The organism is Enterobacter soli ATCC BAA-2102, assembly GCF_001654845.1.
In the GTDB taxonomy this organism is placed as follows: domain Bacteria; phylum Pseudomonadota; class Gammaproteobacteria; order Enterobacterales; family Enterobacteriaceae; genus Enterobacter; species Enterobacter soli.
In genome coordinates, this window is record NZ_LXES01000049.1 from 1 (window position 1) to 52543 (window position 52543).

At 52.5% G+C, this 52543-nt stretch carries 74 protein-coding genes and 4 pseudogenes; 40 read left to right on the forward strand and 38 right to left on the reverse strand.

Translation table 11 applies throughout. The features are described 5' to 3' along the window. From M987_RS19565 to M987_RS19580, 4 genes and pseudogenes are all read right to left on the reverse strand, one after another. Window positions 1–224 (reverse strand): annotated as a pseudogene (locus M987_RS19565) (hypothetical protein); the annotation flags it as partial. 32 nt (window positions 225–256) lie between these two features. Further along, the gene (locus M987_RS19570; protein WP_014070798.1) at window positions 257–1312 is read right to left on the reverse strand and encodes a major capsid protein; all 1056 of its coding nucleotides are present in this window, start codon (window positions 1310–1312) and stop codon (window positions 257–259) included. Then, a complete protein-coding gene (locus M987_RS19575) occupies window positions 1309–1770 on the reverse strand; it encodes a hypothetical protein (protein ID WP_014070799.1) in 462 nt (153 codons plus the stop codon). The genes M987_RS19570 and M987_RS19575 overlap by 4 nt, the downstream gene beginning before the upstream one ends. After that, window positions 1770–3140 (reverse strand): hypothetical protein, encoded by a 1371-nt coding sequence (locus M987_RS19580; protein ID WP_014070800.1) that lies wholly within the window; start codon window positions 3138–3140, stop codon window positions 1770–1772. Before M987_RS19580 ends, M987_RS19575 begins: the two co-directional genes overlap by 1 nt. A 23-nt stretch (window positions 3141–3163) precedes the next feature. Between M987_RS19580 and M987_RS19585 the strand changes: the two genes are divergently transcribed. Continuing rightward, a complete protein-coding gene (locus tag M987_RS19585; protein WP_014070801.1) occupies window positions 3164–3508 on the forward strand; it encodes a Rap1a/Tai family immunity protein in 345 nt (114 codons plus the stop codon). Here the strand turns inward: M987_RS19585 and M987_RS19590 are convergent, their stop codons facing one another. The 4 genes from M987_RS19590 to M987_RS19605 are packed head-to-tail and all read right to left on the reverse strand — an operon-like array spanning window position 3509 to window position 7912. Continuing rightward, entirely contained in the window at window positions 3509–4516 is a 1008-nt protein-coding gene (locus tag M987_RS19590) for a phage minor head protein (RefSeq protein ID WP_064555895.1), read from the reverse strand. Next, window positions 4443–5912, reverse strand: a complete 1470-nt coding sequence (locus M987_RS19595; RefSeq protein ID WP_014070803.1) for a DUF1073 domain-containing protein — start codon at window positions 5910–5912, stop codon at window positions 4443–4445. Before M987_RS19595 ends, M987_RS19590 begins: the two co-directional genes overlap by 74 nt. A 12-nt stretch (window positions 5913–5924) precedes the next feature. Further along, a complete protein-coding gene (locus M987_RS19600; RefSeq protein ID WP_014070804.1) occupies window positions 5925–7397 on the reverse strand; it encodes a terminase large subunit in 1473 nt (490 codons plus the stop codon). Beyond that, window positions 7397–7912, reverse strand: coding sequence for a terminase small subunit (locus tag M987_RS19605; RefSeq protein ID WP_014070805.1), 516 nt, complete (start codon window positions 7910–7912; stop codon window positions 7397–7399). The genes M987_RS19600 and M987_RS19605 overlap by 1 nt, the downstream gene beginning before the upstream one ends. Window positions 7913–7941: 29 nt before the next feature. Here M987_RS19605 and M987_RS19610 point away from each other — a divergent pair, with 29 nt between their 5' ends. Then, entirely contained in the window at window positions 7942–8148 is a 207-nt protein-coding gene (locus tag M987_RS19610; RefSeq protein WP_014070806.1) for a hypothetical protein, read from the forward strand. A 157-nt stretch (window positions 8149–8305) separates the two neighbouring features. Here the strand turns inward: M987_RS19610 and M987_RS19615 are convergent, their stop codons facing one another. The 7 genes and pseudogenes from M987_RS19615 to M987_RS25085 form a co-directional block, all read right to left on the reverse strand. Beyond that, a complete protein-coding gene (locus M987_RS19615; protein WP_014070807.1) occupies window positions 8306–8524 on the reverse strand; it encodes a hypothetical protein in 219 nt (72 codons plus the stop codon). A 129-nt stretch (window positions 8525–8653) separates the two neighbouring features. Continuing rightward, window positions 8654–9103 carry a hypothetical protein gene (locus M987_RS19620; RefSeq protein WP_014070808.1) on the reverse strand — a complete coding sequence of 150 codons (450 nt, stop codon included), beginning with the start codon at window positions 9101–9103 and terminating at the stop codon, window positions 8654–8656. 465 nt (window positions 9104–9568) lie between these two features. Next, a complete protein-coding gene (locus M987_RS19625; RefSeq protein WP_014070809.1) occupies window positions 9569–9793 on the reverse strand; it encodes a hypothetical protein in 225 nt (74 codons plus the stop codon). A 254-nt stretch (window positions 9794–10047) separates the two neighbouring features. Next, the gene (locus tag M987_RS19630) at window positions 10048–10569 is read right to left on the reverse strand and encodes a DUF2514 domain-containing protein (protein WP_041162086.1); all 522 of its coding nucleotides are present in this window, start codon (window positions 10567–10569) and stop codon (window positions 10048–10050) included. Then, window positions 10566–11009, reverse strand: coding sequence for a lysozyme (locus M987_RS19635; RefSeq protein WP_088201865.1), 444 nt, complete (start codon window positions 11007–11009; stop codon window positions 10566–10568). The genes M987_RS19630 and M987_RS19635 overlap by 4 nt, the downstream gene beginning before the upstream one ends. Next, complete coding sequence (locus M987_RS19640) at window positions 10993–11334, reverse strand: phage holin, lambda family (protein WP_014070812.1); 342 nt, start codon at window positions 11332–11334, stop codon at window positions 10993–10995. The genes M987_RS19635 and M987_RS19640 overlap by 17 nt, the downstream gene beginning before the upstream one ends. 1011 nt (window positions 11335–12345) lie before the next feature. Then, window positions 12346–12657: pseudogene (locus tag M987_RS25085) on the reverse strand (hypothetical protein). Window positions 12658–12865: 208 nt separating this feature from the next. Between M987_RS25085 and M987_RS19645 the strand changes: the two are divergent. After that, entirely contained in the window at window positions 12866–13201 is a 336-nt protein-coding gene (locus tag M987_RS19645; protein WP_014070813.1) for a hypothetical protein, read from the forward strand. Window positions 13202–13423: 222 nt separating this feature from the next. Here the strand turns inward: M987_RS19645 and M987_RS19650 are convergent, their stop codons facing one another. The 13 genes from M987_RS19650 to M987_RS19715 form a co-directional block, all read right to left on the reverse strand. Continuing rightward, window positions 13424–14239 (reverse strand): antitermination protein, encoded by an 816-nt coding sequence (locus tag M987_RS19650; protein WP_014070814.1) that lies wholly within the window; start codon window positions 14237–14239, stop codon window positions 13424–13426. A gap of 111 nt (window positions 14240–14350) precedes the next feature. Continuing rightward, window positions 14351–14962 carry a recombination protein NinG gene (locus M987_RS19655; protein ID WP_014070816.1) on the reverse strand — a complete coding sequence of 204 codons (612 nt, stop codon included), beginning with the start codon at window positions 14960–14962 and terminating at the stop codon, window positions 14351–14353. Next, window positions 14955–15125 carry a NinE family protein gene (locus M987_RS19660; protein WP_014070817.1) on the reverse strand — a complete coding sequence of 57 codons (171 nt, stop codon included), beginning with the start codon at window positions 15123–15125 and terminating at the stop codon, window positions 14955–14957. Before M987_RS19660 ends, M987_RS19655 begins: the two co-directional genes overlap by 8 nt. After that, entirely contained in the window at window positions 15118–15573 is a 456-nt protein-coding gene (locus M987_RS19665) for a recombination protein NinB (protein WP_014070818.1), read from the reverse strand. Before M987_RS19665 ends, M987_RS19660 begins: the two co-directional genes overlap by 8 nt. A gap of 431 nt (window positions 15574–16004) precedes the next feature. Then, window positions 16005–16358 carry a hypothetical protein gene (locus tag M987_RS25090; protein WP_014070820.1) on the reverse strand — a complete coding sequence of 118 codons (354 nt, stop codon included), beginning with the start codon at window positions 16356–16358 and terminating at the stop codon, window positions 16005–16007. Next, window positions 16355–16696, reverse strand: a complete 342-nt coding sequence (locus M987_RS19680; protein ID WP_014070821.1) for a hypothetical protein — start codon at window positions 16694–16696, stop codon at window positions 16355–16357. The genes M987_RS25090 and M987_RS19680 overlap by 4 nt, the downstream gene beginning before the upstream one ends. A 2-nt stretch (window positions 16697–16698) precedes the next feature. Next, window positions 16699–17010 (reverse strand): hypothetical protein, encoded by a 312-nt coding sequence (locus M987_RS19685; RefSeq protein WP_014070822.1) that lies wholly within the window; start codon window positions 17008–17010, stop codon window positions 16699–16701. After that, window positions 17007–17303, reverse strand: a complete 297-nt coding sequence (locus M987_RS19690; protein ID WP_014070823.1) for a DUF4406 domain-containing protein — start codon at window positions 17301–17303, stop codon at window positions 17007–17009. Before M987_RS19690 ends, M987_RS19685 begins: the two co-directional genes overlap by 4 nt. Further along, window positions 17300–17875: a winged helix-turn-helix domain-containing protein gene (locus M987_RS19695; protein WP_014070824.1), complete on the reverse strand. Its 576-nt coding sequence runs from the start codon at window positions 17873–17875 to the stop codon at window positions 17300–17302. The genes M987_RS19690 and M987_RS19695 overlap by 4 nt, the downstream gene beginning before the upstream one ends. Window position 17876: 1 nt before the next feature. Next, window positions 17877–18566, reverse strand: a complete 690-nt coding sequence (locus M987_RS19700; RefSeq protein WP_014070825.1) for a replication protein P — start codon at window positions 18564–18566, stop codon at window positions 17877–17879. Beyond that, window positions 18563–19498 (reverse strand): replication protein, encoded by a 936-nt coding sequence (locus M987_RS19705; RefSeq protein ID WP_014070826.1) that lies wholly within the window; start codon window positions 19496–19498, stop codon window positions 18563–18565. Before M987_RS19705 ends, M987_RS19700 begins: the two co-directional genes overlap by 4 nt. Before the next feature lie 185 nt (window positions 19499–19683). Further along, window positions 19684–20226 (reverse strand): toxin YdaT domain-containing protein, encoded by a 543-nt coding sequence (locus M987_RS19710; protein ID WP_014070827.1) that lies wholly within the window; start codon window positions 20224–20226, stop codon window positions 19684–19686. A 17-nt stretch (window positions 20227–20243) separates the two neighbouring features. Beyond that, on the reverse strand, window positions 20244–20477 hold the full coding sequence (locus M987_RS19715; RefSeq protein WP_000102594.1) for a hypothetical protein: 234 nt from the start codon (window positions 20475–20477) through the stop codon (window positions 20244–20246). 41 nt (window positions 20478–20518) lie between these two features. Between M987_RS19715 and M987_RS19720 the strand changes: the two genes are divergently transcribed. The 11 genes from M987_RS19720 to M987_RS19760 all read left to right on the forward strand — a co-directional run bounded on the left by M987_RS19720 (window position 20519) and on the right by M987_RS19760 (window position 26958). Continuing rightward, complete coding sequence (locus M987_RS19720) at window positions 20519–21271, forward strand: S24 family peptidase (protein WP_014070828.1); 753 nt, start codon at window positions 20519–20521, stop codon at window positions 21269–21271. A gap of 1069 nt (window positions 21272–22340) precedes the next feature. After that, window positions 22341–22529, forward strand: coding sequence for a hypothetical protein (locus M987_RS19725; RefSeq protein WP_014070829.1), 189 nt, complete (start codon window positions 22341–22343; stop codon window positions 22527–22529). A 10-nt stretch (window positions 22530–22539) separates the two neighbouring features. Then, window positions 22540–22698 carry a hypothetical protein gene (locus M987_RS24910; RefSeq protein WP_014070830.1) on the forward strand — a complete coding sequence of 53 codons (159 nt, stop codon included), beginning with the start codon at window positions 22540–22542 and terminating at the stop codon, window positions 22696–22698. Next, window positions 22695–22904, forward strand: a complete 210-nt coding sequence (locus M987_RS19735) for a cell division protein FtsZ (protein ID WP_000607101.1) — start codon at window positions 22695–22697, stop codon at window positions 22902–22904. The genes M987_RS24910 and M987_RS19735 overlap by 4 nt, the downstream gene beginning before the upstream one ends. Window positions 22905–22974: 70 nt before the next feature. After that, a complete protein-coding gene (locus M987_RS19740; RefSeq protein WP_014070831.1) occupies window positions 22975–23370 on the forward strand; it encodes a hypothetical protein in 396 nt (131 codons plus the stop codon). Beyond that, entirely contained in the window at window positions 23364–23525 is a 162-nt protein-coding gene (locus M987_RS24915) for a hypothetical protein (protein ID WP_014070832.1), read from the forward strand. The genes M987_RS19740 and M987_RS24915 overlap by 7 nt, the downstream gene beginning before the upstream one ends. Continuing rightward, the gene (gene exoX, locus M987_RS19745) at window positions 23503–24159 is read left to right on the forward strand and encodes an exodeoxyribonuclease X (protein WP_014070833.1); all 657 of its coding nucleotides are present in this window, start codon (window positions 23503–23505) and stop codon (window positions 24157–24159) included. The genes M987_RS24915 and exoX overlap by 23 nt, the downstream gene beginning before the upstream one ends. Window positions 24160–24162: 3 nt before the next feature. Further along, complete coding sequence (locus M987_RS19750; RefSeq protein ID WP_014070834.1) at window positions 24163–24828, forward strand: hypothetical protein; 666 nt, start codon at window positions 24163–24165, stop codon at window positions 24826–24828. 11 nt (window positions 24829–24839) lie between these two features. Continuing rightward, entirely contained in the window at window positions 24840–25553 is a 714-nt protein-coding gene (locus M987_RS19755; protein WP_014070835.1) for a hypothetical protein, read from the forward strand. An 11-nt stretch (window positions 25554–25564) separates the two neighbouring features. Next, window positions 25565–25717 (forward strand): DUF1317 family protein, encoded by a 153-nt coding sequence (locus M987_RS24195; RefSeq protein ID WP_014070836.1) that lies wholly within the window; start codon window positions 25565–25567, stop codon window positions 25715–25717. Then, window positions 25714–26958, forward strand: coding sequence for a phosphoadenosine phosphosulfate reductase domain-containing protein (locus M987_RS19760; protein ID WP_014070837.1), 1245 nt, complete (start codon window positions 25714–25716; stop codon window positions 26956–26958). The genes M987_RS24195 and M987_RS19760 overlap by 4 nt, the downstream gene beginning before the upstream one ends. A gap of 11 nt (window positions 26959–26969) precedes the next feature. Here M987_RS19760 and M987_RS19765 read toward each other — a convergent pair whose 3' ends face one another. Together M987_RS19765 and M987_RS19770 are read right to left on the reverse strand one after the other, a co-directional pair. After that, window positions 26970–27572: a class I SAM-dependent methyltransferase gene (locus M987_RS19765; RefSeq protein WP_014070838.1), complete on the reverse strand. Its 603-nt coding sequence runs from the start codon at window positions 27570–27572 to the stop codon at window positions 26970–26972. Further along, window positions 27569–28150: a hypothetical protein gene (locus M987_RS19770; RefSeq protein ID WP_014070839.1), complete on the reverse strand. Its 582-nt coding sequence runs from the start codon at window positions 28148–28150 to the stop codon at window positions 27569–27571. Before M987_RS19770 ends, M987_RS19765 begins: the two co-directional genes overlap by 4 nt. A gap of 244 nt (window positions 28151–28394) precedes the next feature. Between M987_RS19770 and M987_RS19775 the strand changes: the two genes are divergently transcribed. From M987_RS19775 to M987_RS19805, 9 genes are all read left to right on the forward strand, one after another. Then, window positions 28395–28625, forward strand: coding sequence for a hypothetical protein (locus M987_RS19775; RefSeq protein ID WP_014070840.1), 231 nt, complete (start codon window positions 28395–28397; stop codon window positions 28623–28625). An 88-nt stretch (window positions 28626–28713) separates the two neighbouring features. Continuing rightward, on the forward strand, window positions 28714–28860 hold the full coding sequence (locus M987_RS24920) for a hypothetical protein (protein WP_014070841.1): 147 nt from the start codon (window positions 28714–28716) through the stop codon (window positions 28858–28860). 3 nt (window positions 28861–28863) lie between these two features. Continuing rightward, window positions 28864–29079 carry a TraR/DksA family transcriptional regulator gene (locus M987_RS19780; RefSeq protein ID WP_014070842.1) on the forward strand — a complete coding sequence of 72 codons (216 nt, stop codon included), beginning with the start codon at window positions 28864–28866 and terminating at the stop codon, window positions 29077–29079. Beyond that, entirely contained in the window at window positions 29079–29591 is a 513-nt protein-coding gene (locus M987_RS19785; protein WP_014070843.1) for a class I SAM-dependent methyltransferase, read from the forward strand. The genes M987_RS19780 and M987_RS19785 overlap by 1 nt, the downstream gene beginning before the upstream one ends. Next, window positions 29554–29793, forward strand: coding sequence for a DUF4222 domain-containing protein (locus M987_RS19790; RefSeq protein ID WP_014070844.1), 240 nt, complete (start codon window positions 29554–29556; stop codon window positions 29791–29793). Before M987_RS19785 ends, M987_RS19790 begins: the two co-directional genes overlap by 38 nt. A gap of 9 nt (window positions 29794–29802) precedes the next feature. After that, the gene (sra, locus tag M987_RS25335) at window positions 29803–29970 is read left to right on the forward strand and encodes a stationary-phase-induced ribosome-associated protein (protein WP_176408562.1); all 168 of its coding nucleotides are present in this window, start codon (window positions 29803–29805) and stop codon (window positions 29968–29970) included. A 191-nt stretch (window positions 29971–30161) separates the two neighbouring features. Next, window positions 30162–30362 carry a hypothetical protein gene (locus M987_RS19795; protein ID WP_014070845.1) on the forward strand — a complete coding sequence of 67 codons (201 nt, stop codon included), beginning with the start codon at window positions 30162–30164 and terminating at the stop codon, window positions 30360–30362. Window positions 30363–30370: 8 nt separating this feature from the next. Beyond that, entirely contained in the window at window positions 30371–30616 is a 246-nt protein-coding gene (locus M987_RS19800) for an excisionase family protein (protein ID WP_014070846.1), read from the forward strand. A gap of 45 nt (window positions 30617–30661) precedes the next feature. Next, window positions 30662–31954 carry a tyrosine-type recombinase/integrase gene (locus tag M987_RS19805; protein WP_014070847.1) on the forward strand — a complete coding sequence of 431 codons (1293 nt, stop codon included), beginning with the start codon at window positions 30662–30664 and terminating at the stop codon, window positions 31952–31954. Between the two features lie 29 nt (window positions 31955–31983). Here the strand turns inward: M987_RS19805 and fliE are convergent, their stop codons facing one another. Continuing rightward, window positions 31984–32298 (reverse strand): flagellar hook-basal body complex protein FliE, encoded by a 315-nt coding sequence (gene fliE / locus M987_RS19810; protein WP_014070848.1) that lies wholly within the window; start codon window positions 32296–32298, stop codon window positions 31984–31986. A 228-nt stretch (window positions 32299–32526) separates the two neighbouring features. Here fliE and fliF point away from each other — a divergent pair, with 228 nt between their 5' ends. The 14 genes and pseudogenes from fliF to rcsA all read left to right on the forward strand — a co-directional run bounded on the left by fliF (window position 32527) and on the right by rcsA (window position 44071). Continuing rightward, a complete protein-coding gene (gene fliF / locus M987_RS19815; protein WP_014070849.1) occupies window positions 32527–34206 on the forward strand; it encodes a flagellar basal-body MS-ring/collar protein FliF in 1680 nt (559 codons plus the stop codon). After that, on the forward strand, window positions 34199–35197 hold the full coding sequence (gene fliG, locus M987_RS19820; RefSeq protein ID WP_014070850.1) for a flagellar motor switch protein FliG: 999 nt from the start codon (window positions 34199–34201) through the stop codon (window positions 35195–35197). Before fliF ends, fliG begins: the two co-directional genes overlap by 8 nt. Further along, window positions 35190–35897, forward strand: coding sequence for a flagellar assembly protein FliH (gene fliH / locus M987_RS19825; RefSeq protein ID WP_014070851.1), 708 nt, complete (start codon window positions 35190–35192; stop codon window positions 35895–35897). The genes fliG and fliH overlap by 8 nt, the downstream gene beginning before the upstream one ends. Beyond that, window positions 35897–37267: a flagellar protein export ATPase FliI gene (fliI, locus tag M987_RS19830; RefSeq protein ID WP_014070852.1), complete on the forward strand. Its 1371-nt coding sequence runs from the start codon at window positions 35897–35899 to the stop codon at window positions 37265–37267. The genes fliH and fliI overlap by 1 nt, the downstream gene beginning before the upstream one ends. 21 nt (window positions 37268–37288) lie before the next feature. Then, window positions 37289–37732, forward strand: coding sequence for a flagellar export protein FliJ (gene fliJ / locus M987_RS19835; protein ID WP_014070853.1), 444 nt, complete (start codon window positions 37289–37291; stop codon window positions 37730–37732). Next, a complete protein-coding gene (fliK, locus tag M987_RS19840; RefSeq protein WP_014070854.1) occupies window positions 37729–38967 on the forward strand; it encodes a flagellar hook length control protein FliK in 1239 nt (412 codons plus the stop codon). The genes fliJ and fliK overlap by 4 nt, the downstream gene beginning before the upstream one ends. 106 nt (window positions 38968–39073) lie before the next feature. Beyond that, a complete protein-coding gene (gene fliL / locus M987_RS19845; protein ID WP_014070855.1) occupies window positions 39074–39544 on the forward strand; it encodes a flagellar basal body-associated protein FliL in 471 nt (156 codons plus the stop codon). A gap of 4 nt (window positions 39545–39548) precedes the next feature. Then, window positions 39549–40553 carry a flagellar motor switch protein FliM gene (fliM, locus tag M987_RS19850; protein WP_014070856.1) on the forward strand — a complete coding sequence of 335 codons (1005 nt, stop codon included), beginning with the start codon at window positions 39549–39551 and terminating at the stop codon, window positions 40551–40553. After that, window positions 40550–40963: a flagellar motor switch protein FliN gene (gene fliN / locus M987_RS19855; protein ID WP_014070857.1), complete on the forward strand. Its 414-nt coding sequence runs from the start codon at window positions 40550–40552 to the stop codon at window positions 40961–40963. The genes fliM and fliN overlap by 4 nt, the downstream gene beginning before the upstream one ends. Window positions 40964–40965: 2 nt before the next feature. Then, window positions 40966–41340, forward strand: a complete 375-nt coding sequence (gene fliO / locus M987_RS19860; protein WP_014070858.1) for a flagellar biosynthetic protein FliO — start codon at window positions 40966–40968, stop codon at window positions 41338–41340. Further along, window positions 41340–42077, forward strand: a complete 738-nt coding sequence (gene fliP / locus M987_RS19865; protein ID WP_014070859.1) for a flagellar type III secretion system pore protein FliP — start codon at window positions 41340–41342, stop codon at window positions 42075–42077. Before fliO ends, fliP begins: the two co-directional genes overlap by 1 nt. Before the next feature lie 11 nt (window positions 42078–42088). Then, window positions 42089–42358, forward strand: coding sequence for a flagellar biosynthesis protein FliQ (fliQ, locus tag M987_RS19870; RefSeq protein WP_014070860.1), 270 nt, complete (start codon window positions 42089–42091; stop codon window positions 42356–42358). Between the two features lie 7 nt (window positions 42359–42365). Further along, window positions 42366–43158: pseudogene (fliR, locus tag M987_RS19875) on the forward strand (flagellar biosynthetic protein FliR); the annotation flags it as partial. Between the two features lie 289 nt (window positions 43159–43447). Next, window positions 43448–44071, forward strand: a complete 624-nt coding sequence (gene rcsA / locus M987_RS19880) for a transcriptional regulator RcsA (RefSeq protein ID WP_014070862.1) — start codon at window positions 43448–43450, stop codon at window positions 44069–44071. Between the two features lie 106 nt (window positions 44072–44177). Here rcsA and dsrB read toward each other — a convergent pair whose 3' ends face one another. Continuing rightward, window positions 44178–44366 carry a protein DsrB gene (dsrB, locus tag M987_RS19885; protein WP_014070863.1) on the reverse strand — a complete coding sequence of 63 codons (189 nt, stop codon included), beginning with the start codon at window positions 44364–44366 and terminating at the stop codon, window positions 44178–44180. A gap of 127 nt (window positions 44367–44493) precedes the next feature. Here dsrB and yodD point away from each other — a divergent pair, with 127 nt between their 5' ends. Next, on the forward strand, window positions 44494–44706 hold the full coding sequence (yodD, locus tag M987_RS19890; RefSeq protein WP_014070864.1) for a YodD family peroxide/acid resistance protein: 213 nt from the start codon (window positions 44494–44496) through the stop codon (window positions 44704–44706). Between the two features lie 302 nt (window positions 44707–45008). Beyond that, the gene (locus M987_RS19895) at window positions 45009–45818 is read left to right on the forward strand and encodes a mannosyl-3-phosphoglycerate phosphatase-related protein (protein ID WP_014070865.1); all 810 of its coding nucleotides are present in this window, start codon (window positions 45009–45011) and stop codon (window positions 45816–45818) included. Here M987_RS19895 and dgcQ read toward each other — a convergent pair. The 3 genes and pseudogenes from dgcQ to M987_RS19910 all read right to left on the reverse strand — a co-directional run bounded on the left by dgcQ (window position 45815) and on the right by M987_RS19910 (window position 48795). Then, window positions 45815–47505 (reverse strand): annotated as a pseudogene (gene dgcQ / locus M987_RS19900) (cellulose biosynthesis regulator diguanylate cyclase DgcQ). The gene M987_RS19895 and the pseudogene dgcQ overlap by 4 nt on opposite strands. 114 nt (window positions 47506–47619) lie before the next feature. Further along, window positions 47620–47802 carry a YodC family protein gene (locus M987_RS19905; protein WP_014070867.1) on the reverse strand — a complete coding sequence of 61 codons (183 nt, stop codon included), beginning with the start codon at window positions 47800–47802 and terminating at the stop codon, window positions 47620–47622. A gap of 78 nt (window positions 47803–47880) precedes the next feature. Beyond that, window positions 47881–48795 carry a DUF808 domain-containing protein gene (locus tag M987_RS19910; RefSeq protein WP_245551575.1) on the reverse strand — a complete coding sequence of 305 codons (915 nt, stop codon included), beginning with the start codon at window positions 48793–48795 and terminating at the stop codon, window positions 47881–47883. Between the two features lie 175 nt (window positions 48796–48970). Between M987_RS19910 and yedA the strand changes: the two genes are divergently transcribed. Further along, window positions 48971–49885 (forward strand): drug/metabolite exporter YedA, encoded by a 915-nt coding sequence (gene yedA, locus M987_RS19915; RefSeq protein WP_014070869.1) that lies wholly within the window; start codon window positions 48971–48973, stop codon window positions 49883–49885. On the opposite strand, the gene M987_RS19920 is transcribed toward yedA, so the two are convergent. From M987_RS19920 to M987_RS19930, 3 genes are all read right to left on the reverse strand, one after another. Further along, window positions 49857–50348, reverse strand: a complete 492-nt coding sequence (locus M987_RS19920) for a very short patch repair endonuclease (protein WP_014070870.1) — start codon at window positions 50346–50348, stop codon at window positions 49857–49859. The genes yedA and M987_RS19920 overlap by 29 nt on opposite strands. Beyond that, window positions 50329–51744 carry a DNA cytosine methyltransferase gene (locus M987_RS19925; RefSeq protein WP_014070871.1) on the reverse strand — a complete coding sequence of 472 codons (1416 nt, stop codon included), beginning with the start codon at window positions 51742–51744 and terminating at the stop codon, window positions 50329–50331. The genes M987_RS19920 and M987_RS19925 overlap by 20 nt, the downstream gene beginning before the upstream one ends. A 61-nt stretch (window positions 51745–51805) precedes the next feature. Beyond that, window positions 51806–52507, reverse strand: a complete 702-nt coding sequence (locus M987_RS19930; protein WP_014070872.1) for a phosphohydrolase — start codon at window positions 52505–52507, stop codon at window positions 51806–51808. Window positions 52508–52543 lie beyond the last annotated feature (36 nt).

Here is a 52543-nt window from a genome sequence, read left to right on the forward strand (position 1 = left end):
TGCTCTGCCTGCTCTGCCTGCTCTGCCTGCTCTGCAGGTTTATCGTCGGCGCCAGGTGTGGCGACTTCAAGCTCCTGCTCGTCAACTTCGCCAACCACTGAAACGCGCCCAGCGAAAGCTGGCGGCACATCAACCGCAACAAACTCATGACCAACCGGCAGTTGCTGGAATACGCCGTTAATCGCTCCCCAGCAGCCAGTCTTCTCGACTTTTAACTTTTTCATGCTCTCTCCTAAAGAAAAGGGGCCGAAGCCCCTTAACCCTGTGCGTTGAACACTTTAGAACGACCGTTGAAATCGCGCTTAATCTGCAGACCGACAGCACTCCAGACCAGGGAGTTGTAGTTGTCGAACGGGTTTTGACGCGGGATCATGAAGGTACCAACCGGCGCGGCGATTCGTGTCTTGATGTACTGCGGGTTACGCACGTACGAGACAAAGTGGTTACCGGTCAGTTTGAAGGTCTGGTTAATAGACTCAATGCGACCATAGCGCATGATGTATTCCAGCACGGTGCCTTCTTTAAAGCCGGCAGCGTTAGAATAAGGTCGATTAAGGTTTCGCATGATGTCCGGAGACACCCAAACTTTAACCTTCTCCTGCACGTAGTTATCATCCAGCAGCTTAGCAAACGGACCGGTGAAGAAGGCCACTGATTGATCAGGCGTCGAGGTGGTCAGGTCGATATTCAGACCGGATGCACCCAGATCCACCTGGTTGGTGTTTGCATGGTTGGTAATACCAGCGCCATGATAGCCTTTCACCTTCACTTTCGCATCACCGGAAAGCATGTAGTCGGCCATATCTGCGCGAATTGCAGCAACATGCGCTTCCTGGTCATCTGCCATTGCATCAAGGTTTTCGGACTGCATGCCGTTCCACTCACGCCATTCTCGACCGTAGCCGGTGTTGAAGATAGGGATGGGGTCACCAGCTTCGTCGTAGATGACTTTATCCAGCTCTTCCGGCACGTGGCCCGTCAGTGAGCGATGAACCTTTCCAGCGTCACTGGAAACGCGGTACAGCGCCGCTGTCTTGCCGATAGAGATCGGCGTACCGAGACCTAGCAGATCATCCAGCAGGCCGTTGCCTTCGTCATTACGGAATACTCGGGTGGTGATGTTGTCCACTTCGCGCCAGTAGTCTTTGGAGATCAGCGCTGCCTGGTTAACTTCCAGCGCGCCGCCGTACCGGGCGGAAATGGTGTTCTGGTTGATGTTGAAGGATTCACGCTGCATCAGCAGCTGATTCCACGCCTGCTTCACCTGGTTGTGCTCGGTGATAAGCTTTTTATTGAATACGATCATGCTCATGCGGTTGCTTTCCCTGATTTGCGAACTTTCACGAGCTGAGCTTCAGCGCCAACGGTGATTTTTTCGCGTGAGAAGAAGAGTACTTTGTCTGTTGCTGGTGTGGCTGATTTAGAGAGAGTGCCGTCGCCAGCAGAAATCAGGCCTTCGTTTTCCAGCAACACTTCGCCTGCTTTGACCAGCATGTGGTAATCCACATCGTCTTCGCACATGATGGCCGCGCCGGTATCACCGGCAGGTACCGCGTCGCGAATGTCACCGCCGCCGATATAGTTGTGCTGAAGAGCCAGAGCCACGCCTGCGCCACCAGCGACATTGTGAACAGCCAGTTTCCCGGTGCTGTCGAGCATCACCAGTGAGCCGGGTTTCACGGCCGCCGCCATGATTGCTTCAATGACCTGCGGGTCATTCTTACGGGCCGGGCCCGCGATTACGGTATGGAAACGAGGTGCGAGAGCCATTATTCAGGTGCCTCCATGTTAAGGATTTCACTCTGAGCGCCATTCCCCTGGAATGCAGGGTTCAGACCGGTGCTAGTCTGGCACTGCGAGTACATGTCGTTCAGCGCTTCGCCAGTCAGCGAGTTGATCGCTGTTTCGGTCATGAACGAAAATTTCGCTTTCACCGCATCACGCTTGGTTTTCAGGTCGCTTTCAGCGTTCGCCTGCAGCTGAGTTTCCAGCTTGCTCAGCTTTTCGTTCAGAGGGGTGAGCGCAGCATTAACAGCAGCAGTAATCACATCAGAGTTAATCTGCGCCAGACCAGGGTCGCTGCCACCGGCTTTCTTTTGCATCTGCTGGTTGTAGGCATCCCAGACCTGATCGTCGGTCAGCCCATCGGTTGTTACGCCTGCGGCATTGAGCGCGGCGATCATCTTCTCTTTCATCGGGTTTTCTTCTCCGTTGGTTTTGACTTCGTACTCAGTTGGTTTGCGCACGACTTCTACTGGATCGCCGACAAGCGTTACGACCTTGTCAGAGATGAGGTACTTCTGGTCAAAGAGCTTTGGCTTGGCGTTCTCGCCATCCTCTTCGTAAACGAAACGGTCAGGCCAGACGCTGACGACGTACCGCCACTTTTTGTCATCCTGCTTGATTGACATGCGCAGCGCCTGGTAGATGTCGTCGAAAGACATCTCTGACGCGTTGCTGATGTAGAACTTCACTTTGTTCCACCAGCCATCTTTCATGCTGTTAGCGGCATCAATGAGGCTCGTCGATTCAACATCAGCCTCTTGCCCGTCAGCGTTGACGAACATGCCGACGCCTTCATCCGGGGTTCCGGCGCCTGGCTCATCGAGCAGGATCGCGATGTGGTCAAACTGCATGTTGTGAGCGACCCAGGAGTATTTCTTCTGTTTCGACTCACCGGTTTTTTGCTCTTTGTTCAGCAGCAGGCCGGTGGAGACATGAATCGGATCGGCGTTATTGCCGGTAATCATGTCGTCCAGGCGCTGAATGAGGCGTTTGCCGTCGGGTTTTGTCTCAGCCACGGCCTTATTGACGTAAACGTCCATCACGACCTTATCGTTGGCCTTGCTGACGTTCTGAGCCCATGCCCCGGCGTAATAATCGTTAACCGCCTGCGGGTCGTTGGCGCTGACGTATTTGCCGTTCACCATCGGGTGACCCAGCGGCATCAACTTGCGCTCCATCGTCAGGTAGCTGTTGTTAATCTCCTCCGCCGGGTACAGGCCGCCATTCATCACGATGTCATCGACGATCGGGACTGCACCACGAATGACGTAGTGTTCCTGGCCGTTGATGGTGGTCGTTGAGATGTTTGAGGCGTTGATGGCGAGGGATTTAACATGAATACTGGTAAGGTTCATGTTTAACCCTTTGGATTAATAAAATGAAAAAATGGTTATTGGCTTTAGCGTTTACAATCACAGCCCCTGTTCACGCTGGATTCATGTCCGGCAACGATTTATATGAGCTATACAAAGCCTCTTTGCGTGCAGAGCAATCATCTGCCAGCGATAAAGACTTTCGTGATGCAAACGAATATTTGGGCTACGTTACTGGGGTATGGGATGCCATGGAAGGTACCGTTGCATGTACTGATGACAATATTACCAGAGGCCAGATCGCTGACATGGTCGGTGGTTATCTAAGGAGCAATCCAAGCTTTAGGGATAAGCCGGCAAGCTCAATAATCATGCTTTACATGAGCTACCGCTATCCATGTAAAAAATGATTAAGCGGACTCCTTCATTGTCCATTGCTTACGTTCCTTCGCCAGCTTATCCGCCAGCCCTTCATTGAAAATGCTGCCGTCGTCGTTGAGCAGCACCGGAATCTGGCTGCAATAGCAGTTGTACCGGTTGCCGTTCTCGGCGTAGAAGTCGCGCACCTCTTCGGTGGTGTAGACCTTGCCGTGACGGCTGGCATGCCAGGTACGCGTCGTTGGCTTGAGCGCTGACAGCCACAGCAGGCCGGTATTAAGCCCCAGCCTGTCGGCCGCCCAGTCCGTTTCATTCCATTGCGCCTGTCGTAGCGCGCCGACCTGCTCAGTCTGAGCGATGGTCTTTGCCTTCGACATCGACACATCGAGGCGCTTGCTGATGACGCTGGCCGTCTCGCGAGGATTCACGCCGCGCGCTACCGCATCGGTGATGATATTGGTCAGGTCACCACGGGCAGAGTCACTGATTACCTTCCAGTCACTGAACGTTGTCAGCCTTGCCGCCGCCACCTGATTAAGATGACCGGGGCTGCTTAAAAGCTGCTGTAACGTTGTCTGGCTGGCGTATACCTGCGACTGCTGCGAGAGGTTATTGAAGGCCTCCAGCGTGCCGCGCTGCGCCTCTGCGACGACGTAATCCATCGCCCAGAGATTTTGCTCGCCACCTTCCAGCAGGTAATCATCCAGAATGCTCTGCACCGCTTCCAGCAGGTCTGCCAGCTCCTGCGCCGACATGTCGTAGATGAACTTGCCGGCGTTGACCTGGTAGAGCCTCATATCCTCGCCGTTGTCGTGGCAGAGGAAGTGCCAGTTGTGGCTGTTAACCTCACGCTCCCGACCGGTCATGCGCTGCTCGAACAGTGCTTTCAGCGCGCGCTTGATGCCGAGATACCGGCCTTCGATATCACGGAACATTGCGGTGACCTGCTTTGCCGATCGCGTCGGGTCAACCTTGCTGCGAGGAACTATCGGCAGGCCCACCTTTGCCGTCTGTTCGGGTGTCATCGGCCAGTGGATCATCAATTGTCACCTTATCGTCCGGGTTAGGCGGTTCTTTTGGTTCCGGCAGCGGGTCAAGCCCAACAATCTCGCGCAGCTCATTAGCTGTAACAGGCGGCTCACCGCCATAGAAGCCAGTGGTTTTCTGCACGATGTCGGCCAGTTTAGATGCGTTCTCGATCTTCTCTTTCTCGCCGGGCGCCAGCAGGTCGCTCCACGAAATGGTGACCTCGCCTTTAGTTGGTGGGTCAATGATGCCTAACGTCCAGAATCGTTCTAACAGCGCGGTGATGCGGTCAGTCATGAAGCCATTACGACGCGTATTGCGGCGGATAGCCCAGTCTGTTTTATCCTCGTCGCTCGCCAGTCGCCCGGTCTGCTGACCGAACAGGATGGTGAACGGGATTTGCACGGAGGCGGCCAACTCGTTCGCGGTGACCTCCCAGGTCGGGCCAGGGTCGCCAGGCGTAACACTGAGAACGTGCATTTGCCCGGCTTGCATGACAGCTGCCGCGTCAGTACCGCGGTTCAGCTTATTGACCTTGTCGCCCATCGCCTCGCCGAGATCGGCATAACCAGCCTTTTTAGCCTGGTCTGCCAGCGTAGCCATGTCGGTTTCTTTGCTGAACTCAACCGCAATCTGGCGGCTGGCGTTCTTCAGGAATCCTTCGGCACCACCTCCAGAAACCTTCTCAAGGTCAAGGCCCTTGTTGTAGCCTGCTTCCAGTAGCGGGATGCCGGATAGCACGTTGTCGTCTTCAGAACCTTCGCAGAACAGGATAACGCGGCTCGGGTGTACCGGTTCTCCGCGCATCGGACCGACGAAAGGTTCATCACCGACCGGCTGCTCGTTGAAGTTGAACATCTTCGGCTGACCGAACGTTTCAGACTGACGGTCGTTATCCCATTCGGCAACGGTTAACTGCGGCTCCCACACCGGGATAAGTTTTACCAGCGCCGACTCGCCGAGACGTTTAACTAAAGCAGTGTCAACTTCCTGATCCCAGTTCCGATTGTCTTTCACCTGGAGCAGAAGTGCGGAGTATCGCCCGACCATATTGCGACGGTCGGCATCCTTCACCTTCGGCCACAGCTTCCTCATGAACTTGGTGACTTTCTTTTCCCAGGCGTTTGTTTTCTCCGCCTCCTGCGCTTCATCGCCGTCAACTATGACCGGATAGTCTTGCCAGCAGCCATCCAGCAGGCGATGCACCACAGCGAAGCCAGCGGCGTTGCGGCGGTACATGTTGTAGAAGTCGTTGAAAGTGATAGTGCGCGGGTAGCCAAACTCCTGGTAAAGCGTCGGGCGCTTCGTGTTTCCGCCGCCGATGCCGATGGCATTCAGGTAATTCGCTCGCCTCATTTCAGTGGCGAGGCTGTTCACAGCCAGTTGAAGGCCGTTATCTTGTTCGCTCACTAGCGATGCTCCTTAGAAGAATACTGTGCCGACCTGCTTGCGGTTGTTCTTCGCTACTGCGAAATAACGGAAGCTGTCAGCGCCGTGTGAGGTGAAGTCATGAAGCGGTTTATCTTTCCAGCAGCCGCGCTTGTCATCCCACTCCTTGCGGTATCCTTCGAGGTGAGAGATGCCAACAGCACACTTCTCTTCATCGAATACGCAGGACTTGAGGATTTCACGGACCGACTCAATGCCAGTGTCGATCCCGGCCTTAGGCACAACGCGGAAGCTCATTGAATACATCTGGCCGTCAATCTCGTAACCTTCGCGCGCCAGCTCTTTGCGTGACTTAGCATCAGCAGCAAACTCGCGGTTTTCGATGTCGTGCGGTCCCCAGTGCTCGCCGTACTCATAGCCCCTATCCTTCAGCACCTTCATGTAGTGCCTCAGGCCTTCACCGGAGTTTTCGTAGTAGTCGATGATGTGGAACTCATTGCCGACCTCGCGAACGAACCAGATAGCTGTGGAGTCGCCCACGCCGATATCCCAGAACGTGTGAACCGGGAGGTGCGAGTTATCCGGGATTTGGCCGATCCGCTTGTTGGTGTAGAGCCAGCGGAACTGTTTGGCGTAGTACGCTCCCTCGACCGACTGCTGGAATGCCTCGGCCGGAATGGTCGGGTATTCGCGCTTCATGTCGTCGCCGAGAGTTTTCTCTTTGGCGTAGTACCAGGCTTTCTGGCGTTCGTTAACCACTACGCCGTGCTTCGCTTCCATTTCTGCGAAGTAATCAACCAGGCGCTGCGGTAGCGGCTCTACCGGATCAATTGCGTACAGTGGATTCTTCCACCAGGAGAAGAAGAAAAACTTCCAGTCCAGCGCGGATAAAGGCTTCCCCTGTAACAGCGCTTTCTCTGCCGTCTGGCAGTAATCAAAGAAGTAACCCGCCCGGCCCTCTGCCGTGCTTTCAATAGTAGCGAAGCATCCGGTCGATACCGCCTCAAACGCACCGGTGACGATTTCCCGGGCTTTGTCAGGATACTTGGCGCATATCTTTCCGAACTCAGAAACGTGAAGGTAACGCAGAGTACCGCCACGAAATGACGTGCTGACGTATAGCGATCCGCCCTTCTTAAAGACGAGTTCACCAGACGAATCATTGCTCGCCGGGTTGGCCGCCTTGATCTCTGCTGGGAGCTTGTCGTAAGCGTACTTCACTTTTTCGCGGAACAGGCGCTTCGCGTCATTCAACGTGTGGGCAATCAACGCGCACTTTGCTGACTCGAACAGGGCAGCGTCGAGCTGGATTATGCATACCTCAGTGGTGAAACCGAGCTGACGAGCTTTCAGGATGATGTTACGTGTGTGGATCCCCTCGAAGTATTCCCGCTGCTCAGGCGTCATCCTGAAGCGAGTTGGCTTTCCCTCTTTGTTGGTGATCCAGTAGAGATTGTTCAGCCGCCAGTCTTTGTCGGACAGCAGTTTGAGGTGCTCAGGTTTCATTAAGCCCCCTGAGACAGTGAATCCATCAGTTCAGAAATTGATTCAACGACATGCTCAGTTTTCACCTGCTCACGGAATGCCTGGACGTCGATGTGCTTACCAATAAGCTCAAGGTTCTTAACCTTGTCAGGCCACTTTATTTTCTTGAGCAGCGCGGCGGTGTTTCCCTCAGATGACATCTCAACAACATCCAGCCCGGATAGCGTTGTCCTCCAGACCTTCGGCCACTGAGAAACCGGCTTCAGCTCACCGGTCGATGTCAGGATGTCGAGCACATCCATCTGGTCAATCTCAACGAGACGATTCAGGACGTATGTCGCATTTATACCAACCAGATCATTGCGTTGCGCTTTGAGTTCGGCAATTCTGGTCTGGATGTCAGGTTTTGACAGGTTTTCGGACGCAGTACGGTTCGCAGTTCTGACGCTGTACCCCGCCCGAATAGCCGCTTGCGTGGCGTTTAAATCGATGAGGTACTCGCGACAGAACATTTCTTGCTTGTCGGTGAGTGCCATATTTTTTCCCAAAATAAATGGAGATTCTTATGGAAAACGCTGTAGTTACTCGACTAATTGAATTAACCAGGAAAACAGATAATAAAGTTGCTGTGAGCGCGATTTATGCCCTTGGTGAAGGGGGTCCTACTTCGCGCGAGGTGATCAGTCGCCTTCTTGAGTTAACAAATAAAGTTGACTCCGAAATTGCTGCTGCAAGCGCCGCTGCCCTTGGACGAATCTTCCGGCGCAGATAATTTTCATCGAGAAGATATCATCAGGCGCATCGTAAAAGCGCCTGATGCTAGTCTTTTGAATGTAAATGAAAATTCATCAGATAACTTAACAAGCATTACCCGTTTCGATGTGTGCCAGAAAGGAAGCCTCTTGCTTAATTGTTAGACCTGCCATTCGTTACTCCGTTGATTGTTCTGCTGGCTGTTCGGTCTGCTCTGCTGGGACTGGCGTGAACTGCACGCGCTTCACATCGGCCGGAGCGAAATACAGCCACTCTCCCGTCTCGGTCGCCAGCGGCACAAAGCCGTTAACAAGCTCTGGCTGACGTCGTGACATCTTGCCCGTGAAGGTTTCGCCAGTCAGGGTGGTTAGCGTGATTTGGTAGATGTCGGACATTGAGAGCCTCTGTATCCGCTTGAAGGGATATTCAAGTATTTATCCCTTATAAAGGATATTGCCATTACAATGAGTCTACTCATGGTGATGGCAATAAAAAACCGCCCGCAGGCGGTTAAATATGGCGATTTAAAATCTTGGCGCTATGCCGTACTTCGGTGTCTTTACGTTTGCTGCCCAGACTTTGATATCGTTCTGAAGCAACAAAGTGAAATCAGACTTGAGGTGGTTAACCATCTCATTGACCTTTTCGGCATCATTAATTGCAAAGTGCTCAATCCTGTTTACCCCGACTGATACACAGCTGTAAGTTGCAGGAACATCCTTCCCGTTCACATTAAGAAAATCCTTCTTATCCTCACAACTACCATCGGACATATAGGATACGAGCATATTGGCTGATCCCCGTCCTGGTTGCGAGATGCTTATCATGACCGGCAATCCCTCTGAGGTCTGCGTAATGTCGTAAAGCACAGCATCTTTCTGATACCAGGTATTGTATTCCCTTTCCTGAAATGCTGAGTATGAAGGTGACGATATCGCCACCAGCAAAGCGATTGCAATAGATTGAATTTTCATCGTTTGTTATCGTTGTGTTTAGTCGAATTTATTATTCATATTGTGCCAAAAACAACAATAACCTAAGATTAATCCTACTATTTTTAGCAGTAATTAAGTATCACTTTACCCAAAGTGAAGTGTTCATTTCTCTCAAACCAATGAAGCATTATAAATGCCGATAATTTGCATTAAGTAGAAAATTACCCTATGGAAAAGAAAAGAATTTGCAATGACCTCTCAATACATTATCAGTACTCAAAAACAGCGCCCTTGTTTTTTGTAAGCGTTTTCGAATGGAGAACTGGTTGCTACGTTTCATCCTTAATGTCTAATAACAAAGAGTCACTTATTAAACAAATCAGCGAGTACGCCAGGATCAACGAGCAGGAAGAAATCCAATTGTGCAAGATAATCAGCTGATTGATTCAAATGCTTAAGTTTATAATCATTATCAAGCCCACCAGCAGATGAGCTTTGTAATGGTTACTGCACCGGCTGAATATCGATGAAGTATTCTTTGCCCTGCTCGAACTGTTCGAAAGCTGCCGGGTTGGACACATGCATCGTTAACTGACCGCCAGGCGTGTACTTTGACCACGACTTGTTTTCCTCGGTGTCAGCGGTCACTGGGCTCATGTGGATGGTTCGATATGAATCATCTTCTGCCTTCTGAATTGATTGGCAGAAAAATTTAGCACGTACGGTCATTGGTAATCCTCAGTTAGAAAAAAGCCCCGCTATTGCGAGGCTTCGGTTTAGAGTAAGTTAAAAAGCAACATGAAAAATATAAAACAGCATTTTAACCTAAAAACCATCGGTTAAATTTTGTTATGTATCTAATCATTAGCTGATTATCCAGCACCCCTGCGCGGATTTCTCCTTAGGGGTTTTTTATTGAGTTGCATATCGATGCAATCGATTTGGCACCATTTAAAATAATCAGAATTATATAGATACGCTATCTAACGATTCTGGCTACTCGAATGTCTCACCGAGTCATAGATACGCTCACACGTCATTCCAGCCCGGTAGCTTTCGTCAGATCGTTCAGCATAATATCTAGCTTCTTCTGTAAGACTTCCGAGCATGTCGGCGAGCATTGCTGTGTAGGCTCCGGCTGTTTTGCTTCTGACGGTAGCGGCAAGATCTGCGGTGTGCTTTGCGGCGTCCAGGCGGGCGGCAAGTTTTGTTGCTTCGGTGCGCAGCTGGCTAACAGTGGCAGACAAGCCAGCAGCAGTGGCAGCAGATTTAACAGCTTGTGCTTGTACATCTTTTACAGCCTCTTCGCGGGCGATTACGCGCCCTTGTTCAATCATGCGGGCTACGGTCTGCGCATTCGCTGTTTGCGATAATTCCGCGCTATCACGTTCCGACCACTTTTTTTCCCAACCTCGGCTGCTCCATACGCTACCGGCGATGAATGCAACTGACACCAGCAACATCAGCGCCAGTAGTTTCCAGTGTTTCTCCAGGATGCCCATCATGACAGGAACACATCACGCTCAGCCTTGCGGCGATTCGTGAGCCCCGGCATAACTTTTCCGCCTGACTTATTCCAGCGCAGGAACTCTTCAGCAGCACCAGCGTAATCACCGGCGTTGAGTTTCCGCAGCAGTGTCGAAGTCGACAATGAGCGAGAGCCGAGATTATACGTGAACGACACCAGGGCATCGAATTGCCCCTGAGTCAGCCCGACTTTAACCAGGCGAGAAACATCACTTTCATAGCTTACCAGGCCGGTCTTCAGCAGGCGTTCTGCCGTCTCCTGCTTAATGGTCATTCCGCCGCGGATTGTTTTCCCATCCACAGGCTGAGTCCAGCCATAGCCGATCGTCCAGATGCCGACGCTGTCCTGGTAAGCAGTGAGCTTGCAACCTTCGAATTCTTTGATCAGGGCAATCCCTTTTTCACTGGTTTGCATCACCGCCTCCGAATCGAGAACTAAACACCCTGCCTGCTACAGCTTTAACCTGCTCTACGCCAACAAACCCGAGCGCGCCGCCGATAGCAATCGACAGAGACTGCGGAAGGTTAAAGTAATCAAGAGCTGATACAGCTGTAAGAGTCAGAGCTCCACATATGGCTCCTTCAAGAAGCATTTTCTTCCAGCCACCACCGCCGTAAGCAATTCTCATGGCAGCCATGACCACCGATAGCAATACGGCACCCATCGGTGTTTCACCGCGCCACCAGCTGTGGAGCAGTTCGATAAACTCCGTCCAGGAGTGGGGATCGTTATGCATTTTCATCGTCTCTCACCTCGCTGCTTGCGGGTGCTGTGTGAAGGAATAAAAAAAGCCCGCGTTTAAGGGCGGGCTAAATGGTTAGACTATCAATTAAGGTAGGAGCAAGAACGACTGACTATCCAGAGTGGTACTGTATCGGCAGATTCACTATTGGTTCAGGAGAACCATTAGACAGGTAGAGTCGACTCACGACTAAAGCATAGCGGCAATTGGAAAATTAGGGCAAAAAAAAACCTGCTGTTTATGGCAGGCTCTCAAGGGGTGGAAAGCATTATTAATATTTATACTTTGTGGTGCCGGGTGCCTCCCGGTGACTCTACCCCATGTCAGTAAAATCGCGCGCATACCTGCAAATAACAGTCGACTGGAACGCCCTTTCGCTTAGAAAGGATTCACCACATTCATAATCTATGTTTGATTCATAATCTGAGTCAATGGCAATTTAACAGGAGGCTGACCAAAAAAGACGCCCGTCCGGGTAAACAGGCCGAAGTGTATTCACAACAGGAATTGTTATAGTTAAGTGGCGACGGGTGCCTCCCGGTGGACTCTCCAGTCACGAAGTCCGCGATCTCGTTTACGATTCTCATCAGAGAAACTTTGACTGTACGCCCCGCCGCATAGGGGGATTCACCACGAGAGCAATTTAGCTGTGATTCATAAATATCGTCAATCTACCAAACGACAGGGGTTGATATTTTTTAACTTTATTAATTAATTTTTTTAACTTTTGAGATTGTAATTTCAATTGTAAGGAACTAGATTCCTGCCGCTGGTTTTCACAGCCACAGACAGATAAAACGTGAAAACCGTTGAGCGGGGAATGCGATGTCATTCCCCGTTTTTTTTGCATTGCGCAACGGCAACCGAGATGAATGTTTAGCCCCCTCTAATTGCCGTGAGTCCTCTCAGAACGAGGGGAAACAAAAAAGGCCGCCCGTAGGCAGCCCTTAGAAACAACAAGATCCCACCGCAGCGCTTACAGTCCGCCAGAACCGGCACGCCCTGCTTTTCTTACTCAGTTTCAACTGTGCCACTGGAAATTCTCCGCATAGCCTCCGTCACCACCTCGGCGGTAGCCGGACGATCGGAGTGTGGTTTTTTACCTACATCTGATAAGTAGTTCGCCAGCAGCTGGGTTCTTTTCCTTTCTTCAGCCATACGCTCACGCTTTTCTTTACGTTTTGCCTAATAGGTTTTTATCGTGAAAAGCGCCGATACCAGGACACCGATAATAAATACGTAATCCTGTAGGCTAACCCCCCCTAAAGCAGCCGACCACCAGTACGGCAGGTCGTGTCCATTTGTTGGGTTCATACATTGCATTCCACACCTCCGGGTTCGGGGTGTTGTGTGTAAAGGGAATGACCGCCTGATGGATTTACGACAACACACTGAGTGAGCGCCCCTCTGACGGCTCATGTGTAAAAATGGCCCTGGGCTGATGCCTTTGAAAAGTAGAATGATTCAATAGTGAACTTTCATGGGGATAAAACGTCTCACCGATGAACTCAATCAAAGCAGGTTTAATCACATGAAAAAAATTGTTCCAGTGCTTGCCTTGTTATGGCTCTCCGGGTGTGATGATGCGACATCGTCTCCCCCACCAATTCCTAACGAGCAGCATGATAAATTCGGAAATCAAGCAGGAACATGGCAGCTAATAGAAAAAAAGAAAAATGCCCAAGGAGATGTGACTGAGGTTCTGCTATTTAATACGGCAAATGGTGAAGTATGCAAAATAGCCACTATCGACGACGAAGACAAACCATCGAATTCCGCCCCTGCCCGCTGTTTCTCCACAAATGATTATGAGACAGACCGGGTACCTCCGGATAGAGATTCCGATAACCGCAATGACAAAGGGTAGCCTGTGTTAAAAAATTACTCATACCGGAACTGCAATCTGCGGTCGACCCATTTACCTTTCACATTCCCAGCCTCCAGAAACGACAAAACCCCGCCGTAGCGAGGTTTTTTATATTTTATTTCTAACCGTGGACATACAAAGCCCATCTTTAGAGATGAATTTAACACAGATTCCGGAAATGTAAATAGCTCACAATAAAATAGAGAACGATTATTTATGTCGCTATCGAGTTATTGCTCTCAGCTGTGATTCAGCCCATGCCTCTTCAATATCGAACTTCGTGATCAACTGATCGTAGAAGCATTTAACAGACTTCTCCCAGGTGGCAACACTTATCGCATCTGTTATCTGGCAAACAGCTGCATAGGCTTCTGTTGATGGAATGCGTTCATACCCGCGACCACTGCAGCGCTTGCAATCGGACAGAACCGGTACACCCTGCTTCTCAGTGAGCGCCTTATTCACCGCTTTCCCGCGCCCGTGACAGTCATTGCAGGCGCAGCTGACCACCTTCTTACCCTTACAGGCTGAGCACAGTATCCGAGCCAACTCTTTCACCTGCCGCTTGACCTCGAAATCGCCCGGCGATTGCTTAAGGTCTTTTGCCCACTGCGGGAGCTTCATGGTGTAGTGCGATTTCATTGTAAACACATCAGCCTCAATGAACCCATTCCCATCGCAACAATCACACTTTTTCGTGCTGGCGGCGCTGCGCGAGTAATCTTCAAAAGCGAAGGTAGCCAACTGGTACATCACCAGCGGTTTAGCCGAGGAACCCAGCTTGCGGAGCGCAGCCACCTTATCGCATTTGGTCAGGGCGTATTCAGCCAGAAGTTCGATCGCCCTCTCCCGGTCATTCTGGCTAATGCCCATCTTTCCGAGGAACGCACTGTACCCCATTGCAGCTCGCTCCTGTGTCATACCTATTGCAGCCATGATATCAGTACCGGTTAATGAGTCTGACGCAGTAGCGCGCGGAGAGTCGCTAATCAGCGTGGATTTAGCGAAGTGGTATTTCACTGTGTTTTCAAGATTCATGCTGCTGCCCTCTCTGGCTGTTTGGTCTGCTTGTTTGGGTGTGCTTGGCTACTGGCGGCAGGCTGACGCGCTTAACGCTTTCGGCCTGATACCGGAGAAAGTCGTTATGGTTCATGCGGCCTCCCGCTGTTTCAGCGCGCGAAGGTCTGCTCTGGCCTTGGCGCGGATGCCGTCCAGCTCTTCACGAGTGTATCGGTGGGTTTCGTTGTTGGATTCCAGCGCCAGCACTCGCTCTTCGCCGATCAGTTCGACCAGCGCTGCGCGGTATGCCTCGATGTTCCCGGATTTGTAAACATTGCAGGCGGAGCATTGAAGCCACAAATTATCGGGATTGAAGCGGAGTTGTGGAGCGGCGGCCGTGGTGCGGTAATGTCCGGCGTGCCATGCAAAGGCATTTTTGGTTCTGCAAGATATGCAGCCATACCCGGCGGCCAGAAGCATTTTGCGACGCCAGTCGTTGAAAGCCCGCTGAGTCATCTGCACCCAGTGACGGATTGGCTTCAGATCATTACGACGTGCAGCGCGGCGTTGGCGACCTGCTTTCTCTTCAGTGCGCTGGCGCTGTACTTCCTTCTGCTTAGCGGCTTCACGGGCTTTTGCGGTCTGTTCTTTGCCTACCGCGCTGGCGCACTCGAAGCTGCAAACAACCTGCCCGTCGCGAACCGGGTGGAACCACTGACGACAAGCTTTATGGGCACACTTACGGCGCGGTAACTTAGCCATGCGTCCTCCGCGCCGAGAGACGTAGCCATTTCTGATCCACCAGGCGGGCGGTGTAGTCCTTCAGGGTAGGGATGTCGGACGGCTTAACCGCGGGCTTACGCTGGCGGCGCGCCGGAACGCGGAAGATTTCGTTTGTGATGACACGTGCGAGAGGATTACCCACGGGAAGCCCTCCACTCTTGCGCCCAGGCTATGCGTTTACTGGATGCCTCAGAGAACTTCACGCCGCGGTCGGTGCCGAACCAGTAAATTGCCTCGATGACATCAACCATGTAGCGCTTGCTGGATTTGGATGTGCGGACGCCGAAATACACACGGCCGCCGTTGATGCCCGGCGCGGATTTCTGCTCCTGGTCCTGGGTCTGGGTCTGATTCACCAGAACGGTGATGAGGTCTTTCCACTCCTCCCGGGTCAGTTTTTCGCCGTGCCAGACCACCTGGTCAGACAGGTCTTTCAGCAGCGGCCACATCAAGCGGTTCTGCTTGTCGGTGCGGGTTTCTTCCCGGGCCTCGACCACCATCGGCGCGCGAGGGTTTACTGGCAACGAGCGGATGAATTCGATGAGGTTGTGTTTAACGGTGTCGTTAACGATGCAGTAGTGCTGCTTCATACGCCACCTCCGAGAGGTAACGCTGAATGCAGAAAATCGCAGGTGCATTTCTGCATCTGTGACAAGGTGAGACGTTCAGATTGTGGTCGCATTTAATGTCCCCATCAAATGCGAAGAAGTCACCGGAGTTGTTCAGGCTCCGATGACATGATTATGGCGGGATGATTATGTAAAATCAAATGGACAAGTCATTTCAGATTCTATTTTTTTTCTTCATATCAAACTCATGGCTCAGCCATATTATGATCATGATTAGGTCTATCGAAATTGCTATTAAGTCCCTGTTTTGCCAGCCTACTACCATAGAAATTAGTGACACCACGGACATTAATGCTGCAAGGCGAATCGCAAAGTTAATTAGCTTAAACATAATTTCACCGGTTAAGACTACATTAAAACAATTATCTTTCATTGCGTTGGTTTCTCGCAATCTATTTAGTGCAACTTATAGCCGTCGTTACAGGTTCGGCACCCTGGAGCATGGCGGCGCGGCGCTCTTTAAGCTCGAGCATGGCCGTCAATGTTACGCCATGAATAATGGTTTGAACCTTGTTGTCCTGCTGCGAGTGATATTCGAAAGTGCTACGACGAAAATCTATCAGCTGGTCTAACGTATCATCGTCCAACTCCTCACTGGTAATTCTCGGATGAACAGGGCGTGCGTGGCATTCTGGCGATGCCATCGCGATACGTGCCAGCGCCGAAGCCTCACCGCATTGAACGTGATCAGTTTCGATAATTTGCTGTAACTGCTCTTTGGTGAATTCTCTGGTAATTGTGCTCATGGGTTAGCCCTCTTCACAATCACACCACCATCGCAATGCGGGCAGTCCTTGCCCGGCTGGCCATTTTCGTTAATCGCTTTTCCGTAATGGCAGCGGTAACAATGTAGGTCTTCTGCCTTTTTGGTTGCTCTGATAATGTCTCGACCAAATCCCATAGAAACACGTTCCAGAAAACCGCGCTTTATCAGGTCTTCAGCCATTGCACCCACTTTGACAGGGAAAAGAGAGTCACCATCCCAAAGCGCTGTTTTTCGGTATGGCGATATTTCAATTTTCCAACGATAAACTATGGCTGGCTTTAAAAACTCTCGCTCACGTTTATTCAGTGGCTTTTCCATGCTCACTCTCCTTTAGCTGTGACAGCGGCTAGCAACTTCTCAGCCTGCTGAATGTCAGGGTTTCCAGCAATCATCACTTCCGGCGCGTCACAGTCACCACCAAGATCAAGAATGCGGTCATGACCCATATGCAGGCATGATTTATATCCAATAACTGACTGCCTTAGCGCTTCAGTCAGCTCAACAATCCGCTTCTCTGCGGAGTCCAGTTCATCCAGCAGCGCCAGCGCTAACTTACGCAAGTGTGCGTTACTACCGATTGCCGGATTTGAAAGTTCTTTCCGCAGTTCAGCATGTTTGTCGATGTTGCTCATTGGGCGGCTCCTTGGCATTCGGTGATTATTTCAAGGCCTATCTTCCGGGCCAGCGCATGTTCAGCAACTGCACCCTCTGAGCTCTCCCAGCCTTTAAGCATGAAAATAGCTTCTGCGCAGCGGATCATTGCGCAGCAGATATCCATGTATTCGCGTTGCTCCAGACCGTCAGGTAACACGGCAGGGTTGAGAACAACATTCCCATCCAGACTTAACTTCAGCGCAAATGCCTTAAATGCAGGTCGGTTGAAATCTTTGTAGCCAGTCATTGGTCCTGCGATGTAAATTTTCATATCCCTACCCTCCCCCAAACCATCAAAACTCGCTTCATTGCTGGACTGTTGCGGCATTCCTGGCAGATCACGTTTACCGACTCAGCGCGGCGGCCGGCTTTCTTTTTCGGATTCGAGAGCGAATAAACGCGATGGCCTTTTTGTCCTTCAAACTTCAGCTCGCCAGCGTTAACCATCACCGAAATAACGCTGGATATGCTTCGATAGGTGGCACCCATGGCCTCAGCGATTTGGGAGGCCCCCAACTTACTGCCATCACTCAATACCGACATGATGCGCGCCGGGTAGCTGTTCTCGCTTTGCCTGCGAGCCTCTACGCTGCGGTAGCCGCCTTTGATAGCCCGGTCCTTCAGGTAATTTGCGCCAGCACCCTGAATCCATTCCTGATAAGACGCTTTACTGGTGAAGTAGCCGAAGCCCGCCATGCTGAAAATCATCTCCAGACCACGCAGTGCTGCGATTTCCCGATCCAACCCCTTACCACTAATGCCAATCACCACGATAAGGTCAGCGCGCTTAACAGGCTGGTTAGCGGCCACGTAATCAACGATGCGTTGCTTTAAGCTGTCCATCTCACACCATCCCGTTCGACTTATTGCGGTTGTACTTCGCCAGTAGCAGCTGGATCGGCGTAGGACCGTGCTCGGCAGCCGGTGCTGCAATTGCGCGACGCACGGGTGGCACTGGCTTACCCTCGGTGACGCGCTTCTCCCACATGTCCAGCAGATCGCCCGCCTCGCGGGTCAACTCACCATGAGTCAACTGGCGCTCTGTGCTGCGGTGACGCAGTTCGACGCAGATGTGGTACACGACCGGCTGCGACCAGGGGAATTGCTCGCTGGATGTGAACTCAAACGATCTGTTACGCCAGTCCCAGTATTCGGCGATCACCTGGTCCACGGTAATTCCCAGCGCCCCACCGCTCTGTTTGCACCAGGCGACGAACTGACCAGGCGACGGCAGGAATGGACGCTCCTGGCGGCGGGCAATGCGCATACCGGCATCGACCTGAGCCATGGTGTGGATCCCGTTCTCCTGAAACGCCAGCAGCCACTGACGACGGAATTCGTTCAGGTCGTCCTGGGTGCGGAAGTTTGCCATGCTGGCCGGGAACGCAGCGCGCAGCTCGTTGAACAGCTTGTTGAACACCTGAGCCACCTGCTCGACCGGTGCGTGCTCCTGGTACTGTTCTGGCAGGTTATGGGCCATGCGGCTCATCTGCTCGCGGTCGTGGTTACGCATCTGCTCTGCAAGAGATTTCATCGCATCACCTCATAGGCCCAGTCAGTGTTGTTGAAGTCCAGATCCTGCTTACCGGTGCGCTGCTCGCCACCAGCATTGCGTTGCATCGTCAGCGTGTCCCACTGCTTACGCAGGCTTTCCGGGCTCAGGACGTTTGTATGCCAGAAGTGGTGCTTGCTGGCCCAGTCGTAAAGCGCGCAGATGTCCTGGTGTGACCGGTTGTCTATCTGGCGCATCAGGCGAACGGTGTTAGACCAGGAGGTCATGTCATGGGCTTTGCAGGTTGGGTTGATCACCTTCACCCTGGAAGAAATCCATTGAGCAATTTTGAGGTCTTCAGCGGATCCCCACTTCGCACCGGATGGTGTGTAAACCACAGCATCAGGATGAGCTGATAAGAATTTTTTCAGACGTGCGTCAGAGGATTCGTCAGAATTCTCGGACGAATAGTTATTTATATTCTTGTTATTACCTTCTTGTTCATGATGTGCGGGGAATTGTGCGGCTTTATGTGCGGCATACTCATCCGAACCCGCGCTATTGCTGGCTTCGTCATGTGCGCTCATATGTGCGGCTTTATGTGCGGGTAAATCGTCCATTTTTTGAGCATATTCGACATAATTTGTGATGGTGATCACCCTGCCTTTTCGCTTCTCACCTTCGATGGTGATCATCCCTTCCCGAACAAAAACAGACAGCATTCTCTCGACAGCATCGCGGCTGGTTGGGTTGCCCTGGCGGTCACACAATTGAAGCCCAAGATCCGCAGCAGTGACGACCAGTTGACCGGGTTGCAGAGGCCATTGTTTGCCCTTGAAGAATGCCGTGTATGGCTGTCTGGCCGCGTCAATTAGCAGGTTTTCCCACAGTGCGCGCAGGAACACATCTTTAGCCCAGGACTTCTTCTTGATGCTCCGGTACAACGGGACGTAACCAGACTTCTGGTTCTCCATCCTGTTGCTCCTTGCGGCTGAGTGCGCCGCGAAATTAGCGTAAGCGACGTTCGACACAGTTAAACCTCCTGCGCCTGGCGTTTTGGATTAGCGTTTGTCATAATGACCTCGCAATTGACTGACGTTTGTTGCACCAGAAAGTCGGTTCTGTTCGCGCAGACCGGCTTTCGCCATTTTTGTAGTCTTCACATAACCCCCAGCATCGACGTGACCATCGTCATCAGTGGCCCTACCTGCTCTGGCATGAGGCGAAACAGCGACGCTATACCCTCACTTACCTCTTTCAGCTTCTGATGTTCTGGAGCGTCCAGCAGCACGGCCTGTTTAGCTTCGGCGCACTCCTTCATCGCAGACGCGATCAGAGACATCGTGTCGTTCTGTGGCGCCAGGCGCGTGCGGTATTCAAGCGGCAGGACGGACATGATTGCCGGTGTCAGCTGGCGCACGTTCTCGCGGTACTGCTCAGAGTCGAAACGGTTATCCAGGAAGCGAAAAAGCTTTTGTCGCGCCCGACTGATATCGTTCGGGAAGCTAATGGCCTTACCGCCCTGTTCCCGGTGCTCGTTGATGATCAGCGCCGAGACAACATCCTGGTTATCCAGAGACGACGACCAGGCGCGGACGGCATCACGGATCTTTTCGTGGTCTGGCGCCGCCTTAGATTGAGCGCGGTTTATCACCGCTCCGGGGTGTATTCCGGTATTGTGTTGATACGCAAGTGAATGCATTGCTTTCCCTTTCGTGGTTAGGCCGCTGTATCACGCGGCGATGCGAATACCAGGCTTTCTTTGAGGACTGGAGCCTGGCGGTGAAAATTCTTCGTGCCTTTCTCGATAGCAGATGCCATTTCTGGAGATGCCCGGCGATTTCCGTAGGCGATCTGGTCAAGGTAACCAGGTGTCGTGTTAGCCAGCTTTGCGAGCTGTGCCCATTCGTCGGTAGTGGCGGCTTTGCGCCAGCGGTGTAGTTCAGTGCTCATTGATGTCTCCGGGTGAGTCGTTTGATTTGGAGTTTAGCGTTATGCTAAATACTACGCAAGCAACATTTAGCAATTTGCATATTTATCATTTTGCTAAAAGCAGTAACAATGCTGGGATGGAAAATAAAGAAATCAGAAAGGCCAACCTGGAAGCGCTGTATGAGAAGCGCCAGAGCGAATCTGGAATGACTAAGGCGCAGTTCGCCGAACTCATCGAGACAAGCCCGGCAGCTCTTAGCCAGCTTCTTGGACCAAACCCTAATCGCAATATTGGCGATAAGATGGCTCGCAAAATTGAAACTGCGCTTGATCTGCCTTTTGGCTGGATGGATGTTTTACACGCCAATGAACAACCCACGAACGTTGCATTTCGGGGGCTGAACGAGACAAAAGGAAGTTATCCTGTAATCAGCTGGGTAAGCGCGGGGCAATGGATGGAAGCTGTAGAACCTTATCACCGAAGAGCGATTGACCGCTGGTATGACACCACGGTTGTCTGCTCAGAAGATTCATTTTGGCTGGACGTTAAAGGGGATTCCATGACCTCCCCGGCCGGGCTGAGCATTCCTGAGGGTGCCGCTATACTTGTGGATCCTGAAGTGGAACCACGCAACGGAAAGCTGGTTGTCGCGAAGCTTGAAGGCGATAACGAAGCGACCTTCAAGAAGCTTGTAATCGATGCAGGCAGGCGCTTCCTTAAGCCTCTTAACCCCGCTTACCCAATGCTAGAGGTTAATGGCAACTGCAAAATTATTGGCGTTGTGGTTGATGCCAAGATACTGAACATCCCATAAACTCACCAAAAATTTCTCAAGCCCGCCATCGCGCGGGCTTTTTTATGCTCTGAATTCCTGCCCTGTAAATTTTTAATCGCTTATTAATCAATACGCTAAATCCAACTCACGAATAATTTAGCATTTTGCTATTGCGCATAATTTAGCATCACGCTAAATTCACCCCATCGAAACGAAACATCGACAGCTGAGCGAAGTTAGCCAGCGGCGGACAGCAAGTCGCCTGCTTTTTAACAACATGCAGATCTACAGCGTCAATGACCTGTTAAGACCCCTACACGTAAACGTGCTGTATCACCGGGTGCGATCCGGTCGGTGAGAGAGTATCCCCGCGCGAGAGCGAGAACGGCGTGAGAACGGGCAACACTGGCAGGGAGTTGGCGCTGACCAATACAGGGAATGTTTTGGGGTGTGGCGTGTTCTTCGGAACGACCTGGAAGTGGCTGTATAGACATTCGCATAGGCCAGCAAGATGCGAAACACCAAACCACCAAAACATTTCAACGCTTCCAACCATCTTCAGGGAAGGTGGTTGGATTTTTGCTAAAAAAGCCCCGCTAATGCGAGGCTCTAAAGTGGTGCGGGCGTAGTGCTACTCCCTTTCTGGGTTAAATGCTGGAGCTTTCTGAGAAATTGCTAATATCGTGGCGGTAGCTTGCTTACCCGCAGCGCACACCCGCAACCTACCATCAATACTGGATCAAATCCTGAACATGTAATTAGCATATGCGCTCCTTCTAGAATCCATGAAAAAACTGGCCATAAAGTTACGAGGTCAGAGGCTAACGCCATGATACTAAGCGCGTTCATTCGAAAGCACTTCCCCAACATAAAGAGTTCATTGGTTAAATCCTTTCTACATCATAGCCATTATTAAATCAACGTATCCTTCATTGATATCTCTAAGCATCCACAAACTTAAACCCGCCCCGACGGTTTTTTTGATACCTCATACCTGGAGTCATTTACGAGTGGCTCGAGTTATGACAACCGGCGGCCATCCACCGCCCTTAAGCGAAGAAGTCTTGTATTAACCGTTCCGTTCGCCGCGATAAGGCCAAGAGGATTTATGAGTAAGAAAAAATTCAGCGTAGTCCTTAGCGTTAATGCTGGCTATAGCACTTACCAAGTTAAAGCCACGGATAGAAGTGAAGCAGAGAAATCGGCCCTGAAAACGCACATGGCAACCAATCCAGACGAACCGAAAAATGAGATTAGCGTTGTGGTTGTAATTACTGACTGGCCTAAAACATGGTGAGGGGAATGTCATGACCGTAACCCACAATGGCAAGAAGTTCACCGCCAAAAAACTCAACAATAACGAGTGGCAGCTGACATCTTTATCGAACCCGCGTGAAAAGCTCACACTTAATCGCTGGCAGATGCATATTGCTGGCCTCCTGGAACAGGTTGAGGTGAAGGTATGATCAACCACTACGGCACCACCCCGCTCATTCGCCAGTGCGTCACGCCGGGCATGATGGCATTGCATGAAGGCCGAACCTATCGCGTCTCAGCAGTCATTCAGGAGCGCAAATGGGTATACCTGCACACCGATGCAGAAATCATCCGCCTCAGTGACTGCGTGATTGACGTCCTTCTGGACGGTCACGGCAACCCTATCCAGCACTAACCACCATATTCAACCAATCAGGCTGGCTTCACGCAGCCGGGCTTCGCACACACTTTTTTCAGGAGTTCCTATGCAACCTTATGAACGTTTGACAGCTGATCGCCTGGCCAGTCTGCCGGCCGGATCCCGTCTTAAGCTCGGCGGTCAAATTATTAAGCTGACTGGCAGAGGGTCTTTCACTAATGGCGCCGGACGTACTTTAAACATGATTGAGTACGTGGACTCCCGCGGCGTTCCAGGCAGCTTTGAAGAAAGCATCATCCTCGATTCAGCAACAGAACACCTCAACTCGGTAATGTGCGCTTACTGCGGTGCCCGCAGGCACGTTAAAGACTGCATTGTCCGCGCGGTTTCCACTTACATGACCACCAGCCAGTCGCACTTCTGCGAAGACAAGGGTTGTGCTGAACGCTTTTTCCGCATGAACCCTGGCCGCTCGAAAATGGCAAGGAGAAACAAATGGTAAGCCAACAGAACGGGCTTCTGATGGTTGCGGTTATTTGCCTGTTGTATGGCCTCCAGCCAGAGGACCTTGAATCCATTGCCCGCCAGCTCGCGGAATTTGACGCAGTTAATGACCACCACACGGAGAAACAGCATGTTACGCGTAATCGATACTGAGACAACCAGCCTGGAAGGCAGCGTGCTGGAGATAGCCAGCGTGGATATCGTTGACGGCGTTATCTGCAACCCCATGAGCGACTTTGTGAAGCCCACTGAGGCGATCAGTTTCGAGGCTATGGCTATCCACCACATCACCGAAGATATGGTCGCTGACGCCCCGCTGATTAGCGAAGTTATCGGTCGTTACCTCGGTGCAGATGCTTATGTTGCGCACAACGCAAAGTTCGATAAGTCGAAGTTGCCTCAGATTGATGCCCCATGGATCTGCACGCTGAAACTGGCCCGAGTCCAGTATCCGGAATTTGAGAGCCACGGCAACCAGTACATGCGTTATCGACTAGGCCTCAAACCTGAGTTGCCAGAAGGGCTGTATGCACACCGCGCGCTGTATGACTGCTACGTCACAGCCGAACTGCTTCTGTACATGGGCCGCCTGGCAAAATGGACAATGGGCGAAATGCGCGCCATTTCAAACAGCCCGTCACTGATGAAGGCGATCCGGTTCGGCAAGCACAAGGGCCTGACGTTCGAAGAGATTGCCAAGGTCGACCCTGGCTATCTTCGCTGGCTTTCCGGCAACAGTGATGACGAAGACATTCTCTTCACCATCAAACACTGGCTTAAGGGGTGATTTATGGCGGTAATGACTCTCATCCTTGCCGACTCCGGGTATGGCAAGACGTACAGCATCCGCAACGTTAACCCGGAAAGCGCCATTCTCGCCCGCTGCATTCGCAAGGCCCTGCCGTTCCGCAATACCGGCTGGAAACTCCACGGCAAACGCCTGCCGGACAATACGGTGCAACGAGGGAACGTGGTTGATATCCGCAATGGCCGGCATCTTCTTGACGTGATCCGTAACGCTGCGATGAGTAACCGAAAGATCCTGATTATCGATGATTTTCAGGCTGTCATGCAGCACGAGAACATGGACCGGGCCTACGAGACTGGCTACACCAAGTTTACCGAAATGGCGGAACACGCCTGGCGAATCATCGAAGCTGCAACCCAGCTACCGGACGACTTCCGCGTCTATTTCCTCGCTCACACCGAAGAGAGCGAAGGGAAAATCAGGATGAAGACCGTCGGCAAGATGCTTAACGAAAAGCTCACGCCTGAAGGTTACTTCCCCATCGTTCTGCGCATCATCAAGCGCGACGGCAAACACCTTTTCCTGTTGAAGGGCGACGACAACGACACCGTGAAGTGTCCTCCTGACCTGTTCGGGCCGGAAGTGACTGACATGGATAACGACCTGGCGGCGTTCGACAACGCAATTTCTGAATTCACTGACTTATAAGAGAGATAACGATGAACCAACCAATCAGCTTTATATGGGACCAGCAGTCGGCAGCAGCAGCATTAAAGGCAGGGTCTGCCGCAGGAATCTCAGAAACCGGCGCTTACGAGGGGGATATCACCTCGGCGGTATATGAGTTCGGTAAAGACGGCTCACAGTCTCAGGCGCTGGTGCTTTCTCTGGACGCCGATGGCCAGAAAGCAAACTTCCTGCGTATCAATTTCCTCGGTCGCGACGGCAGCCAGACATTCGGCATGGGCCTGATTGCCGCCATTATGTGGGTTGCTCAGGTTAAAAATGCTCAGGCACAACAGCGTCAAGGGCAAAATGGCCCTGAATGGTTCCTCCCGGCGCTGGAAGGTAAGCGTGTGGGGCTGTTCCTACAGAAAATTCTCACCACTAAAACGACTGATGGCAGTGACAGCTATAAATTCGAAGTGCGCCACGTTTTCCAGCCTGGCTCTCGCCTGACCTACAAAGAGTTCACTGAAAAAACGCCAGCCGAAGCGATCGCCGCTCTTGAGCGCACCATGAAAGACAAAGATGACCGCAAGCCTCACGATTCATCACGCGGCGGCTGGGGTGCGCATTCGAATAACAATGGTGGATGGGGGAATAATCAGACCGATCCAAACTCGGTACCGGATTCCCGTCTGCAACAGGCAAACCGTCAGGTGTCGCATAACAACCAGAACCCTCCGTTCGACGACGACATTCCATTCTAGGACACCTCGTTATGACTCACGCTCACGACGACATCAGGGTTGGCACACTGTGCCTTCCCTTCATTGGTAACGGCTGGCTAATGCCATGGGATGAAGTAGTCAGCAATCCATTAAAGGCGCAGCGGCTCGCTGAGGAATATCGGGAAAGGCAGGAGGCAGCATGAGCGAAGCACCAATGATTATCGTACCGACAGATATTGGCCAGAAGATTAAAGAAATCGAATCTGCTTACCAGCGTTACGTCGATGAATTCAGGATCCCCGAAGACCACAAAATTATCGTTAACTTTTCTGCCGGTAAAGATTCCACGGCAACCATGGCAATCGCCCACGCTCTGTTCGGCGACAAGGTGCAAGGTGTCATGGCCGATACCGACAACGAACACGAGCTGACAATTGAGTTCGGTAAAACCATTCATGAGCAAATCGGATGCAAACCGATAAGCGTGGTTAAACGAGTTTACTCAGAGGAGCATTTCTCACGTCGGCGCGAAGCCATCAGCTCAACATGGACCAAACGACAGGCAATAAGAATGGGCTCCTACCGAGGGATTATAATGCCTTCCCTGGCAAGGAGTGATACCAAATTTGGCAAGGCATGGCAGCGTACCGCTGAAAAATGGGGTATTGAATTTCAGACACCACTTGAGGCAGCGCTTTCTGTTTTGCATCCAAGCGGAAATTCATTTCTTGATGCCTGTTTACTTCATGGCAAGTTCCCTCAACTACGGGATCGCTTCTGCACTGATGAGTTAAAGATTCAAATAGCATTCGATGCTGTCATGCAACCCATGTTGGATGATGGTGAGGTTATCGTTCAGTGGTCCGGGGTGCGAGCAGATGAGTCGTCGAAGCGTGCTGGGTACGAGCGGTTTTCAACTGATCAGCGAGACCCGGCGTTTCTTTATAACTTCCTGCCAATTCACCAATGGACTGCTTCTGACGTTTTCGCACTTCACAAGCACTTTGGCCTTAATCCAAATCCGCTTTACCTGCAAGGAGCTGCCCGCGTCGGGTGCATGAATTGCGTGCTGTGCAATAAAGAGGAAATAGCTGAGACGGCAGCTCGCTGGCCTGAATACATCGAAAAGCATAGGCAGTGGGAGCTAAAGGTTCGCCTTGTCAGTCGCTGGGTTCACTGGATGAGCGTAGGTGAAATAAGCCAAAGGTGGATGAAGCAGTTCAACCTTCCTCTGGGTAGGGAAGTACAATTATATGGACTTAGACCTGATGTTGAACGTGTTGAATGGTCTGGATTCTATGGCCCGCGCGGCGGAATGAACACCCCTGGAGTTGATGCGGTTTTAGAGTGGGCTAAGACTGGGCGTGGTGGTAAAGTTTATGACTTAATAAAATCAAGTATCGATACCACCGTCTGCTCTTCACGTTATGGTCTGTGTGAATAAAATACTGCCCATCAGACGATGGGCTTGCTAAATACAACTTTTTGCCATTGTATTTCATTACGCTTGAAGCTGTCAGTTCCCAGTTCAGTAATGAAAACAGGCGTGAGAGAATTTTTCTTCGCTAGTTCCAACAACTCATCCGTACGAACCACGGATATATTCCGGTCTGGTTCAGCCGGCCCTAATCGCAAAGTAATTATTAATTTCCCTTTATCAGTCAAAAGACTTGAAAGTACCTCAAGAGACTTAGCTTGCTCATGTTCCGCAAGATGCATCCACACCGCACTCAATAGGATTAAGTCAAATTTTTTATTGCTTGATTTTATTTTCGACAACAATGGAAGTGAATCATCCACCCAATAAATATCGCTTCCCACATAATAGTCCTGGGCCAGAGCTCTCATCCTGCTGCTTGGCTCAACTGCTACAACTTGGAAGCCTTTACTTGCTAAAGCAGCTGCATCTCTTCCAGAACCTGAGCCAACATCTAAAGCTAGACCATGACAATCACCAATATAACGTTCAACATCTGAAAATATGGTTTCAAAATCAAGCGATATATAATCCGAAAACAAACGCTCAGCATTTTTTTCATAAAAATCCCAGCTTGTCATTTTAAACCACCTTGTTTAGCTTCAATTATCAAAGCTGAGCCATTATTTTTAATCGTGGCACTATAATTTGTAGCATTAGTTGTCTTAGAAAAGAACTTAGGGTTTACGATTCCCGCCAGATTAGTAGCAGCACAGATTATCAGCATAATAATCCAGCATCCAACGACAATATGTTTCCTACCTTTAGCAACCACGGGAACATTAAACTGAAGATTAAATTCACAACTTAATTTTTTTAATAATGGATGATTATCTGGATTCTCTATCTCCTGCTGCTTCTTTATTTTAACACCAATAAGCTGACGTAAGCGCATCAAGGAGAATATAGTTGTCACATCGAACAAAAATAAAATAAAAAAGATTATCCTAAGAGAACTTTCATTTGCAATTGTAGTTGCATACCAAAGTCCTCCATTTACTGCAATTACAAAACTGGGGATTTGCCACATGAGCTGATTTAATGCTCGCATGTGCTGACCCGCCTCAAGATAAGTAATCTCCTGGAGCCTTTGATGCCAACGAATTGTCTCTAGCTTTATATCTTCACTTGTCTGTCGTGACGGAGGCTGATTAACCATGTTATCCCTGCTCGATGTACTTAGATCTTCTGATGATGCTAGCACAGCATCTCATGTAGATGAATTTTATATGTACGAGAGACTTTGTAAAAACAGATGCGCAAGAAGCCAAAACCAAACTGTAACGATACGGTGCCTCCCATCATCAACAAGCATCACAAGAAAATTGAAGCTCTGGGAGTTAGCCTCCTGGAGTTCGTCGTATACACAGGGCGCGGCTTAATCGCCGCTTCGGAGTTGAATAGTGACCAAATACGCGAAACTGGATAGCGAAGTGTTAAGCGCTATCGGCGCTCAGCCAACCTCGTTTTTGAAGATAATTAACCCTTCCGTCAGACAGGAGTGCCTGGTCATTGCTGAAGCAGAAGGAAAGCACCCGATGGACGTCTTCCGCATCCTTGACCGCCGCATCCAGTCACTCAGGAAGCTTGGCGTTATTCAGCACGTCAAAGGTAAAGGGTGGATACAGCCATGAAATCGCAAATCACCAGGTCGCTAAAGCGGCCTTTTTTATTGCTGGCCTTTACCTTCAACCGCATTAATCGACTCTTCGAGGAATAACTATGGACGAAATGACACAGGCATTTAAAGACTGGTACGAAAAAGAAACTGGATGGTGTGTAGAAGATGCACCCTCAGACGATGTAACAGCGCTTATCTGGCTGGCATGGAAAGCCGGGAAAAAGGCTGGTGAAGACTTTAAGGGATGAATCATGGACATCATCGACACAGCAGCAGAGATTGAAGAGCTTCAGCGTAACGCTGCCCTTTCCGCTCACCGGCTAAACCGCAACGCCGTATCAGCTGAGCATTGCAGTGAATGTGGGGAGGACATCCCGGCGCTGCGGCGCGCTGCCGTTCCCGGCTGCCAGACGTGTTCCAGTTGCCAGGAAGAGATAGAACTGAGAAATAAGCAGAGGGGGCAGTAATGCAGCAAGCAATTTTAGACATGTGCTGCGGATCTCGCATGTTCTGGTTCGATAAGCAGGACGAGCGAGCGGTGTTCAGTGATATCCGCGCCGAGCAGCATGAACTTTGCGACGGCCGCCAGTTAGTTATCAACCCGGACCTTATTGCAGACTTCCGCGCCCTTCCCTTTGCCGATAACACCTTCCCTGTCGTCGTTTTCGATCCGCCTCACCTCGAACGCGTCGGTGAAAACGCCTGGATGGGGAAAAAGTACGGGCGGCTAAATAAAGAAACATGGCGCGATGATTTGCGCTCCGGGTTCTCAGAGGCATTCCGGGTGTTGTGGCCAAACGGCGTACTCATCTTCAAATGGAGCGAAACACAGATCCCGGTTAGCAATATCCTGGTGCTTACCGACGAGAAACCGGTCATCTGGCAGCGCACCGGCAAGTCAGACAAAACCCACTGGGTGATTTTCGTCAAAGGTGGTCCAAATGTTCCAGCTAATTCAACGGGGTCAGATTTACGCTGACCATTCAGGTTGGCCCGTCATCATCCACAGCTGCACATCAGAGATAGTCCGCTACTGGAGACAGAGCCGGATCAACACCGCTTCAGTCGACCGATTCAACAATGACTTTGAGCACCTCGATCACCGTGAGGCGGCACAGATACGCGCCGAACTGGAGACGAGCGAGCACATTAAATTGCTGCGCGCCCAGCGCGCGGCATGAGGAGAGATTATGAAGAGTAACGCGGCCGCTCGTCGGCTACTTGGGATGCCACACTGGCGCAGCAATACACAGCAGATGGAACTAATCGAAGGTCACCCTTCGGCAAGGACTGGGAAGCATGTAACGACATGGGTTGCACTTCGCACTCGATCCGGAAGCTTTTTCTACTTCCGCTGACGCAACTGATAGCCAGTTATGAGCTGGCTATTGGGTGCGAAAGCACTGCTCCGTTATCCCTTTTGCCCGGCCACGCGCCGGGCTTCTTTTTGGGAGTTCACCATGCAATCAAACCCCATGAACTGGCTCATCGCAGCTCTTATTGCCCTGGGCGCTCTCATCTCATTTCTTCACGAACCGGAAGGTGTGCAATGGCTGCTTTTAATGTGGGCGCATTAGTCCAGAAGAAGACCGGCGGACTGAGGGGGATAGTCGAAAGCCTGCTGGAACCGGAAAACGATAAGCCAAGGGTTTATGTCGCATGGGACGGCGGTACTTATCAGATCCATTACGAATACGAATTACGCGCGGCCACTCCAGACCAGCCGCAGTTTTATAAAACGATGTCATAGGAGCGACCATGAGTGAAATGACCTTAATCGTACCCAACGACTGGGTGACAGAAGAAAAGCTCGTCGAGATTACCGGCCTTCGCCCTGGCACTATCGAGCGGGCCCGCAAAAAATGCTGGATGGTCGGTCGGGAATATCTGCATGTTTCCCCTGACGGCGTGCCGAAGAAAAACAGTGAATGCATGTACAACCGTAAGGCTGTCGACCAGTGGGTTGAGAGCATGTCAAAGAAACAGCCGGGTGCGCGCCAATGAAGATCCGTTTATGCTTAGCGGGCTCTTGGACGTCAGGAGGGAATAATGGCTAAGTCAGCATACCCAACAGGCGTGGAGAATCATGGCGGAACGCTCCGCATATGGTTCATCTATAAAGGCAGCCGGGTGCGTGAAAGCCTCGGCGTGCCAGATACACCAAAAAACAGGAAAGTCGCTGGCGAGCTGCGCGCGGCAGTGTGCTTTTCGATTAAAACAGGGAATTTCAATTATTCTACTCAGTTCCCGGACTCACCAAACCTGAAGAAATTCGGGGTGGAGAGTAAGGAAATAACCGTGCTGGAACTGGCGAATAAGTGGCTTGAGCTGAAACGCATGGAGATCAGCACCAACGCGATGTCACGCTATTCATCTATAGCGCGCAATATGGTGCCAAGGATCGGCGGTGACAGGCTGGTTTCTGCGGTGACGCAGGAAGACCTGCTGTTTATCAGGAAGGAATTGCTAACCGGTTATCACACCCTGAAGGCAGGGCAGAAAACGCCGGTTAAAGGCCGCTCCGTCAGAACGGTCAACAACTACATGAAAATCATGGGTGGGATGTTTAAGTTTGCCACCGAAAGCGGGTATGTCAGGGCCAACCCATTTACCGGAATAGCCATGCTTAAGCGCTCTCGATGCGAACCAGATCCTCTGACACGCGAGGAGTTCGTCAGGATGGTGAACGGATGCGCCCACCAGCAGCTGAAAAATATGTGGTCTCTTGCCGTGTACACTGGCGCGCGCCACGGCGAACTCGTGTCATTGGCCTGGGAAGATATCGACCTGAAAGCGGGTACGATGATGATCCGCCGGAACCACACGTTAACGAAGGAGTTCACCCTTCCAAAAACAGAGGCCGGAACGGACCGCATCATAAACCTCATTCAGCCAGCTATAGACGTGCTGAAAAACCAGGCTGAATTAACACGCCTGGGTAAGCAGTATCAAGTTGAGGTCAAACTGCGTGAGTATGGCCGCACCGATGTGCATCCGTGCACGTTCGTGTTCAACCCGCAGATCGCTTCACGTAATGGCCGTGCCGGGCATCATTACGCTGTGGGGTCGATTAACCAGTCATGGGAGGCGGCAATGCGACGCGCCGGGATTCGCTATCGCAGAGCATACCAGTCCAGACACACGTATGCATGTTGGTCATTAGCAGCAGGTGCCAACCCGAACTTCATAGCGAAGCAAATGGGCCACACCGACGCGCAAATGGTTTACCGGGTGTACGGATCCTGGATGGCCGAAAACAACCAGGACCAGGTGCTCATCCTGAACCAGAAATTGAGTGAGTTTGCCCCATCCATGCCCCACGCAGTAGGATCGGATGGTTAATAAATATAAATATCATTAGGTTAGATAACCTAAACCTGCATTCCCATCACTTCCTGGTACGCAGAAACCAGCTTATTCCTTACCTGGATCCCCATCTGCAACGACACAGACGCTTTTTGCAAATCGGTCATCACATCGTTGAGCGCCACACCCGGTTCACCCAGACTGAACTTCTCCGCCTGTGTACGCGCAGCGGTCTGGGTATCGCTGATACGGTCAAGAGCGGCGTGCAGTTGCCCCGCAAAGCTGATGGTCGGCTGTTCTTCTGCCACGCTCTGATTACGTGCCGTCATCGCCGTTGCCTGCAACTGACTGATCACCCCTTCAATGCCCTGTATAGCCATGACTTTCCCCTGGATGGTTTTTTACGCGGTCAAGACTAACAGCTTGTCAATAAGATAAAGGCGCTAAATAGCGTGAAAAAACCAGGTTATTTGACGCATAGAAAATCCCGAATCATCAAATAATGGCAGGGCCATCAGTATGGAACTTTTGTCGTGTTTGCCGACCCGGGAGTCAGTTTTGTTTCTCTACACGAATAACGTAACCCACCAGGATTTAAGAGGTGCGCAATGAGTGCGACAGCATCGACAGCACCGCAGACTAAATCACTTGAGTGGATGAACCGCCTTCGCGCGAATCCTAAAATCCCGTTGATCGTGGCAGGCGCTGCCGCAATTGCGATTATTGTCGCGATGGTCTTGTGGGCGAAAAGCCCTGACTACCGCACGCTCTACAGTAACCTTTCCGACCAGGATGGCGGCGCCATCGTCACCCAACTTACCCAGATGAACATCCCTTATCGCTTCGCCGATAACGGTGGTGCGCTTGAGGTTCCGGCGGATAAAGTGCACGAACTGCGTCTGCGTTTGGCGCAGCAGGGCCTGCCAAAAGGTGGCGCGGTAGGTTTTGAGCTGCTGGACCAGGAAAAATTCGGTATTAGCCAGTTCAGCGAGCAGGTTAACTACCAGCGTGCGCTGGAAGGTGAACTGGCCCGCACCATTGAAACATTAGGCCCGGTGAAAAGTGCCCGTGTTCACCTCGCCATGCCGAAACCTTCTCTGTTTGTTCGCGAACAAAAATCCCCGTCTGCTTCTGTGACTGTTAACCTCGAACCTGGCCGCGCGCTGGATGAGGGGCAAATCAGCGCGGTAACGCATCTGGTCTCCAGCGCCGTTGCTGGTTTGCCGCCAGGTAACGTGACTCTGGTTGATCAGAGTGGCCATCTGCTGACGCAGAACAACAGCGCCGGTCGCGACTTAAATGACGCACAGCTGAAATATGCCGCCGATGTCGAAGGCCGTTTGCAACGCCGTATTGAAGCCATTCTTGGCCCGGTCGTAGGGAATTCCAACGTCCATGCGCAGGTGACCGCTCAGATTGACTTCGCCAATAAAGAACAAACGGAAGAACAGTACAGCCCGAATGGCGATCCTGCGCAGGCCGTGATGCGTTCTCGCCAGGTTAATGAAAACGAGCAAGTGGGCGGTCCATACCCGGGTGGCGTGCCAGGCGCACTGTCTAACCAGCCTGCCCCGGCTAACGCCGCGCCAATTTCGACGCCGCCGGCAAACCAGCAGAACGGTCAACAAACGAATCAGCAAACGACCTCTTCAAACACGTCCTCTGGCCCACGTACCAGTAGCCGTAATGAAACCACCAACTACGAAGTCGACCGTACCATTCGCCACACCAAGCTGAACGTGGGTGATGTACAACGCCTTTCTGTTGCTGTGGTTGTAAACTACAAAACGCTGCCAGACGGCAAACCGCTGCCGCTGACCGCCGAGCAAATGAAGCAGATCGAAGACCTGACTCGTGAAGCCATGGGTTACTCCGAGAAGCGTGGCGATACCCTCAACGTGGTGAACTCTCCGTTCAACTCGGTTGATGAGACAGGTGGCGAACTGCCGTTCTGGCAACAGCAGGCGTTTATCGATCAGCTGATGTCTGCCGGTCGCTGGCTGCTGGTTCTGATTGTCGCGTGGCTGCTGTGGCGTAAAGCGATTCGTCCGCAACTGACGCGCCGCGCAGAAGAAGCCAAAGCCGCTCAGGAGCTCATGAATACGCGTCAGGAAGTGGAAGACGCCGTTGAAGTTCGCCTGAGCAAAGACGAACAAATGCAGCAGCGTCGTGCTAATCAGCGCATGGGTGCTGAGGTAATGAGTCAACGTATTCGCGAAATGTCAGATAACGATCCGCGCGTCGTCGCGCTGGTCATCCGCGGCTGGATGGGTAACGAACATGAGTAATACGCTTACAGGTACCGATAAAAGCGTCATCCTGCTGATGACCATTGGCGAAGACCGCGCGGCAGAGGTGTTCAAACACCTCTCCCAGCGGGAAGTGCAAATTCTCAGTGCGGCAATGGCGAACGTTCGTCAGATCTCCAATAAACAGCTGACCGAAGTGTTGGCTGAGTTTGAGCAGGAAGCCGAGCAGTTTGCCGCGCTCAATGTCAACGCCAACGAATACCTGCGCTCTGTGCTGGTCAAGGCGCTTGGCGAAGAACGCGCCGCCAGCCTGCTGGAAGATATTCTGGAAACCCGCGATACCGCCAGCGGTATCGAGACGCTCAACTTTATGGAGCCGCAGAGTGCCGCCGACCTTATTCGCGACGAGCACCCGCAGATTATCGCCACCATCCTGGTTCACCTCAAACGTGGTCAGGCGGCCGATATTCTGGCGCTGTTCGAAGAGCGTCTGCGTCACGACGTTATGCTGCGTATCGCCACCTTTGGTGGTGTCCAGCCAGCGGCACTGGCAGAACTGACCGAAGTGCTGAACAACCTGCTCGATGGCCAAAACCTCAAGCGCAGCAAAATGGGCGGCGTGAGAACGGCGGCAGAGATCATCAACCTGATGAAAACTCAGCAGGAAGAAGCGGTTATTACGGCGGTTCGCGAGTTCGACGGCGAGCTGGCACAGAAAATTATCGACGAGATGTTCCTGTTCGAAAACCTGGTCGAAGTGGACGATCGCAGCATCCAGCGCCTGCTCCAGGAAGTGGACTCCGAATCGCTGCTTATCGCCCTCAAAGGTGCCGAACAGCCACTGCGCGAGAAGTTCCTGCGCAACATGTCTCAGCGTGCAGCCGATATCCTGCGCGACGACCTTGCCAACCGTGGCCCGGTGCGTCTGTCTCAGGTGGAAAACGAACAGAAAGCCATCCTGCTTATTGTTCGTCGTCTGGCAGAAACCGGCGAGATGGTGATTGGCAGCGGAGAAGACACGTATGTCTAATGAGCTGCCGTGGAAGCGCTGGACGCCCGACGATCTGGCCCCTCCTCTTTCCGAGTTTACCCCGGCTATGATATCGCCCGATGAGGGCGATACGGGCGCAGAACCCCCTGAGCTCAGCGAAGAAGAGCAGCGTGCTCATATGCTGGCGCAAATGCAAATGCAGGCGCACGAACAAGGGTATAACGCGGGTTTACATGAAGGACGGCAGACAGGCCAGGAGCAGGGTTATCAGGAAGGTCTGGCGAAAGGGTTAGAGCAAGGTATTGAACAGGCGCGCCAGCAACAGGCACCGCTTCATGCCCGGATGCAGCAGCTGGTCAGCGAATTCCAGCACACCCTTGATGCGCTCGACAGCGTGATTGCCTCGCGCCTGATGCAGATGGCGCTTGAAGCCGCGCGTCAGGTCATTGGCCAGACGCCAACGGTAGATAACTCGGCGCTGATCAAACAAATTCAGGGCCTGCTTCAGCAGGAGCCATTGTTCAGCGGTAAACCGCAGTTGCGTGTTCATCCCGACGATCTTCAGCGTGTGGAAGAGAGCCTCGGCGCCACGCTCAGCCTGCATGGCTGGCGTCTGCGCGGCGATCCTTCCTTACACCACGGCGGCTGCAAAGTCTCTGCGGATGAAGGCGATCTGGATGCCAGCGTCGCCACCCGCTGGCAGGAACTGTGCCGCCTGGCGGCACCGGGAGTCGTCTGATGACCGCACGCCTCACTCGCTGGCTTACCACCCTTGATAACTTCGAAACGAAGATGGCGCAACTGCCATCTGTTCGTCGTTATGGGCGTTTAACCCGCGCTACAGGCCTGGTGCTCGAAGCCACGGGCTTGCAGCTTCCGCTGGGCGCCACCTGCGTGATCGAACGTCAGGACGGGATCGAAACCCGCGAAGTGGAAAGTGAAGTCGTTGGCTTTAACGGTCAGCGTCTGTTCCTGATGCCGCTTGAAGAGGTCGAAGGTATTCTGCCCGGCGCGCGCGTCTATGCAAAAAACAACTCAGGCGATGGCCTGCAAAGTGGCAAACAATTGCCGCTTGGCCCGGCGCTGTTAGGCCGCGTGCTGGACGGGAGCGGCAAGCCGCTCGACGGTCTGCCCTCCCCTGACACCACCGAAACCGGGGCGCTGATCACTCAGCCATTTAACCCGCTGCAACGTACGCCTATCGAACATGTGCTTGATACCGGCGTGCGCCCGATTAACGCCCTGCTCACCGTCGGACGCGGGCAGCGTATGGGTCTGTTCGCCGGTTCCGGCGTGGGTAAATCGGTACTGCTCGGCATGATGGCGCGTTACACCCAGGCCGACGTTATCGTCGTGGGGCTTATCGGTGAACGTGGTCGTGAAGTAAAAGACTTTATTGAAAATATTCTGGGTGCTGAAGGCCGCGCCCGCTCGGTGGTGATCGCCGCCCCGGCGGATGTTTCCCCACTGCTGCGTATGCAGGGTGCAGCCTACGCCACCCGTATTGCAGAGGATTTCCGTGATCGCGGGCAGCACGTGCTGCTGATCATGGATTCCCTGACCCGTTATGCGATGGCGCAGCGTGAAATCGCGCTGGCTATCGGTGAGCCACCAGCCACCAAAGGCTATCCACCTTCGGTGTTTGCCAAGTTACCAGCGCTGGTTGAACGTGCGGGTAACGGCATCACTGGTGGCGGTTCGATTACCGCGTTTTACACGGTTCTGACCGAAGGCGATGACCAGCAGGACCCGATTGCCGACTCCGCGCGTGCGATCCTTGACGGTCACATTGTGTTATCCCGTCGTCTGGCTGAAGCCGGGCACTATCCGGCTATCGATATCGAAGCCTCGATCAGCCGTGCGATGACGGCACTGATTACCGAGAAGCACTACGCCCGCGTGCGTAACTTCAAACAACTGCTATCCAGCTTCCAGCGTAACCGCGACCTGGTGAGCGTGGGGGCGTATGCCAAAGGCAGCGACCCGATGCTCGACAAAGCGATTGCTCTGTGGCCGCATCTGGAAGCATTCCTGCAACAAGGTATTTTTGAACGCGCCGACTGGGACGATTCGATTCAGGCTCTGGAGCTGATTTTCCCGCAGGTGTAATACAGGTGGAGGGCGAAGGTCATGGCGCAAAACAGCGCGTTATCAACGCTAAAAGATCTGGCTGAAAAAGAAGTTGATGATGCCGCATTGCAGCTTGGCGCAATGCGACGCGGGTGCCAGCAGGCTGAAGAACAGTTGAAGATGTTGATCGACTATCAGCATGAATATCGCACCAACCTCAATACCGACATGACACAGGGCATTGGTAGCCAGCGCTGGATTAACTATCAGCAGTTTATCCAGACGCTTGAAAAGGCGATTGAACAGCATCGCCAGCAGCTTAACCAGTGGACCCAAAAAGTCGATACGGCGCTGAACTTTTGGCGCGAGAAAAAACAGCGGCTCCAGGCATGGCAAACCTTGCAGGACCGGCAAGTGGCAGCAACTACTCTCGCCGAGAACCGCCTGGACCAGAAAAAAATGGATGAGTTTGCACAGCGCGCATCAATGAGGAAACCTGAATGATCACACTGCAACAACTGCTGATGACCGACAGTGACCTGTCAGGCAGCACGCAGACGGGAAAAGGCACCGGCGGTGCACAAGATTTTCTCTCCCTGCTGGCTGGCGCCCTGACGGATACCGCCGGTCAAGGTAAAGATGCGCCGCTGACCCTTGCCGACCTGAAAGCGGCCGGCAGCAAGCTGGCAAAAGTCGCACAGGATAAAGACGGCGATACCACGCTTCAGGCAAAAATTGCCGATCTGTTATCACGCCAGGACACGCTTACCGGGGATGAAACTGCACAAACCACCGCGCTGCAAAGCCTGGTTTCCGGGCTGATGCCAGCAACCCATAGTGATGCCCTGAAAAGCCTGACGTCAACGGCTGCCAAAGATGACAGCAAAACCGACCTCAGCGAAGAAGAGCTGGCCGGATTAAGCGCGCTGATGGCAATGCTGCCGCATCAGCAGACCGCAACCCCGGTTTCCACCCAGGCCGTCAGCACTGAAGGCGTGGCCGAGAAAGTGCTGGCAGGCACCTCTCTGGCACAAACCAGCACCGGGCAACAACCGGCCCTGACGACCGCCTCGGGTGCACATGAAAAAGCACAGTCTGCGCTTGCGTACGCACCTCAGCCGCAAACCGCTGATGCATCGGCCGCTAACGCTCCGCTGACGCCCGCCGTAGCCGTTACCGCTGAGAAGCAGGACCTGGCAAGCCAGTCTTCTTCCACCAGCCCAACGGCAACGCTTGCGCCAATCGTCAGCAGCCAGGCCACCTCTCAGCCCGCCGCCACGGTCGCTACCGCGCCGGTACTGAGCCAGCCGCTTGGCACCAGTGAGTGGCAGCAGACCCTGAGCCAGCACATCACGCTGTTCACCCGACAAGGGCAGCAAACGGCTGAGTTGCGCCTGCACCCGGAAGATCTGGGCCAGGTACAAATTTCGATTAAGCTTGATGATAACCAGGCGCAGTTGCAGATGGTGTCTGCGCACAGCCACGTACGTGCGGCACTGGAAGCGGCGCTGCCGGTTCTGCGTACTTCGCTTGCTGAGAACGGTATTCAGCTTTCACAAAGCAGCGTCAGCAGCGAAAGCTTCTCGGGCCAGCAGCAGTCTGCCTCACAGCAGCAACAGCAGGCTTCGCGTTCCGGCCAGCAGGGCGGCTTTAATGAAGAGAGCGATGAGTTACTACCAGCGCCTGTCGCACTGCAATCCGCCGCGCGTGGAAACAGTGCTGTAGACATCTTCGCCTAAACGCCAGAGGTAGCGTGATTATCCCCGTCTTTTCCACGCTTTGAGATAAGGCGGACACGGGATAATCACCTTATTAAGCTGTACCGAAACAGGAAGCTCGTATCAGATGACTGACTCCGCTATCACCAAAAAAAGTAAGCGTTCCATCTGGATCCCGCTGCTGGTGTTGATCACGCTCGCCGCCTGCGCTACCGCGGGCTATAGTTACTGGCGTATGCAGCAGGAACCATCCTCTGCTACGGCCAAGGCCGAACCGCCACCACCACCGGCGCCGGTATTCTTCCCACTGGATACCTTCACCGTTAACCTGGGTGATGCGGATCGTGTGCTTTATGTTGGCATCACGCTGCGCCTGAAAGACGAAGCCACCCGTTCTCGTCTGAACGATTACCTTCCTGAAGTGCGTAGCCGTCTTCTGCTGCTGTTCTCTCGTCAGGATGCTTCCACGCTTGCCACCGATGACGGTAAGCAGAAGCTGGTCGATGCCATTAAACAAACGCTGGCCACGCCGCTGGTAAATGGTCAACCTAAGCAGGAAGTCACTGACGTTCTGTATACAGCCTTCATACTGCGGTAACGACATGGGCGACAGTATTCTTTCTCAGGCAGAAATCGATGCGTTGCTTAACGGCGACAGCGATAAGAGTGATGATCCGCAACCGGGTCTGAGTGGCGATGACAATATTCGTCCCTATGACCCGAATACCCAGCGTCGCGTGGTACGCGAGCGTCTTCAGGCGCTGGAGATCATCAACGAACGTTTTGCACGTCAGTTCCGTATGGGGCTGTTTAACCTGCTGCGTCGTAGCCCGGATATCACCGTCGGTGCGATCCGCATTCAGCCGTATCATGAGTTTGCCCGCAACCTGCCGGTGCCGACCAACCTTAACCTTATTCATCTGAAACCGCTGCGCGGCACCGGGCTGGTTGTGTTCTCGCCAAGTCTGGTCTTCATTGCGGTCGATAACCTGTTTGGTGGCGATGGCCGTTTCCCGACGAAAGTTGAGGGGCGTGAGTTTACCCACACCGAGCAGCGCGTTATTAACCGAATGCTGAAGCTGGCGCTGGAGTCCTATAGCGACGCGTGGAAAGCGATTAACCCGCTGGACGTGGAGTACGTGCGTTCCGAGATGCAGGTGAAATTTACCAATATCACCACCTCGCCGAACGATATCGTCGTCAACACGCCGTTCCATGTCGAGATCGGCAACCTGACCGGTGAATTTAACATCTGCCTGCCGTTCAGCATGATTGAGCCGCTGCGCGAGCTGCTGGTGAACCCGCCGCTTGAGAACTCGCGTAACGAAGATCAGAACTGGCGTGAAAACCTGGTGCGCCAGGTTCAGCACTCGCAGCTTGAGCTGATCGCGAGTTTTGCCGATATCCCGCTGCGGTTATCCCAGATCCTGAAATTACAACCCGGCGACGTTCTGCCGATAGAAAAACCCGATCGCATTATTGCCCATGTTGATGGCGTGCCTGTGCTGACAAGCCAGTACGGCACGGTAAACGGCCAGTATGCATTACGCGTTGAACACTTGATCAACCCGATATTGAATTCGCTGAATGAGGAACAGCCCAAATGAGTGACATGAACAATCCGTCCGATGAAAACAGCGGAGCACTGGACGATCTGTGGGCTGACGCGTTAAACGAGCAACAATCCACTCCGGCGAAAAGCACGGCGGATGCGGTATTCCAGCAGTTAGGCGGCGGCGATGTCAGCGGCACATTGCAGGATATCGACCTGATTATGGATATTCCGGTCAAGCTGACCGTGGAACTGGGTCGTACCCGCATGACCATTAAAGAGCTGCTGCGCCTGACGCAGGGTTCCGTGGTGGCGCTGGACGGTCTGGCCGGTGAGCCGCTGGATATTCTGATCAACGGTTATCTGATTGCCCAGGGTGAAGTTGTGGTGGTGGCCGATAAATACGGCGTGCGTATCACCGACATCATTACTCCGTCTGAACGTATGCGTCGTCTGAGCCGTTAAGAATGAAAACCGAGGCAACAGTATCGCAGCCCTCAGCCGTACCCGGTTCGCCCCTGCTCCAGGTGAGCGGTGCGCTGTTTGGTATTATTGCCTTTATTCTTATTATCGCCTGGATTGCGAAACGCTTTGGTGTGGCGGGTAAAACCGCCGCCGGGCGCGGCCTTAAGGTCAGCGCCAGCACCACGCTTGGGCCACGCGAACGCGTGGTCATTGTCGATGTTGAAGACGCGCGGCTGGTGCTGGGCGTAACCGCTTCAAACATCAATGTATTGCATAAACTGCCGCCTGCGCCGGTGACGGCCGAGGCGAATGCAGAGACCCCAGCGGATTTTCAGTCCGTCATGAAGAGTTTGCTTAAGCGTTCCGGGAGATCCTGATGCGCCGTTTGTTATCCCTTACGCTTGCGGGCATTGCCCTGTTTGCACCTTCCGTTTACGCGCAACTACCTGGTCTTGTCTCCACCCCGCTCGCCGGTGGCGGTCAAAGCTGGTCGCTTCCGGTTCAGACGCTGGTGTTCATCACCTCGCTGACCTTTATCCCGGCCATCCTGCTGATGATGACCAGCTTTACCCGCATCATCATCGTCTTTGGCCTGCTGCGAAATGCTCTCGGTACGCCATCCGCACCGCCTAACCAGGTGCTGCTGGGCTTAGCCCTGTTTTTGACCTTTTTTATTATGTCACCGGTTATCGACAAGATTTATACCGACGCCTATCAGCCTTTCAGCGAAGACAAGATTTCGATGCAGGATGCGCTGGAGAAAGGCGCACAGCCGCTGCGTGAATTTATGCTGCGTCAGACCCGTGAAGCAGATCTGGCCTTGTTTGCCCGCCTGGCGAACACCGGTGAATTGCAGGGGCCGGAAGCCGTGCCGATGCGCATTCTGCTGCCGGCCTACGTCACCAGCGAACTGAAAACCGCGTTCCAGATTGGTTTTACCATCTTTATTCCGTTCCTGATTATCGACCTGGTGATCGCGAGCGTGCTGATGGCGCTCGGTATGATGATGGTGCCACCGGCAACCATTGCCCTGCCCTTTAAGATCATGCTCTTTGTGCTGGTTGATGGCTGGCAATTGCTGGTCAGCTCGCTGGCACAGAGTTTCTACAGTTAAGGTACGCCGCAATGACGCCAGAATCGGTCATGATGATGGGCACGGAGGCGATGAAAGTCGCGATTGCCGTTGCCGCTCCACTGTTGCTTGTTTCGCTGGTGACGGGTCTTATCATCAGTATTTTGCAGGCCGCCACCCAGATTAACGAAATGACGCTGTCGTTCATCCCGAAAATCATCGCGGTTTTCGTGGCGATGATCGTTGCCGGGCCGTGGATGCTGAATTTGCTGCTGGATTACATGCGTAACTTGTTTACCAATCTGCCGTATATCATCGGCTGATATCACGATGCTGCACATCACAAGCGATCAGTGGGTTCAGTGGCTGGGAGTCTACTTCTGGCCAATGCTTCGCATCATGGCGCTTATCTCAACGGCCCCCATTCTTAGCGAAAAGTCTGTCCCCAAGCGGGTCAAAGTGGGGCTGGGCATCATCATTACCATCATTGTGGCCCCTTCGCTTCCGCCAGTGAATATCCCTATTGTGTCGGCAAATGCGCTGTGGGTTGCCATGCAGCAGGTGATGATTGGCGTGGCCGTCGGTTTTACCATGCAGCTTGCGTTTGCGGCGGTACGTACTGCGGGCGAGCTGATTGGCCTGCAAATGGGCTTATCCTTCGCGACCTTTGTTGACCCGGGTAGTCACCTGAACATGCCGGTGCTGGCCCGTATCATCGACCTGCTGGCAATGCTGTTGTTTCTGTCGTTCAACGGGCATTTGTGGTTGATCTCGATGCTGGTGGATACCTTCCACACGCTGCCGATTGGCGAGTCGCCGGTCAACAGTAATGCGTTCCTGGCGCTGACGCGCGCCGCCGGGCTTATTTTCCTGAACGGGCTGATGCTGGCGCTGCCGATCATTACGTTGCTGCTCACGGTTAACCTCTCTTTAGGGTTACTGAACAGAATGGCACCGCAGTTATCGGTATTTGTCATCGGTTTTCCGGTGACGCTGACGGTCGGTATTTTATTAATGTCATTACTCATGCCACTTATCGCTCCGTTCTGTGAACATTTATTCAGCGAGATATTCAACCTGTTAGCGGATATTGTCAGTGAACTGCCTCGTAAATAATAACCCGCAATGTCTACATTGTCTTTCTGAGGATATTCCTAAAATAAAACCTGTAAAACATCTTCCAGGATATATCTGACGCGGTTTAATTGTTTCTAACCACCTCACAATACTTAATATTTACTTTACTTTAAGATGATTCCTGGCAAATTATACGTAACTTTACGGGATAGTGAGTTCGCCTGAAAGTCTTTGTCATGCTCACAGGTTTTATTATGTTTTTCCATCCCGTATGGCTGTTTATGAGCTCTCAGGCAGATGGTGAATTATCGTTACGCATTGAGTGAGGGTATGCCATGTCAACGATCATTATGGATTTATGCAGTTACACCCGGCTAGGGTTAACCGGGTACCTGGCAAGCAGAGGGGTAAGAAAGAGGGAAATCAACGATGCACACACCGTTGACGAACTTGCAGCCGCTTGTGACGAACTCAAGCCAGGCGTGGTGTTTATTAATGAGGACTGTTTCATTCACGATCCAGCCAACAGTCAGCAAATAAAGCAAATCATTAATCAGCATCCTAAAACGCTGTTTATTGTTTTTATGGCGATCGCAAATATCCATTTCGATGAATATTTGTTAGTCCGAAACAATTTATTGATCAGTTCTAAGTCGATTAAACCAGAGTCGCTGGATGACATTCTGGGCGATTATTTGAATAAAGAAGTTAAGAATGTAGGAGCGGTTAACTTACCGACCCTATCATTAAGCAGAACTGAATCAAGCATGTTAAAAATGTGGATGGCTGGGCAAGGGACAATTCAGATTTCTGACCAAATGAATATCAAAGCAAAAACGGTATCGTCACATAAAGGAAATATTAAAAGGAAAATTAAAACGCATAATAAGCAAGTGATCTACCACGTCGTCCGCCTGACCGATAATGTGACGAACGGTATTTTCGTCAACATGCGCTAACCCGCTTTTTACCTTTTGTACTCTACCTGTGATCTCTGGCCTGGCCAGAGATTTTTGCATGGGTGTAGCCAAATGTCGGGCACGCAGATTGCCGCCCGACGCGTGATTAGTCTGCCGTTTCCACAAAGATCCCATCCGGGTGCCCCAGTTCGTTGAAGAACCAGATACCGAGCGGGTAGTCTTCCAGTGACACCAGGTACATTGTGCCTTCATTGAACTCTTCTATTGCCAGCACCACGCCTGGGCGGCGCGGCCCACCGTCCGTTTTGACGGTTACCCGATCGTTGACCTTCATACATTCCTCCTGTGGTTTTGAGCCAGTGTAGAACAAATCTCATTAACTGACATCGGCACCTGGCGTGAATGGCGTTTTTGTGTGCGGTCTATACTTAAGAGTGGACGGGTTGAATGAGGTGTAAGTAATGAAGACCGGAAATGAGAAGAGCGATATCGATGTGAATGTCGATGCCCTGCTCGCCGCCATTAATGAAATCAGTGAGAGTGAAGTTCGCCGGCGGGAAGATGACCCCACGCGAGTCATGGTAAACGGGCGGGATTACCATACCTATCGCGAGCTGGCCGAAGCCTTTGAGCTTGATATTCACGACTTTAGCGTGACGGAAATAAATCGTTAGCGCGAAAAAAATCCCGGTCATGGGGATGACCGGGATGAAACTTGCTTATGCAAGAAGCACTTGAAAATTCGTTACACCAGGAAATCTGATGTGCCATCCACACTATCCCCAACAATTTTGTATGACAAGGAAATATTCTCTATATAAATATAACTTAGTAAGAATGTGCGTTTTAGTTATGTGTACCAACATGCGCTGTCAGCGGGTTTAACGGTATCGGTTCCATAACAAAACCGTTCGACGCCTTGCTCTTTTTTAGGAATATTCTTAATAGAATTGCTAATCCTTTATCAGGAGTTGTTATGCCTTCACTACAGGACACCCTGCTGGTTTTTACTGACCTCGACGGTACGCTGCTGGACATCCATACGTACGACTGGCAACCCGCGATGCCCTGGCTGGACCGGCTCCAGGACTATCAGATCCCGGTGATTCTCTGTAGCAGCAAGACGGCAGCGGAAGTGATTGCTATCCAGCAGGATCTGGGGCTTGAAGGATTACCGTTCATTGCTGAAAACGGCGCGGTGATCCAGCTGGATGTACGCTGGGAAGCCCACCCGGCGGCCCCCAGGCTGATCAAAGGTATATCGCACAGTAACATTCGCCACTTCATCGAACAGATCCGCCAGCAAGAGGGCTACAAATTCACCACCTTTGACGATGTTGACGAGCGCGTAGTCAGCGAGTGGACGGGACTGAGTCGTGCCCGTGCGGCGCTGGCGCGCCGGCATGAAGCTTCCGTTACGCTTATCTGGCGCGACAGCGATGAACAGATGGCACGCTTTGAAGACGATCTCGCCCATCAGGGGCTAAAGTTCGTTCAGGGCGCCCGCTTCTGGCACATACTGGATGCGCGTGAAGGGAAAGATCGGGCGGTAAGCTGGTTAATTGAACAATACCGCGCGCTTGAAGGTATCACCCCCACCACGCTGGGGCTGGGCGATGGCCCCAATGACGCCCCGCTTCTGGACAGCGTTGACTTCGCCGTGGTGGTCAAAGGTATCAACCGCCAGGGAATACAGCTTAAGGACGATAATCCCGTCCGGGTGTATCACACCAGGCTCCCCGGGCCAGCTGGCTGGCACGAGGGGCTGGATCACTTCTTGTCCTAATCGTCGCACACCACCTGATTACGCCCGAGCTGTTTTGCCCGATACAACCGGGCATCCGCGATAGACTGGAGTTGCTCGAAGTCGTAATTGCCTTTCTCCTGCGCGCAGCTTACGCCAAGCGATGCGCTGACCCGTACAGTGGTGCTTTTTTTCACCAGGATCTCTTTGCTGTTGATGCGTGAGCGAATGCGTTCTGCTATCTCGCCCGCTTCTTCCAGAGCAATACCGGGCAGTACCACGCAAAACTCCTCGCCGCCCACGCGCCCGGCAACATCGTTGGTACGAAGCGCGCTGGCAATCAGGCCCGCAGAATGCGACAGCACCCGGTCACCGGCCTGATGGCCGAAGCGGTCATTAATGCTCTTGAAATGATCGAGATCGATCTGGATAACCGAGAACGGCAGCGACTGTTGCGCACAGCTTTTCGCCAGTTTTTTGGCGCGTTCGAAGAGTGCGCCGCGATTGTTCAGACGGGTTAATGGGTCGTGCCACGCCTGCCACTGCAACGTGTGCTGGAGCGCATACATGTTACTGACCATGCGGCGGATCACCAGCCAGGAGATCAGCAGCATGGCGGTAAAGAGTGCCCACAGCAACGCCAGAACGATACTGATGCTGCCGAAATCACCCCGTACGCCGTCATGCAGCGTATGAACGCGCAGGACAACACCATCAAAGTGATCCAGCCTTTCCCAGCTAACAAAGCGACTACCCAGTCGGACACCGCCCTCAGTATCGCTTTCAATATCATAAGCTATCTGCGCCAGTTCACGTTCGTCAAAACGGTTAATGAGGCCCGCGGTGGGCTCTGAAGAGGCAATCAGGTTGAGTCGGGTATCGTAAAGCTGGTACTCCCCTTCCGTGTGATCGGACGTTGCATCCATCAGGAGACGTTTCATGGTGTTTAGGGCAAAATCCATCGCCACAACGCCGTACCAGTAATGGTCGTAATAGATAGGCACGCTGGCGGTAATCGCTTTCTCACCGTTGCTCCAGGTTGACGGGGACGAGATAAACCAACGGACTCCACGCGCGCGATTTTCACGCTCAGATTGCAGAACAAACCACGGCTGCGTCACCAGCTGATAATAGCGAGGAACGATATCTTCCGTCCGGGAAGTGGTGTCTGTTGAAAGGTAGAACCCGGCACGTGATACATACACAATCCGCTCTTCTTTACGTGTCGCCGAGGTGCCAAGACGCAGCAAATACCCCACTTCAAGCGCGGCAGACAGTTCGTTATTCAACAGATCGTCATCGCGATTCAGCAACGTGGTTTTCTCTACAAACGCATCCGACACGCCGTTTATCGGTAGCGTGCGGTCTTTATCAACCGCGAGTTGCCAGGATGGGATGTTACGCAGGCCTTCGAAACGCTGAACGGCATCTTGTAATACGCCGAAAGCCAGTGGAACATGGAGCGCATCACGCATACTGTGGCGGAAAAAAAGCAGTTTATCCACGCTGAACTGCAACTGTCTGTCCAGCGCCGTGGCGACCGTTTCCAGGTGGTTGCGCTGGCTGGAGATATACGCTCCCTCAAGCACGACCACTTCACGCCAGGTGAGGAGCGTGGAAAAGACTAATACCACCAGAAAACAGAGAGATTAACAATCAAGCGGGGATTGCTGCGTTTATGCAGCCATTGCAGAAAGGTTCGTTTCACCACATAGGTATCGCGCTGCACACACACTCCCTGATTGCCACCCTACAGCCTCCGCCCCAACCCTGGCGCAGAAACATGCAGTACGATTAACCTGCTTATCTGTAAAAACGCCCGGCGAGGCCGGGCGTTACGTGATTAAGCCTTGTCGCGCTTTTGCCGGCCTTCACCTGGCAATAGCTCGTCCTCACGAAAAGCCTCCCGCTTGATGCCGTAACCATCATGCCACCGACACTCCACCATTCCGCTGGAATACCCGGTGACAATCATGCGTGGACCGCCATTCTTGGGCTTAACTTCATCACTGACCAAAAAGACCATACCTGCCTCCTGTATCAGGGTGAAACTGTTTCAATTTAGACGAGGAATGGCCTTTTTGCATCCTTAAGAAGGTAACAATTAGTGCGACGTTCCACGCATCTTTTCGACCAGTTTTACCGCCGCGACGACCACGCCACCGATGATAAATCCCAGTACCAGATTTAACAGGGTTGGCACAACCGCCGCCGCAATGGCTCCCTGAGCCGAAGCAAAATGTTCAATCGCGTGGTGAAGCGGCGCAATACCGTGTACCACAATCCCGCCCCCCACAAGGAACATCGCCAGGGTGCCCACCACAGACAATATTTTCATCAGCCACGGCGCCAGCACCAGCAGCCCTTTGCCAATAGCCTGGGCAATGACACTCGATTTCTCGGCCAGCCAGTAACCCATATCGTCCAGTTTGACGATAACGCCCACCAGGCCGTAAACCCCCACGGTCACCAGAATGGCGATACCGGAGAGGATCAACACCTGGTTAAGCAACGGTGACTCAGAGACAATCCCGAGCGTAATCGCCACAATTTCCGCCGAAAGAATAAAGTCAGTGCGAATGGCGCCTTTGATCTTATCGCGCTCGAAAGCCGTTGGGTCCTGAGCGGCAAGCGCCTCCAGACGTTGCTGGCGCGCCTGTGGCGTCTCATTTTCTTTTCGTGACGCAAATGAATGCAGGACTTTTTCCACGCCCTCAAAACAGAGAAACGCGCCCCCCACCATCAGCAGCGGCGTAATGGCCCACGGAATAAATGCACTGATCAGCAGTGCCAGCGGCACCAGGATCACTTTGTTAATAAAAGAACCCTTTGCCACGCCCCAGACAACCGGTAATTCCCGGTTTGCCCGCACCCCGGTCACCTGCTGGGCATTCAGCGATAAATCATCCCCCAGGACGCCAGCGGTCTTTTTTGCCGCCAGTTTTCCCATGACCGAAATGTCATCCAGCAAGGTGGCAATATCGTCCAGCAATGTTAACAAGCTACTTCCTGCCAAAATCTCTATCCTTCTTTTTTTGGTAATTAAGTGAATAGTATGGAGCAAAAGCGAAAACCCTGAAACAGGCACCTCAAGTCAACAAAAAATTCACATCAACTACACAATTAAAGGGCTCGCCAGCGAGATAGTTTTCACGTTTACTATCAGCGACCTTTTTATTCCGTCGTGAGGGACTATGCGTTTCCGGCACCTGTTACCGCTCATTGGAGCGCTTTTTTCGCTGTATATCATCTGGGGTTCCACCTATTTTGTCATTCGTATCGGTGTGGAAAGCTGGCCACCGCTGATGATGGCAGGTACGCGTTTCCTCTCGGCGGGCGTGCTGCTGACAGCTTTTTTATTGCTGCGTGGACATAAACTTCCGCCACTGCGCCCAATGTTAAATGCCGCCCTGATTGGCGTGCTGTTGCTGGCCGTGGGTAATGGTTTTGTGACCGTGGCAGAACACCAGAATGTGCCATCCGGCATCGCTGCGGTCGTCGTGGCAACAGTGCCGCTGTTTACTCTGTGCTTTAGTCGGCTTTTCGGTATCAGGACCCGTAAACTGGAGTGGATGGGCATTGGTATCGGGCTTGCGGGAATTATTTTGCTTAACAGCGGCGGCAACCTGAGCGGGAATCCGTGGGGGGCCATTCTTATCCTGATTGGCTCGATGAGTTGGGCGTTTGGTTCCGTTTACGGCTCCCGTATCGAATTGCCGTCCGGCATGATGGCAGGCGCGATTGAGATGATCGCGGCAGGTGTTGTGTTGTTTATCGCCTCCATGATCTCGGGTGAAAAACTGACAGCAATGCCGGATTTATCAGGCTTCCTGGCGGTAGGGTATCTGGCGTTGTTTGGCTCCATCATCGCCATCAATGCGTATATGTTCCTGATCCGCAATGTTTCACCAGCCGTGGCAACCAGTTATGCCTACGTCAACCCGGTGGTTGCCGTGTTGCTGGGAACGGGGTTCGCTGGCGAGACGCTGTCGCCCGTTGAATGGCTGGCGTTAGGAGTGATTATTCTGGCGGTTGTGCTGGTGACCTTAGGCAAGTATTTGTTGCCCGCAAAACCGGTGGTCACACCTTGTGAGGCGGATAAACTGTAAAAGGGTGAATACCCTGAGTGTCAATCTGCGCGGCCTGACCGCCGCCGCAGATCCACTCTTCCAGCCGCTCGGTCAGCCCGGCATCATCCAGCTTCATCTTGCCGCGTAACGCACATTCCCACACCACCAAAACCCGCCATCCTTGCGAGATAAGCATCGCGATATCCCGCGTGTCGCGCGCCACATTTTTGCCAATCTTGTCCAGCCAGAAATCGGTGCGGGTGGCAGGCACTTTAAACAGATAGCAGTGATGGTGATGCCAGAAACAACCGTGGGTAAAGATGATGCACTGGTAAAGATCAATAACGAAATCAGGACGCCCGGGAAGTGCGGCATCCTGAACCCGAAAATCAAACCCTGCCTGAGTCAGCAGCCCCACCAGCCGTTTTTCGATGGCGGTATCACGCGTGCCGATAGCACGCATGTTTTTGCTGCGGGTGGCCTTATTGTGCACATCCGTCATTGGCGGTCTCACTCTCGCGGAGCGCAACGGCTTGCCTGATACGCGATGCCAGCAATTTCGCTACCGCTGCAAACGCCGGAACCACTACCGAGTTACCAAACTGACGATACGCCTGAGTATCGGACACTGGAATGCGGAAGTTATACCCAAGCGGCGCTTCAAAACCCATCAGACGGGCGCACTCGCGCGGGGTTAAACGGCGCGGGCGGTGGCGCTGGTTCTGCGGGTCGTCAAAATCCTTCTCGCCCAGTACTTTATCCCAGCCACGGTCGATCAGGATCTCTGCGCCATCTTTGTAATAGCGGGCCGATAAAGTCCGGGTCACGCTGCCCGGATCGTTCGGGTTAACCATACCAAAACCGAAGCCATTGCCTTTGGCCTGGTGCTTTTTGGCATAGCGATAGAGGTACTTCCACAGCACAGGCGTCAGGATGAACTTCGCATCCACAGCAGGCTCCAGAAGCTCAGCAACCGTCGGACGACGCGCCGGATAGAGCGACGGGATATCCCGCAGGGTGAAATCCCCCTTCAGATTAAGGTCGCGGCGGAACCCCACCAGCACAATGCGCTCGCGATGCTGCGGCAGGAAATGTTTGCCATCGATAATTTTCGGATCGTCGGCGCCCATATCCTGTGAATCTGCCACATCGTAACCAAGCTCATCGAGAGTTTGCATGATGATACGGAAGGTTTTTCCTCCATCGTGACTCTTTAAGTTCTTCACGTTTTCCAGCACAAAAATGGCCGGACGACGGGCATCAATAATACGGGCCACATCAAAAAACAGCGTGCCCTGAGTGTCGCAGGCAAAACCGTGGGCACGGCCTAACGCATTTTTCTTTGACACTCCGGCTAAAGAGAATGGCTGACACGGGAAGCCCGCCAGCAGCACATCATGTTCCGGAATGGTTTGGCGAATATGCTCAGCAGCGTCTTTATCACTAACCCCGTCTTTATGGCTCAGGGTCGCTTCACGGATATCGGCATTAAACTGATGGCTGGCAGGATCGCAGTACCAGTTCGCTTTATAGGTGCGCACGGCATGTTTGTTCCATTCGCTGGTAAACACACACTGCCCGCCAATGGCTTCAAACCCGTGCCGGATACCGCCGATACCGGCAAAGAGATCGATAAAGCGGAAAGCATAGTTCGGGTGGGCAGCCGGGGGGCGCGGAAGCAAATTTTGCAGAAAGCGATATTCGCCGTCGCTCAGACGATGCCCTGCCCGCTCGCTGGTCAGCAGTCTTTTCAGTATTGCCGGGCTCCAGTGGCTTTCACCGTAAGCCTCCAGCTGGTTTGCCAGCGTTTTAGCATCATAGATATCCAGCAACTGACGCAGTAATGCCTGCACAGCTACCGTAGATTTTACCGCCTGTGCTGGCGCGGGTTCAGTCACTGATCGATTTTCCTGCATTCTTTTAACCGGACAATAAAGACTGGAAACAGATTACCACAGTTCAGGACTGCAAACTGCGACGGAAGCGGCTCTGCACCTGGCTATCGACGCCCAGGCAGTCGCCCTGTAATTCGGCACTCAGTTTCGCCATAAACTGAATCAGGTAATCAGCATTGTGACGCGCCATTTCGCGCCCGATTTCCGTTTGCATGGTGTCGGGCAGACGCAGCAGTTTGGTCTGGAAATGATCCAGTGCAAACGCTTTGTCGTTCAACATACGTGAATCGGCAAAGGGATCATTGGCATCAAACAATGGCACGCCTAATGCCCCTGATACGGCAAAAACGCGCGCCAGACCAATAGCGCCTAGCGCTTCAAGCCTGTCCGCATCCTGGACAATTTTGGCCTCTGGCGTATGGGGCGTGATCCCGGCGCTGAAGCTGTGCGCCTCTATTGCGTGCTCCACGGCGTTGTAGCGCTCTGGCGGAAAATCGGGGAAATCGTCACTCAGGATCTGGCGAGTTTTGCGTGCAGCAAGCACTGAAGACTGGCTGCGTTCAGGGTGATTTTTGGGCAGGCTGACAATGTCATGGAAATAGCATGAGGTGAGCACCACCAGCGGATCGGCCGCCTCGCCCACCATCATCTTCTGCGCGGTCATCCAGACACGGCGAAAATGCGAGATATCGTGTGCGGTATCATCGTTAGAATGGTGTTGTTCAAGCCAGCTTTCGAAGCGGTGTTGCCACTGCGTAAGTTCCATAATCACGTCCTGTCGCCAAAACGGTTACAATAGCAA

What these genes read in the sequence shown, in the direction of transcription:
- exoX (WP_014070833.1), top strand. Translation starts at nt 23,503, where the DNA reads ATGTTACGCGTAATCGATACTGAGACAACCAGCCTGGAAGGCAGCGTG.
- fliJ (WP_014070853.1), top strand. Translation starts at nt 37,289, where the DNA reads ATGGCGCAAAACAGCGCGTTATCAACGCTAAAAGATCTGGCTGAAAAA.
- M987_RS24920 (WP_014070841.1), top strand. Translation starts at nt 28,714, where the DNA reads ATGGACGAAATGACACAGGCATTTAAAGACTGGTACGAAAAAGAAACT.
- fliI (WP_014070852.1), top strand. Translation starts at nt 35,897, where the DNA reads ATGACCGCACGCCTCACTCGCTGGCTTACCACCCTTGATAACTTCGAA.
- M987_RS19680 (WP_014070821.1), bottom strand. Translation starts at nt 16,696, where the DNA reads ATGGAAAAGCCACTGAATAAACGTGAGCGAGAGTTTTTAAAGCCAGCC.
- fliG (WP_014070850.1), top strand. Translation starts at nt 34,199, where the DNA reads ATGAGTAATACGCTTACAGGTACCGATAAAAGCGTCATCCTGCTGATG.
- M987_RS19630 (WP_041162086.1), bottom strand. Translation starts at nt 10,569, where the DNA reads ATGATGGGCATCCTGGAGAAACACTGGAAACTACTGGCGCTGATGTTG.
- M987_RS19920 (WP_014070870.1), bottom strand. Translation starts at nt 50,348, where the DNA reads ATGACGGATGTGCACAATAAGGCCACCCGCAGCAAAAACATGCGTGCT.
- M987_RS19770 (WP_014070839.1), bottom strand. Translation starts at nt 28,150, where the DNA reads ATGGTTAATCAGCCTCCGTCACGACAGACAAGTGAAGATATAAAGCTA.
- M987_RS19755 (WP_014070835.1), top strand. Translation starts at nt 24,840, where the DNA reads ATGAACCAACCAATCAGCTTTATATGGGACCAGCAGTCGGCAGCAGCA.
- M987_RS25090 (WP_014070820.1), bottom strand. Translation starts at nt 16,358, where the DNA reads ATGAGCACAATTACCAGAGAATTCACCAAAGAGCAGTTACAGCAAATT.
- yedA (WP_014070869.1), top strand. Translation starts at nt 48,971, where the DNA reads ATGCGTTTCCGGCACCTGTTACCGCTCATTGGAGCGCTTTTTTCGCTG.
- fliQ (WP_014070860.1), top strand. Translation starts at nt 42,089, where the DNA reads ATGACGCCAGAATCGGTCATGATGATGGGCACGGAGGCGATGAAAGTC.
- M987_RS19695 (WP_014070824.1), bottom strand. Translation starts at nt 17,875, where the DNA reads ATGGACAGCTTAAAGCAACGCATCGTTGATTACGTGGCCGCTAACCAG.
- M987_RS19800 (WP_014070846.1), top strand. Translation starts at nt 30,371, where the DNA reads ATGAGTGAAATGACCTTAATCGTACCCAACGACTGGGTGACAGAAGAA.
- fliO (WP_014070858.1), top strand. Translation starts at nt 40,966, where the DNA reads ATGAAAACCGAGGCAACAGTATCGCAGCCCTCAGCCGTACCCGGTTCG.
- M987_RS19655 (WP_014070816.1), bottom strand. Translation starts at nt 14,962, where the DNA reads ATGGCTAAGTTACCGCGCCGTAAGTGTGCCCATAAAGCTTGTCGTCAG.
- M987_RS19785 (WP_014070843.1), top strand. Translation starts at nt 29,079, where the DNA reads ATGCAGCAAGCAATTTTAGACATGTGCTGCGGATCTCGCATGTTCTGG.
- M987_RS19710 (WP_014070827.1), bottom strand. Translation starts at nt 20,226, where the DNA reads ATGCATTCACTTGCGTATCAACACAATACCGGAATACACCCCGGAGCG.
- fliK (WP_014070854.1), top strand. Translation starts at nt 37,729, where the DNA reads ATGATCACACTGCAACAACTGCTGATGACCGACAGTGACCTGTCAGGC.
- M987_RS24910 (WP_014070830.1), top strand. Translation starts at nt 22,540, where the DNA reads ATGACCGTAACCCACAATGGCAAGAAGTTCACCGCCAAAAAACTCAAC.
- M987_RS19705 (WP_014070826.1), bottom strand. Translation starts at nt 19,498, where the DNA reads ATGGAGAACCAGAAGTCTGGTTACGTCCCGTTGTACCGGAGCATCAAG.
- M987_RS19625 (WP_014070809.1), bottom strand. Translation starts at nt 9,793, where the DNA reads ATGACCGTACGTGCTAAATTTTTCTGCCAATCAATTCAGAAGGCAGAA.
- M987_RS19690 (WP_014070823.1), bottom strand. Translation starts at nt 17,303, where the DNA reads ATGAAAATTTACATCGCAGGACCAATGACTGGCTACAAAGATTTCAAC.
- M987_RS19585 (WP_014070801.1), top strand. Translation starts at nt 3,164, where the DNA reads ATGAAAAAATGGTTATTGGCTTTAGCGTTTACAATCACAGCCCCTGTT.
- M987_RS19740 (WP_014070831.1), top strand. Translation starts at nt 22,975, where the DNA reads ATGCAACCTTATGAACGTTTGACAGCTGATCGCCTGGCCAGTCTGCCG.
- M987_RS19620 (WP_014070808.1), bottom strand. Translation starts at nt 9,103, where the DNA reads ATGAAAATTCAATCTATTGCAATCGCTTTGCTGGTGGCGATATCGTCA.
- fliM (WP_014070856.1), top strand. Translation starts at nt 39,549, where the DNA reads ATGGGCGACAGTATTCTTTCTCAGGCAGAAATCGATGCGTTGCTTAAC.
- M987_RS19715 (WP_000102594.1), bottom strand. Translation starts at nt 20,477, where the DNA reads ATGAGCACTGAACTACACCGCTGGCGCAAAGCCGCCACTACCGACGAA.
- fliP (WP_014070859.1), top strand. Translation starts at nt 41,340, where the DNA reads ATGCGCCGTTTGTTATCCCTTACGCTTGCGGGCATTGCCCTGTTTGCA.
- dsrB (WP_014070863.1), bottom strand. Translation starts at nt 44,366, where the DNA reads ATGAAGGTCAACGATCGGGTAACCGTCAAAACGGACGGTGGGCCGCGC.
- M987_RS19580 (WP_014070800.1), bottom strand. Translation starts at nt 3,140, where the DNA reads ATGAACCTTACCAGTATTCATGTTAAATCCCTCGCCATCAACGCCTCA.
- M987_RS19725 (WP_014070829.1), top strand. Translation starts at nt 22,341, where the DNA reads ATGAGTAAGAAAAAATTCAGCGTAGTCCTTAGCGTTAATGCTGGCTAT.
- rcsA (WP_014070862.1), top strand. Translation starts at nt 43,448, where the DNA reads ATGTCAACGATCATTATGGATTTATGCAGTTACACCCGGCTAGGGTTA.
- M987_RS19645 (WP_014070813.1), top strand. Translation starts at nt 12,866, where the DNA reads ATGAAAAAAATTGTTCCAGTGCTTGCCTTGTTATGGCTCTCCGGGTGT.
- M987_RS19570 (WP_014070798.1), bottom strand. Translation starts at nt 1,312, where the DNA reads ATGAGCATGATCGTATTCAATAAAAAGCTTATCACCGAGCACAACCAG.
- M987_RS19895 (WP_014070865.1), top strand. Translation starts at nt 45,009, where the DNA reads ATGCCTTCACTACAGGACACCCTGCTGGTTTTTACTGACCTCGACGGT.
- M987_RS19650 (WP_014070814.1), bottom strand. Translation starts at nt 14,239, where the DNA reads ATGAATCTTGAAAACACAGTGAAATACCACTTCGCTAAATCCACGCTG.
- M987_RS19735 (WP_000607101.1), top strand. Translation starts at nt 22,695, where the DNA reads ATGATCAACCACTACGGCACCACCCCGCTCATTCGCCAGTGCGTCACG.
- M987_RS19575 (WP_014070799.1), bottom strand. Translation starts at nt 1,770, where the DNA reads ATGGCTCTCGCACCTCGTTTCCATACCGTAATCGCGGGCCCGGCCCGT.
- yodD (WP_014070864.1), top strand. Translation starts at nt 44,494, where the DNA reads ATGAAGACCGGAAATGAGAAGAGCGATATCGATGTGAATGTCGATGCC.
- M987_RS19750 (WP_014070834.1), top strand. Translation starts at nt 24,163, where the DNA reads ATGGCGGTAATGACTCTCATCCTTGCCGACTCCGGGTATGGCAAGACG.
- M987_RS19790 (WP_014070844.1), top strand. Translation starts at nt 29,554, where the DNA reads ATGTTCCAGCTAATTCAACGGGGTCAGATTTACGCTGACCATTCAGGT.
- M987_RS19685 (WP_014070822.1), bottom strand. Translation starts at nt 17,010, where the DNA reads ATGAGCAACATCGACAAACATGCTGAACTGCGGAAAGAACTTTCAAAT.
- sra (WP_176408562.1), top strand. Translation starts at nt 29,803, where the DNA reads ATGAAGAGTAACGCGGCCGCTCGTCGGCTACTTGGGATGCCACACTGG.
- M987_RS19930 (WP_014070872.1), bottom strand. Translation starts at nt 52,507, where the DNA reads ATGGAACTTACGCAGTGGCAACACCGCTTCGAAAGCTGGCTTGAACAA.
- M987_RS19720 (WP_014070828.1), top strand. Translation starts at nt 20,519, where the DNA reads ATGCTAAATACTACGCAAGCAACATTTAGCAATTTGCATATTTATCAT.
- M987_RS19760 (WP_014070837.1), top strand. Translation starts at nt 25,714, where the DNA reads ATGAGCGAAGCACCAATGATTATCGTACCGACAGATATTGGCCAGAAG.
- M987_RS24195 (WP_014070836.1), top strand. Translation starts at nt 25,565, where the DNA reads ATGACTCACGCTCACGACGACATCAGGGTTGGCACACTGTGCCTTCCC.
- M987_RS19590 (WP_064555895.1), bottom strand. Translation starts at nt 4,516, where the DNA reads ATGATCCACTGGCCGATGACACCCGAACAGACGGCAAAGGTGGGCCTG.
- fliN (WP_014070857.1), top strand. Translation starts at nt 40,550, where the DNA reads ATGAGTGACATGAACAATCCGTCCGATGAAAACAGCGGAGCACTGGAC.
- M987_RS19795 (WP_014070845.1), top strand. Translation starts at nt 30,162, where the DNA reads ATGGCTGCTTTTAATGTGGGCGCATTAGTCCAGAAGAAGACCGGCGGA.
- fliE (WP_014070848.1), bottom strand. Translation starts at nt 32,298, where the DNA reads ATGGCTATACAGGGCATTGAAGGGGTGATCAGTCAGTTGCAGGCAACG.
- M987_RS19605 (WP_014070805.1), bottom strand. Translation starts at nt 7,912, where the DNA reads ATGGCACTCACCGACAAGCAAGAAATGTTCTGTCGCGAGTACCTCATC.
- fliL (WP_014070855.1), top strand. Translation starts at nt 39,074, where the DNA reads ATGACTGACTCCGCTATCACCAAAAAAAGTAAGCGTTCCATCTGGATC.
- fliH (WP_014070851.1), top strand. Translation starts at nt 35,190, where the DNA reads ATGTCTAATGAGCTGCCGTGGAAGCGCTGGACGCCCGACGATCTGGCC.
- M987_RS19905 (WP_014070867.1), bottom strand. Translation starts at nt 47,802, where the DNA reads ATGGTCTTTTTGGTCAGTGATGAAGTTAAGCCCAAGAATGGCGGTCCA.
- M987_RS19665 (WP_014070818.1), bottom strand. Translation starts at nt 15,573, where the DNA reads ATGAAGCAGCACTACTGCATCGTTAACGACACCGTTAAACACAACCTC.
- M987_RS19765 (WP_014070838.1), bottom strand. Translation starts at nt 27,572, where the DNA reads ATGACAAGCTGGGATTTTTATGAAAAAAATGCTGAGCGTTTGTTTTCG.
- M987_RS19700 (WP_014070825.1), bottom strand. Translation starts at nt 18,566, where the DNA reads ATGAAATCTCTTGCAGAGCAGATGCGTAACCACGACCGCGAGCAGATG.
- M987_RS24915 (WP_014070832.1), top strand. Translation starts at nt 23,364, where the DNA reads ATGGTAAGCCAACAGAACGGGCTTCTGATGGTTGCGGTTATTTGCCTG.
- M987_RS19640 (WP_014070812.1), bottom strand. Translation starts at nt 11,334, where the DNA reads ATGAAAATGCATAACGATCCCCACTCCTGGACGGAGTTTATCGAACTG.
- M987_RS19610 (WP_014070806.1), top strand. Translation starts at nt 7,942, where the DNA reads ATGGAAAACGCTGTAGTTACTCGACTAATTGAATTAACCAGGAAAACA.
- M987_RS19600 (WP_014070804.1), bottom strand. Translation starts at nt 7,397, where the DNA reads ATGAAACCTGAGCACCTCAAACTGCTGTCCGACAAAGACTGGCGGCTG.
- M987_RS19805 (WP_014070847.1), top strand. Translation starts at nt 30,662, where the DNA reads ATGGCTAAGTCAGCATACCCAACAGGCGTGGAGAATCATGGCGGAACG.
- M987_RS19780 (WP_014070842.1), top strand. Translation starts at nt 28,864, where the DNA reads ATGGACATCATCGACACAGCAGCAGAGATTGAAGAGCTTCAGCGTAAC.
- M987_RS19615 (WP_014070807.1), bottom strand. Translation starts at nt 8,524, where the DNA reads ATGTCCGACATCTACCAAATCACGCTAACCACCCTGACTGGCGAAACC.
- fliF (WP_014070849.1), top strand. Translation starts at nt 32,527, where the DNA reads ATGAGTGCGACAGCATCGACAGCACCGCAGACTAAATCACTTGAGTGG.